Source organism: Candidatus Nitrospira neuquenensis (assembly GCF_979578155.1).
Window position 1 is genome coordinate 55,296 of sequence record NZ_CEFZDU010000039.1, and the last position, 56,383, is coordinate 111,678.

The 56,383-nt window shown below is 70.1% G+C and carries 53 protein-coding genes and 3 riboswitches (2 of these 56 only partly in view); of the genes, 13 read left to right on the plus strand and 40 right to left on the minus strand.

Features of this window, described 5'->3' with window-relative positions; translation table 11 throughout:
* The 4 genes from AC1U7O_RS17195 to AC1U7O_RS17210 form a co-directional block, all read left to right on the plus strand.
* Positions 1–698: the 3' portion of an MBL fold metallo-hydrolase gene (locus AC1U7O_RS17195; RefSeq protein WP_479896126.1), read on the plus strand. Its footprint begins 283 nt before the window's first position; 698 of the gene's 981 nt are visible here — the last part of the coding sequence; the start codon falls outside the window, past its left edge; it ends in the stop codon at positions 696–698.
* A 253-nt stretch (positions 699–951) separates the two neighbouring features.
* On the plus strand, positions 952–1,137 hold the full coding sequence (locus tag AC1U7O_RS17200; protein WP_479896127.1) for a hypothetical protein: 186 nt from the start codon (positions 952–954) through the stop codon (positions 1,135–1,137).
* A 163-nt stretch (positions 1,138–1,300) separates the two neighbouring features.
* On the plus strand, positions 1,301–1,837 hold the full coding sequence (locus tag AC1U7O_RS17205; protein WP_479896128.1) for a hypothetical protein: 537 nt from the start codon (positions 1,301–1,303) through the stop codon (positions 1,835–1,837).
* 18 nt (positions 1,838–1,855) lie between these two features.
* Positions 1,856–2,971 (plus strand): class I SAM-dependent methyltransferase, encoded by a 1,116-nt coding sequence (locus AC1U7O_RS17210; protein WP_479896129.1) that lies wholly within the window; start codon positions 1,856–1,858, stop codon positions 2,969–2,971.
* A gap of 158 nt (positions 2,972–3,129) precedes the next feature.
* On the opposite strand, the gene AC1U7O_RS17215 is transcribed toward AC1U7O_RS17210, so the two are convergent.
* Both AC1U7O_RS17215 and AC1U7O_RS17220 read right to left on the minus strand, forming a co-directional pair.
* Positions 3,130–4,134: a PstS family phosphate ABC transporter substrate-binding protein gene (locus tag AC1U7O_RS17215; protein WP_479896130.1), complete on the minus strand. Its 1,005-nt coding sequence runs from the start codon at positions 4,132–4,134 to the stop codon at positions 3,130–3,132.
* Positions 4,135–4,214: 80 nt separating this feature from the next.
* Complete coding sequence (locus AC1U7O_RS17220; protein WP_479896131.1) at positions 4,215–6,251, minus strand: hypothetical protein; 2,037 nt, start codon at positions 6,249–6,251, stop codon at positions 4,215–4,217.
* A gap of 218 nt (positions 6,252–6,469) precedes the next feature.
* Between AC1U7O_RS17220 and AC1U7O_RS17225 the strand changes: the two genes are divergently transcribed.
* Both AC1U7O_RS17225 and AC1U7O_RS17230 read left to right on the plus strand, forming a co-directional pair.
* Entirely contained in the window at positions 6,470–7,138 is a 669-nt protein-coding gene (locus AC1U7O_RS17225) for a hypothetical protein (RefSeq protein ID WP_479896132.1), read from the plus strand.
* 40 nt (positions 7,139–7,178) lie between these two features.
* Entirely contained in the window at positions 7,179–7,598 is a 420-nt protein-coding gene (locus AC1U7O_RS17230; protein ID WP_479896133.1) for a hypothetical protein, read from the plus strand.
* Positions 7,599–7,637: 39 nt separating this feature from the next.
* On the opposite strand, the gene msrB is transcribed toward AC1U7O_RS17230, so the two are convergent.
* From msrB to AC1U7O_RS17250, 4 genes are all read right to left on the minus strand, one after another.
* Complete coding sequence (gene msrB, locus AC1U7O_RS17235) at positions 7,638–8,132, minus strand: peptide-methionine (R)-S-oxide reductase MsrB (protein ID WP_479896134.1); 495 nt, start codon at positions 8,130–8,132, stop codon at positions 7,638–7,640.
* A gap of 67 nt (positions 8,133–8,199) precedes the next feature.
* A complete protein-coding gene (locus AC1U7O_RS17240; protein ID WP_479896135.1) occupies positions 8,200–11,310 on the minus strand; it encodes an efflux RND transporter permease subunit in 3,111 nt (1,036 codons plus the stop codon).
* Positions 11,311–11,349: 39 nt separating this feature from the next.
* The gene (locus tag AC1U7O_RS17245) at positions 11,350–12,534 is read right to left on the minus strand and encodes a THUMP domain-containing class I SAM-dependent RNA methyltransferase (RefSeq protein WP_479896136.1); all 1,185 of its coding nucleotides are present in this window, start codon (positions 12,532–12,534) and stop codon (positions 11,350–11,352) included.
* A gap of 103 nt (positions 12,535–12,637) precedes the next feature.
* Complete coding sequence (locus AC1U7O_RS17250; protein ID WP_479896137.1) at positions 12,638–13,120, minus strand: EVE domain-containing protein; 483 nt, start codon at positions 13,118–13,120, stop codon at positions 12,638–12,640.
* A 124-nt stretch (positions 13,121–13,244) separates the two neighbouring features.
* On the opposite strand from AC1U7O_RS17250, the gene AC1U7O_RS17255 reads away from it, so the two are divergent.
* Complete coding sequence (locus AC1U7O_RS17255; protein WP_479896224.1) at positions 13,245–14,048, plus strand: YdcF family protein; 804 nt, start codon at positions 13,245–13,247, stop codon at positions 14,046–14,048.
* Between the two features lie 6 nt (positions 14,049–14,054).
* Here AC1U7O_RS17255 and AC1U7O_RS17260 read toward each other — a convergent pair whose 3' ends face one another.
* Positions 14,055–14,426 carry a hypothetical protein gene (locus tag AC1U7O_RS17260; RefSeq protein ID WP_479896138.1) on the minus strand — a complete coding sequence of 124 codons (372 nt, stop codon included), beginning with the start codon at positions 14,424–14,426 and terminating at the stop codon, positions 14,055–14,057.
* A 109-nt stretch (positions 14,427–14,535) separates the two neighbouring features.
* Between AC1U7O_RS17260 and AC1U7O_RS17265 the strand changes: the two genes are divergently transcribed.
* From AC1U7O_RS17265 to thrH, 3 genes are all read left to right on the plus strand, one after another.
* Positions 14,536–15,333, plus strand: a complete 798-nt coding sequence (locus tag AC1U7O_RS17265; protein ID WP_479896139.1) for a YkgJ family cysteine cluster protein — start codon at positions 14,536–14,538, stop codon at positions 15,331–15,333.
* On the plus strand, positions 15,330–16,181 hold the full coding sequence (locus AC1U7O_RS17270; protein ID WP_479896140.1) for a 2-thiouracil desulfurase family protein: 852 nt from the start codon (positions 15,330–15,332) through the stop codon (positions 16,179–16,181). The genes AC1U7O_RS17265 and AC1U7O_RS17270 overlap by 4 nt, the downstream gene beginning before the upstream one ends.
* A 95-nt stretch (positions 16,182–16,276) precedes the next feature.
* Positions 16,277–16,897, plus strand: a complete 621-nt coding sequence (gene thrH / locus AC1U7O_RS17275) for a bifunctional phosphoserine phosphatase/homoserine phosphotransferase ThrH (RefSeq protein WP_479896141.1) — start codon at positions 16,277–16,279, stop codon at positions 16,895–16,897.
* A gap of 124 nt (positions 16,898–17,021) precedes the next feature.
* Here thrH and AC1U7O_RS17280 read toward each other — a convergent pair whose 3' ends face one another.
* The 7 genes from AC1U7O_RS17280 to AC1U7O_RS17310 all read right to left on the minus strand — a co-directional run bounded on the left by AC1U7O_RS17280 (position 17,022) and on the right by AC1U7O_RS17310 (position 24,230).
* On the minus strand, positions 17,022–18,347 hold the full coding sequence (locus AC1U7O_RS17280) for a RecQ family ATP-dependent DNA helicase (protein WP_479896142.1): 1,326 nt from the start codon (positions 18,345–18,347) through the stop codon (positions 17,022–17,024).
* Between the two features lie 289 nt (positions 18,348–18,636).
* Positions 18,637–19,080 carry a hypothetical protein gene (locus AC1U7O_RS17285; RefSeq protein WP_479896143.1) on the minus strand — a complete coding sequence of 148 codons (444 nt, stop codon included), beginning with the start codon at positions 19,078–19,080 and terminating at the stop codon, positions 18,637–18,639.
* 124 nt (positions 19,081–19,204) lie between these two features.
* On the minus strand, positions 19,205–20,968 hold the full coding sequence (locus AC1U7O_RS17290; RefSeq protein WP_479896144.1) for an alginate export family protein: 1,764 nt from the start codon (positions 20,966–20,968) through the stop codon (positions 19,205–19,207).
* A gap of 436 nt (positions 20,969–21,404) precedes the next feature.
* Positions 21,405–21,695, minus strand: a complete 291-nt coding sequence (tatA, locus tag AC1U7O_RS17295; protein ID WP_479896145.1) for a twin-arginine translocase TatA/TatE family subunit — start codon at positions 21,693–21,695, stop codon at positions 21,405–21,407.
* Between the two features lie 146 nt (positions 21,696–21,841).
* Positions 21,842–22,120, minus strand: a complete 279-nt coding sequence (gene tatA / locus AC1U7O_RS17300) for a twin-arginine translocase TatA/TatE family subunit (protein ID WP_479896146.1) — start codon at positions 22,118–22,120, stop codon at positions 21,842–21,844.
* Positions 22,121–22,140: 20 nt separating this feature from the next.
* Positions 22,141–22,491 carry a hypothetical protein gene (locus AC1U7O_RS17305; RefSeq protein WP_479896147.1) on the minus strand — a complete coding sequence of 117 codons (351 nt, stop codon included), beginning with the start codon at positions 22,489–22,491 and terminating at the stop codon, positions 22,141–22,143.
* Between the two features lie 230 nt (positions 22,492–22,721).
* A complete protein-coding gene (locus AC1U7O_RS17310) occupies positions 22,722–24,230 on the minus strand; it encodes an SAM-dependent methyltransferase (protein WP_479896148.1) in 1,509 nt (502 codons plus the stop codon).
* 248 nt (positions 24,231–24,478) lie between these two features.
* On the opposite strand from AC1U7O_RS17310, the gene AC1U7O_RS17315 reads away from it, so the two are divergent.
* The 3 genes from AC1U7O_RS17315 to AC1U7O_RS17325 are packed head-to-tail and all read left to right on the plus strand — an operon-like array spanning position 24,479 to position 27,424.
* Entirely contained in the window at positions 24,479–25,240 is a 762-nt protein-coding gene (locus AC1U7O_RS17315; RefSeq protein WP_479896149.1) for a glycosyltransferase family 2 protein, read from the plus strand.
* A 19-nt stretch (positions 25,241–25,259) separates the two neighbouring features.
* Positions 25,260–25,565, plus strand: a complete 306-nt coding sequence (locus AC1U7O_RS17320; RefSeq protein WP_479896150.1) for a lipid-A-disaccharide synthase N-terminal domain-containing protein — start codon at positions 25,260–25,262, stop codon at positions 25,563–25,565.
* Positions 25,566–25,567: 2 nt separating this feature from the next.
* Positions 25,568–27,424, plus strand: a complete 1,857-nt coding sequence (locus AC1U7O_RS17325) for an ArnT family glycosyltransferase (protein ID WP_479896151.1) — start codon at positions 25,568–25,570, stop codon at positions 27,422–27,424.
* A 24-nt stretch (positions 27,425–27,448) separates the two neighbouring features.
* Here the strand turns inward: AC1U7O_RS17325 and AC1U7O_RS17330 are convergent, their stop codons facing one another.
* The 26 genes from AC1U7O_RS17330 to AC1U7O_RS17455 form a co-directional block, all read right to left on the minus strand.
* A complete protein-coding gene (locus AC1U7O_RS17330; RefSeq protein ID WP_479896152.1) occupies positions 27,449–27,694 on the minus strand; it encodes a YkvA family protein in 246 nt (81 codons plus the stop codon).
* A 73-nt stretch (positions 27,695–27,767) separates the two neighbouring features.
* Complete coding sequence (locus AC1U7O_RS17335) at positions 27,768–30,899, minus strand: efflux RND transporter permease subunit (protein ID WP_479896153.1); 3,132 nt, start codon at positions 30,897–30,899, stop codon at positions 27,768–27,770.
* 1 nt (position 30,900) lies between these two features.
* Positions 30,901–32,031 carry an efflux RND transporter periplasmic adaptor subunit gene (locus tag AC1U7O_RS17340; RefSeq protein ID WP_479896154.1) on the minus strand — a complete coding sequence of 377 codons (1,131 nt, stop codon included), beginning with the start codon at positions 32,029–32,031 and terminating at the stop codon, positions 30,901–30,903.
* A gap of 80 nt (positions 32,032–32,111) precedes the next feature.
* Positions 32,112–33,347, minus strand: coding sequence for a TolC family protein (locus AC1U7O_RS17345; protein WP_479896155.1), 1,236 nt, complete (start codon positions 33,345–33,347; stop codon positions 32,112–32,114).
* Between the two features lie 760 nt (positions 33,348–34,107).
* Positions 34,108–35,121: a hypothetical protein gene (locus AC1U7O_RS17350; protein WP_479896156.1), complete on the minus strand. Its 1,014-nt coding sequence runs from the start codon at positions 35,119–35,121 to the stop codon at positions 34,108–34,110.
* Positions 35,122–35,311: 190 nt separating this feature from the next.
* A complete protein-coding gene (locus tag AC1U7O_RS17355; protein ID WP_479896157.1) occupies positions 35,312–35,653 on the minus strand; it encodes a hypothetical protein in 342 nt (113 codons plus the stop codon).
* Between the two features lie 12 nt (positions 35,654–35,665).
* Positions 35,666–36,010, minus strand: coding sequence for a hypothetical protein (locus AC1U7O_RS17360; protein WP_479896158.1), 345 nt, complete (start codon positions 36,008–36,010; stop codon positions 35,666–35,668).
* A gap of 308 nt (positions 36,011–36,318) precedes the next feature.
* Positions 36,319–36,729 (minus strand): hypothetical protein, encoded by a 411-nt coding sequence (locus AC1U7O_RS17365; RefSeq protein ID WP_479896159.1) that lies wholly within the window; start codon positions 36,727–36,729, stop codon positions 36,319–36,321.
* A gap of 21 nt (positions 36,730–36,750) precedes the next feature.
* Positions 36,751–37,530 carry a hypothetical protein gene (locus tag AC1U7O_RS17370; RefSeq protein ID WP_479896160.1) on the minus strand — a complete coding sequence of 260 codons (780 nt, stop codon included), beginning with the start codon at positions 37,528–37,530 and terminating at the stop codon, positions 36,751–36,753.
* A 412-nt stretch (positions 37,531–37,942) separates the two neighbouring features.
* Positions 37,943–38,380 (minus strand): universal stress protein, encoded by a 438-nt coding sequence (locus tag AC1U7O_RS17375; RefSeq protein ID WP_479896161.1) that lies wholly within the window; start codon positions 38,378–38,380, stop codon positions 37,943–37,945.
* Positions 38,377–38,799, minus strand: coding sequence for a universal stress protein (locus tag AC1U7O_RS17380; RefSeq protein ID WP_479896162.1), 423 nt, complete (start codon positions 38,797–38,799; stop codon positions 38,377–38,379). Before AC1U7O_RS17380 ends, AC1U7O_RS17375 begins: the two co-directional genes overlap by 4 nt.
* Positions 38,789–40,021, minus strand: a complete 1,233-nt coding sequence (locus tag AC1U7O_RS17385; protein WP_479896163.1) for a cation:proton antiporter — start codon at positions 40,019–40,021, stop codon at positions 38,789–38,791. The genes AC1U7O_RS17380 and AC1U7O_RS17385 overlap by 11 nt, the downstream gene beginning before the upstream one ends.
* A 28-nt stretch (positions 40,022–40,049) precedes the next feature.
* Positions 40,050–40,337 carry a PepSY domain-containing protein gene (locus tag AC1U7O_RS17390; RefSeq protein WP_479896164.1) on the minus strand — a complete coding sequence of 96 codons (288 nt, stop codon included), beginning with the start codon at positions 40,335–40,337 and terminating at the stop codon, positions 40,050–40,052.
* A gap of 127 nt (positions 40,338–40,464) precedes the next feature.
* Positions 40,465–40,544, minus strand: a riboswitch (Fluoride riboswitch).
* Between the two features lie 9 nt (positions 40,545–40,553).
* Entirely contained in the window at positions 40,554–42,296 is a 1,743-nt protein-coding gene (locus AC1U7O_RS17395; protein WP_479896165.1) for an ATP-binding cassette domain-containing protein, read from the minus strand.
* Between the two features lie 20 nt (positions 42,297–42,316).
* Positions 42,317–42,387, minus strand: a riboswitch (Fluoride riboswitch).
* Between the two features lie 19 nt (positions 42,388–42,406).
* Positions 42,407–42,982: a hypothetical protein gene (locus AC1U7O_RS17400; protein WP_479896166.1), complete on the minus strand. Its 576-nt coding sequence runs from the start codon at positions 42,980–42,982 to the stop codon at positions 42,407–42,409.
* Between the two features lie 38 nt (positions 42,983–43,020).
* Positions 43,021–43,095, minus strand: a riboswitch (Fluoride riboswitch).
* A gap of 28 nt (positions 43,096–43,123) precedes the next feature.
* Positions 43,124–44,149: a phosphatase PAP2 family protein gene (locus tag AC1U7O_RS17405; protein WP_479896167.1), complete on the minus strand. Its 1,026-nt coding sequence runs from the start codon at positions 44,147–44,149 to the stop codon at positions 43,124–43,126.
* Between the two features lie 115 nt (positions 44,150–44,264).
* Positions 44,265–45,386 carry a TolB family protein gene (locus AC1U7O_RS17410; protein WP_479896168.1) on the minus strand — a complete coding sequence of 374 codons (1,122 nt, stop codon included), beginning with the start codon at positions 45,384–45,386 and terminating at the stop codon, positions 44,265–44,267.
* Positions 45,387–45,392: 6 nt separating this feature from the next.
* Complete coding sequence (locus AC1U7O_RS17415) at positions 45,393–47,663, minus strand: M1 family metallopeptidase (protein WP_479896169.1); 2,271 nt, start codon at positions 47,661–47,663, stop codon at positions 45,393–45,395.
* Positions 47,660–48,466, minus strand: coding sequence for a response regulator (locus tag AC1U7O_RS17420; RefSeq protein ID WP_479896170.1), 807 nt, complete (start codon positions 48,464–48,466; stop codon positions 47,660–47,662). The genes AC1U7O_RS17415 and AC1U7O_RS17420 overlap by 4 nt, the downstream gene beginning before the upstream one ends.
* 80 nt (positions 48,467–48,546) lie before the next feature.
* Entirely contained in the window at positions 48,547–49,479 is a 933-nt protein-coding gene (gene ftsY, locus AC1U7O_RS17425) for a signal recognition particle-docking protein FtsY (protein ID WP_479896171.1), read from the minus strand.
* 15 nt (positions 49,480–49,494) lie between these two features.
* Positions 49,495–49,962: an rRNA maturation RNase YbeY gene (gene ybeY, locus AC1U7O_RS17430; RefSeq protein ID WP_479896172.1), complete on the minus strand. Its 468-nt coding sequence runs from the start codon at positions 49,960–49,962 to the stop codon at positions 49,495–49,497.
* Positions 49,962–50,984, minus strand: a complete 1,023-nt coding sequence (locus tag AC1U7O_RS17435) for a PhoH family protein (RefSeq protein ID WP_479896173.1) — start codon at positions 50,982–50,984, stop codon at positions 49,962–49,964. Before AC1U7O_RS17435 ends, ybeY begins: the two co-directional genes overlap by 1 nt.
* Positions 50,985–51,091: 107 nt before the next feature.
* Positions 51,092–55,189 (minus strand): pilus assembly protein, encoded by a 4,098-nt coding sequence (locus AC1U7O_RS17440; protein WP_479896174.1) that lies wholly within the window; start codon positions 55,187–55,189, stop codon positions 51,092–51,094.
* A 35-nt stretch (positions 55,190–55,224) separates the two neighbouring features.
* On the minus strand, positions 55,225–55,458 hold the full coding sequence (locus AC1U7O_RS17445) for a hypothetical protein (RefSeq protein WP_479896175.1): 234 nt from the start codon (positions 55,456–55,458) through the stop codon (positions 55,225–55,227).
* Positions 55,459–55,607: 149 nt separating this feature from the next.
* Positions 55,608–56,174: a PilX N-terminal domain-containing pilus assembly protein gene (locus AC1U7O_RS17450; RefSeq protein ID WP_479896176.1), complete on the minus strand. Its 567-nt coding sequence runs from the start codon at positions 56,172–56,174 to the stop codon at positions 55,608–55,610.
* 64 nt (positions 56,175–56,238) lie between these two features.
* Positions 56,239–56,383 carry the final stretch of a PilW family protein gene (locus AC1U7O_RS17455; RefSeq protein ID WP_479896177.1) on the minus strand. The gene runs 854 nt beyond the window's last position, so 145 of the gene's 999 nt are visible here — the last part of the coding sequence; its start codon lies off the right edge, out of view; it ends in the stop codon at positions 56,239–56,241.

A 56,383-nucleotide genomic window follows, 5' to 3' on the forward strand; every position in this document is an offset into this window, starting at 1 on the left:
CCTGCGGCAAGGGCGAGGGCGAGGTCCACCTCCTGTTCACGCACTTTCACTGGGACCACCTCATCGGCCTGCCGTTCTTCGCGCCGATCTTCATCCCCGGCAACGTGCTCCACCTCTACGCGGTCCAGCCGGGGCTGCCCGACGTCCTGCGCATGCTCTTCCACAAGCCGAACTTTCCGGTGCCGCTGTCCCGGCTGGGTGCGCGGATCGAGTACCACCGGCTGCCGCCGCGCAAGCCCACCCGCATCGGGGAGCTCACCGTCACGCCCTACCGGCTCGACCATCCGGACCCCTGCTGGGGCTTCCGCGTCGAAGCGGACGGCAAGGCCCTCGCCCACTGCGCCGACACGGAGGCGACCCGGACGAGCCGCGAGGCGCTGGGACCGGACCTGCCGCTCTACCGGGAGGCGGACCTCATGGTCTTCGACGCGCAGTATTCGATCATCGAGGCGGCGGAGAAGATCAACTGGGGGCACGCCGCCGCGCTGATCGGCCTGGATCTCGCGATCGGCGAGGGCATCAAGAAGGCGGCCTTCATCCACCACGAGCCTGCTTCCTCCGACGAGAAGATCGCCGCGGTCGAGGCCTCGACCCGCGCCTACTACGAGCGGCAGCGCCGCACGGCCGAGGCCAAGGGCCTGCCCTTCCACGAGGTGGACTGGTTCTTCGCGCGGGAAGGGATGGTCGTCGAGCTGTAGCGGGGGCGGCGGCCGACCGCGTCCGAGAAGGGGGCGCGGCCAGGTTGCCCCGGGCCAGGTCCTCCCGCCAGGCGGCCCACGAATGGACCGCCCGGTTGTCCACGATGACGTTGAGGTCGTCGAACTGGAAGGAGGCGCCGAGGCTGTTCGCGCAGGCGAGGCCGGTCGCGGCGAGCAGCCACAGGGGGATGGGCCCCGTCATCGGGCAGCGGGGGCCTGGACCGCGGTCGAGACGGCGAGGGCGCGGTCGAGCATGGCCACGGCGGTCCACCAGCGATCGGGCGCGTTGCGGAGGACGAGGAGCGCCCGGCGGATCGCCCGCGGGGACCGGCGGCGGGACGAGGAGGCAGAGCGCCGCCAGAACGAGCGGACCGACGGCCTCGGCACCGGGAACGGGCTTCATGGCGGGACCTCCTTCGCCGGGCGCCACGGCCGGTGAAGTACCTAAATCCTTTTCAGGGTAGGCCGTCCTCGCGGTCCTGTCGAGGGGCTCGAGCGCGCTCCCGATCGGAGCCCCGGGCGGAGCTCACTCACCGCTTTCCAAACCCGGTGCGGAGCGGTACACTACGGCCTCCTTGCCGGCGAAGGAGAGGAGACCCGCGATGGCCCGCACCTTGCTCATGACCGTCGCCCTGACGCTGCTCGCCGCCCAGGCCTGGGCCCAGCCGGCCGACCGGCCGGCGCCCAGGCGGCCGGCGCCGCTCCCGGAGGCGAGGCCCGAGACGGCCGGCGAGACGGCCGGCACGAAGGAGGGCCTCGCGGCGGACTGCGGGGCCAAGATCCAGCGGACGTTCCCGCCGGTCCGGATCGCCGTGTCGGAGCTCGCGCTCGATCGCGTCAAGCTGGGCCAGCAGCTCCGGATGGTGTCCATTCCCCTGAAAGCCCCGCGCGGGGACATCAAGGCCGTCCACTGGTTCGAGAACGATCTCCAGCAGGCCTTCGAGCTCATCCGCCTGCTGCAGGCGGGACGGGTCGCGGCCGTGACCGTCATGCCCTTCGTGCACGATCCCAGCGAGGCCTACATCTTCCGCGGTGCGACGGCGGACGACCTGCGCGCCTGCCAGACGGACCGGATCATCGAGGTCCTGGGACGCTGCTCGGAATGCGAGGTGCTCGAATGGCTGGACCTCAAGCCCTGAACCCGACGAGGGTGGGCCGTGGTTGAGCACGGTGGTCCCGCCCCGACTCCCGACCGTCCCGCCGGGGCCTCCTGCGTCGGCATGGTCGGGCAGGGATTCTACAACGAGCATTCGCGGGCGCAGCGCGCCGCGGTCGAGATCGCCCTGCCGCTGCTCATCCGCGCGGCCGAGACGGCACCGCTGCCCGACCCCGGCGGCGCGTTCCTGGTGGCCGACTACGGTTCCTCCGAGGGCCGCAACTCGCTCGCGCCCCTGCGCGCCGTCGTGGAGACCGTGCGCCGGCGCGCCGGCGAGGGCGTGCCCATCGCGATCGTGCACAACGACGTGCCGGGCAACGACTTCGCCTCGCTCTTCACGCTCCTGGACACCTCGCCGGACAGTTACCTGCGGGTCGGCTCGAACCTGTTTCCCTACGCCAGCGGGCGCTCGTTCTACCACCGGGTCTTCCCCGCGAACCAGGTCTGCCTCGGCTGGTCGGCGGGCTCGATCCACTGGCTCAGCGCGGCACCGTCGCTCCCCGACCACATCTGGCCGGCGCTGGCGACCGGCCCCGCCGCGGAGGCCCTGGCCGCCCAGGCGAGGGGGGACTGGGCGCGTTTTCTCGACCATCGCGCGCACGAGCTGCGGCCCGGCGGCCTGCTGGTCCTGACGGGTCTCTACCGGGACGAGCGCGGCGAGACCGGCGGGGAACGGCTGAACGACGCAGCCAACGCGGCGCTCCGGGCGATGGCCGAGGAGGGTCGGCTGCGACGCGGCGAATATGCGCGGATGCTGATCCCGCTCTACTGCCGGACCAGGAAGGAGTTCACGGCGCCCTTCGCCGAGGGAACAGTCGCCTCGTGGCTGGAGCTGCGGGACTACCGCGAGACATCGACGCCGGACCCCCTGTGGACCGAGTACGAGCGGAGCCGGGACGCGGCGGCCCTGGCGGCCGACTGCGCCGCCGCCTACCGCGCCTTCACGGAGCCGGCGTTGTTCGGGGCGCTGGAGGACGATCGGCCGCCGCAGGAGCGGCGCACCCTCGCGGACGAATTCTACGAGCGGCTCCGGCGCGCGGTCGCGGCCGATCCGGCCGTCGCCCCCTCGCACTGGAACGTCGTCATGATGCTGCTCGCCAAGGAGACGGACGACTGACCGGCGCCGCGCCCGCGCCGCGACGGCGGATCGGCGGCGGCCCCGCCGGGCGAGGTCATGATCCTCTTCGCCGACACCGGCAGGCCCGCGAGGCGGAGCCATCCGGCCTGGCGGGGATGAAGCGGGACGCGCGAACGGTCGAGGGCGGGGCGAGGGGGTTACTTGATCTTCGCCAGCCCGTGCTGAATGATCCAGTCCTCCACCCCCACGTAGCCGTCCCTGACCAACGCCTCCTGGCCCTCTTGGCTATGCAGCAGGCGCAGGAACTCCCGCACGGCCGGCGGGAGCGGCTTGTGGCCCGGCAGGAGCTTGCGGGGGGCCTGGTTCACGTAGACGTAGAGGTAGCGTCGGAGCGGGTACTTGCGGCCCTTGATGTTCTCGACCGACGGCTCGACGAAGGGCGAGCCCTCGTCGTAGGCGAGGGGCACGACGCGGACCTCCGGGGTGGCGGCCGCCAGGCTGCCGTAGCCCATGCCGGTCCGGTCGTGGACGACGGCGTGGACGACCGCCGCCGAGTCGGCGAACTCCCGGACGCCCGCCTTGAAGTCCTCCCGGTTCAGCGCCTTGTCCTTGAAGAACTCGTGGGTGCCCGTCGTGGCGGCGAGGCCGTAGAGGGTGATGGGGGCCTCCGCCCACTCGCCCCCCAGCCCGAGCTGGCCCCAGGTCGTGATGTTCCGATAACTGTACCGCGGCGTCTTGGAGAAGATCGCGTCCGCCTGGTCCAGGGTCAGGCCCTCGAGCGGATTGTCCTTGTGGACGCAGACCGCCAGGGCGTCCACCGCGATCGCGTAGGGTGTCGGACGGTAGCCGTGGGCGGCCTCGAACTTCGCGACCTCGCCCTCCTCCATGAGGCGGGACAGGACGGCGAGCTGCGCCGCGTCCTGGATCAGCGCGGCCGCCGCGGCGGTCGAGTCGGCCGGTCGGATCTGGACCTTCGCCTCCGGGTACCGGCGCTGGAACCACGCCGCCAGCTCCGCCAGCGGCCGAGCCACCAGATCGGAGCCCACGAGCGTGACCGACCCGGCGACGCCCTCCGCCGTGACGTAGGGGACGAGGGCCGGCGCGCCGGACGGCGGACCGACCGCCCCCGCCGGCAGGCCCGCCGCGAGCGCGGCCATCCCCACCGCCATGACTCCCAGCACCCGTCCCGCCGCACGCCCCATGCCCTCGCCTCCCGGTTGACGTCGAACCGCTCCGTTCCGCGCGAAATTCCGCGCCATCCTACAGACGCCGCCGGCCCTAATCAAGGTCGTCCAGGCCCGGCCCGGTCCAGAAACAGCCCGGCCGGCTCCTCCGAAAGGGTCATCCCGTTCCCCCGTGGTCCACGGGGCGACGCGGGCACCCGGAGATAGTCGTCCTCGCCGGCGAGGTCGAAGAAGGCGCCGAGGCCGCCCGGCGAGGCCCAGCCCATGCCGATCGGCGTCGCATACCGATCGCGGCCGCCCTGCTCGATGAACAGCCCCCAGGCGCGGAGGTCCGCCTGGCCGAGGCCGCCAGCCCGCTCCAGCTCGTAGCGGTCGTCTTCCGGGCCCGCGTCCACCGCGAGCATGACGCTCCCGTCCCAGGCCGCGCCGCCGTCGTAGACCGGTCCGGTGGAGCGGTACAGATCCCGGCCGCCGTAGTCCACGAAGAGGCCGAGTGCCTGGTGGGCGCCGGCGGCCAGGCCGTAGCGCGCGACCTCGCGCTCATCGTCGCCGGCCAGGTCGAGGGCGAGCCCCGCGCCGAAGAAGTACCCCGCCCCCAGCGAGAAGTTGGCGCCGCGGTAGCGGTCGTTCCCGCTCAGGTCGAGCAGGAGCCCGACCCCGCCCGCGAGCGACCGGCCGCGCGGCTCCGGCTGCGGGACATGGACCCGTGTGCCGGCGCCGGTCCCCAGGCCGAGACAGTCGTACTGGAACCGAGGATCGTCAGGGGCGACGCCCGGCGCCTCCGCCTCGTTGTAGGCGCTGGGGAGGCGGCCGCCGCAGCGATAGTCGTCGTCACCCGCCGCGTCAATCAGCGCGCCGACGCCGAGTGGGCCCCCGAAGCCCAGCGCGTACCCCCAACCCTCGTAGACATCGCGGCCGGCCGAGTCGAGCAGCAGCCCGATCCCGCCGACCGCCGCGCCCTGCGTGAAGCGGCTCCCCTCGTACCGATCGTTCCCCGCCAGGTCGAGGAGCAGCCCGACACCGGCCAGCCCCACGCCGCCGGCCCCGGGGGCAAGCCGATACCGATCATCGCCGGCGAGGTCCACGAGCAGCCCGACGCCCACCCGGCCGGTGGCCAGACCGAGCGGGTCGGATTCGTAGACATCGTCGCCGCCCAGGTCCATCACGACGCCGAGGCCGCCGGGCGCCGTCGTTGACGCGACGGCGCCCCGATAGACGTCCGCCCCGCCGACGTCGATCAGCAGCGCGATCCGCCCGTCGAGGTCGTAGCGGTTCGGTCCCGGCCCGCCGACGACCAAGAGCCCGACCTCGGTCTCCCGCACCAGCAGCAGGTCGCCGGAGACGCCGCCGACGGGCACCGGCGAGACGGGCCGATCCTGAAGGGCCCGGGCCAGGGCCGCCGGCCGCGGCGCCTCCACGAGCCGCGCGAGCACCTGCGCGGCCGCGACCAGCTCCGCGACGTCCAGCTCTTCCGCGACCAGTCGGCCGAACCGCTCGCCGGCCGGGACCCCGGCCCAACCCGCACCCTCGGTGCGTTCGACGTGGGGATAAAAGTCCCTGACCACGACGGCGGCCTGGTCGAAGAGGAAGGCACGGTCGGCCGGCGCCAGCCGGCGCAGCGCCCGCGCGCGCCGCCGCCCCGCCTCCTCCAGCGTGCGGACGAGGAAGGATTCCAGCTCCGCCGGCGACGTGACGTCGTCCTCCTCGGCCGCGGGCCGGCCGGCAGAGGGGCGGTCGCGGCCCGATTCGAGGGCGGCGAGGAGCCGAGGAAGGGCCGACGGGCCGGCCTCGGCGAGGGCGGCGAGTCGGAGCCCCCAGTTTTCCAGCGCGACCAGACCGGCCCAGGGGTCGGCGAGGGCCTCGACGACCATGGCCCGCTTGTGCCGGGCCGGGACGGCGCTTCCCGCCGCGAGCGCGCGCCGCGCCCCCTCCTGCTGGTCGGCGACGCGGCGATCCAGCTCCGGCTGGACCTCGTTGCGCAGGGCGGCGACGACCGGCGCGGGGCCGGCCGGAGGCGAGGGGACGGGAAGCCGCTCCGCGCGAGACTGCGCCGGGCCGCAACCCGGTCCGGCGGCGATCAGCACGGCCACCGCCGCGCAGGCCAGCCGATGGAGCCGTCGCCTCCGCGGTTGCATCCTCCGTCGCACGCGACTACCATGTGCCCTGGTTTCCGCTGGGACAAGCCCTGCACGGAGCGTCACCCCGGCGCACGCCGGGGCCCAGTCCGTCACCCCGGCGAACGCCGGGGGCCAGTCCCGATGCGTGTCGGCCGGACCTGGATTCCGGCCCCCGGCTCGAAGCGTGCCGGGACACGTTTCGCCCGAATGACGGGCAGGCGCCTGGAGGCACAGCCGTGAGTCTGCTGCTCCGTGCGAGGTCGCGCCGGCTCGCGGCCGCCCTGCTCCTGCCGCTGGCCGGCTGTGTCCCGTACACGCCCACCCTGTACCTGGAAGCCAGTCCGGCCACCATTCCGGTCGAAGTCTATGTCGAGGAGTTGCGCGACGCCACGCCGCCCGAGGACCGGGAGGCCTCCTCCCGCGCCAGCCTCGCGCAGACGAGCGCGTCGGAGATGGACGGCGAGCTGGCGCCGCTCGTCACGAAGGCCATCACGGCGGATTTCAGCGCCACCGGCCTGTTCCGCTCGGTCGCCTCGCGCCCGGACCGGGCCGACCTCATCCTGCGCGGGACGATCCGGCGTTTTCACGGGGAGGTGACGCTGCCTCCCTGGATGGTGCTGCCCGGCCTCTCACTGGCCGCCCAGGCCTTCTGGGGATTGGCGCAGCAGTGGGAGGGCGACGTGGAGCTGGAGCTCGTCGCCCTCAGCCGAGACGGCCGCACGCTCGGCGCCTACCGCGGGTTGTCGCGCTACGAGGAGGTCGCCGCGCACGACCGTCACTTCTGGTCCATGCCCTTTTATCCGGCGCACATCCGGCTCAACGAGGCCTTCACCGAGGCGGTGCGGCAGATCCGCGAGCAGCTCCTCAAGGACCGCGAGCGGCTCGCGGCGCAGGGCGGACCTTGAGCCGGTCGCGCGCGTGGAGTAGAATCGCGCCGGTTTCGTCATGGCGACACACCGCCGTCCCACCGCCCTCGCCCTCGCCGGCTGCCTGCTGCTCGCGGCCTGCCTCCCTTCCGCCCCCTACCGGGAGGGCCGGGGCATCTACTCGCCGGCCTTCTCGGCGGATCAAGTGAAGGAGGCGGCGATGGCCGGCAAGGTCACGGACCTCGGCCCCTTCTCCCTGGAGGTCTCGGCCTGCGGCAACTACACCCGCGGCCTGGCGGACGAGAACCTGGTGGAGGAACCTCTGCTCGCCAAGCTCCCGACGCTCGGCGCCAACGCCGCCGACCGGATCGCCGCCGGGGAGCGGGGCGATTTCTTCCTCCTGAGCCTCCTCATCATCCCGATGGGCTGCTCGGAGGTCACGCTCACGGGCCATGCGCTTTCCGTGGACCTTCCCGAACCGGGTCCCATCCGCCGCTGACCGCCGGCCGTCTGGCGCTCCCTCCCCGGCCGGCGTGATTCACGCCGGCACGAAGGTCAGCGCCGCGGAGTTGATGCAGTAGCGCTTCCCGGTCGGCGGAGGCCCGTCGTCGAAGACGTGGCCCAGGTGCCCGCCGCAGCGGGCGCAGTGCACCTCCGTGCGCGGCAGGATCAGCTTCCAGTCGGTCTTGGTGCCGACGGCCGCCTCCGCGACGGGCCGCCAGAAGCTGGGCCAGCCCGTGCCGCTGTCGTACTTGTGCGCGGAGGAGAACAGCGGCAGGGCGCAGCCGGCGCACTGGTAGATGCCCGCCGCCTTGTGGTCGTGGTACCGGTTCCGGAAGGGCGGCTCCGTCTGCTCGTGCCGCAGGACGAGGTACTGCTCCTCCGTCAGGATCGCCCGCCATTCCGCGTCGGTCTTGGTCACCTGGAACATGGCCGTGGCCTCCTTCGCCCATGCCGGGAGCGCGCCGCCCGCGCGTGCGAGCCGGTCCGGTCCCGGCGCCGCGCCGATCATCGGCGGGGTTCGCCCGTCCATTCTCGCCCCTTCGCCCTTCAGGAGCAAGACCGCTCCCGACCGGTCGGTCGCGGGATCGCCGCCGCCCTTACAGGTGGCGGCCGTCGGGGGCGGCCTCGGGCGGCCGGGCTCCCTCTTCCGCCAGCTCCTTGCGGTGCAGGACCCGGTACAGGACGGGGAGGACCAGCAGGATCAGGAAGGCCGAGGTGAGCATGCCGCCGACGACGACCCGCGCCAGCGGCTGCTGGGACTGGGCGCCGATGCCCGTCGCCACGGCCGCCGGCAGGAGCCCGATGGCCGCGGCCAGGGTCGTCATCAGCACGGGCCGCATCCGGCTGTCGGCGCTCGTCAGGATCGCGGTGCGCAGGTCGAAGCCCTCCTCGCGCAGGTCGCGGATGCGGACGACGAGGATCAGGCCGCCCTGGATGGCCACCCCGAAGAGGGAGATGAAGCCGACGGCCGCCGACACGCTGAAGTCCGTCCCCGTCAGGAGCAGGGAGAAGACGCCGCCGACCAACGCGAAGGGGACGGCGGCCAGCACCAGCACGGCGTCGCCGAAGGAGCCGACGGCCAGGTACACCAGGAACAGGATGACCAGCAGGCTGACGGGGATGATCCGGATGAGGCGGTGCTTCTCGTCCTGGAGCTGGTCGTACTCGCCGTGCCACTCCATCCGGTAGCGCTCGGGCAGGGTCACCTGCTCCTTGAGCTTGCGCTGCGCCTCCTCGACCGTGCTCTCCAGGTCCCGGCCGCGCACGCTGAACTTGATCGGGATGTACCGCTCGTTGTTCTCGCGGTAGATGATGAAGGCCCCCGTCTGCATGGAGATGTCCGCGAGCTGCTTGAGCGGGATCCGCGCCCCCTCCGGCGTGCTGACCTGAATGTTGGAGATCGTCTCGACGTCCTGCCGGTACTCGGGCAGGAAGCGGACGACGAGGTCGAACCAGCGCTCGCCCTCGAACACGCGCGTCACGGCCTGGCCGCCGATGGCGGCCTGCACGACGGCGTTGACGTCCGCCACCTGGAGCCCGTAGCGCGCGCAGGCCTGCCGGTCCACATGGATGAGGAGATTCGGCTGCCCGCGCAGCCGGAAGATGCCGAGATCCTTGACCCCCCGGATGTCCTTCATGACCCGCTCGATCTCGACGGCCTTCTCCTCCAGCACCCTGAGGTCGGGCCCGAACAGCTTGATCGAGTTCTCGCCCTTGACGCCGGACATGGCCTCCTGGACGTTGTCCTGGATCACCTGGGAGAAATTGAACGAGACGCCGGGGATGGTCGCGAGCCGCGCCTCGATCTCCTCGATCAGGTGCTCCTTGCCCTTCACCTCGGGCCGCCAGTCCCGCGGCCGCTTCAGGTTCACGAGGAACTCGGCGTTGAAGAAGCTCGTCGGGTCGGTGCCGTCGTCGGGCCGCCCGAGCTGCGACACCACGCCGGTCACCTCGGGGAACTCGCGGAAGATGCCGCGGACGAGCGTGGCGATCTGCGCCGCCTGGTCGAAGGAGATGTCCACGGGCATCGTGGCCCGGACCCAGAGGTTGCCCTCCTCGAGAGCCGGCATGAACTCGCCGCCCAGGAAGGGCACGACCGCGAACAGGAGCACCACCAGGGCCACGGCCAGCCCGATCACGACCGCCTCGTGCTCCAGCGCCCACCGGAGCGACGCCAGGTAGCCGTGCCGGAGGCCCCGCACGAGCGGCATCTCTTCCTCGCGCACGGGCCCCGTGAGCAGGAGCGCGCAGAGCGCGGGGGCGAGGGTGAAGGCCATCAGCAGCGCCCCGCTCAGGGCGAAGCCGTAGGTCAGCGACATGGGGGCGAAGATCTTGCCCGGCACGCCGGTCATCGTGAAGAGCGGGATGAAGGCGACCACGATGATCGTCGTCGCGAAGAAGATCGGCCGCCCCACCTCGCGCGCCGCCCGCAGGATGTGCATCGGAACCGTCAGCCCCGGCCCGCGGCGGTGGGCGATGTGCGCGAAGATGCTCTCGACCATGATGAGCGTGGAGTCCACGATGATGCCGAAGTCGATCGCCCCCAGGGAGATCAGGTTGGCCGACTCGCCGATGACCACCATCATGGCGAAGGTGAACATGAGCGCCATCGGCACGGTCAGCGCCACGATCACGGAGGTCCGGAAGTGCCCGAGGAACACGAACAGGATCACGAAGACGAGGGCGATGCCGCTGATCAGGATGTCCACGACCGTCTCGATGGTCGTGTGGATGAGCACGGTCCGGTCGTAGAAGGTCTTGACCTGGACGCCCTTGGGCAGCTTCCAGGCATTCAGCTCCTCCACCTTCCGCTTGACCTGCTCCAGCACGGGCAGCGCCTTGGCGCCGCGCTGGAGCAGGACGACGCCCTCGACGACGTCGTCCCGGTCGTCGATGCCCACCTTGCCGAGCCGGACGCGGTGGCCCACGCTGACCTTGCCGAGGTTGCGGATGAAGACCGGGGTCCCGGCCTTCTCGGCCACGACGACGTGCTCGATGTCCTCGAGGCTGTCGATGAGGCCCAGGCCGCGGATGTTGACGTTCTGCGCGCCGACCGTGAGGTAGTTCCCGCCGACGTTCGCGTTGCTGTTGGCCAGGGCGTCCATGACCTGCGGCAGGGTGATGCCGTAGCCGATCAGCGCGCCGGGGTCCAGGTCCACGTGGTACTCCTTGGTCGTGCCGCCGAAGGCGGTCACGTCGATCACGCCCGGCACCCGCTTGAACTCCCGCTGGAGCTGCCAGTCCTGGATCGTCTTGAGGTCGGTGAGCGACTGCCCCTCGCCGACCAGCTCGTAACGGTAGATCTCCGCGATGGCCCACCAGGGCGAGAGCGCCGGGCTGGCCCCGCCGGCCAGGTTCAGCATGGCCAGCCGGTTCAGCACCTCCTGGCGGTCGAAGAAGTAGTTGGTCCGGAAATCGAAGTAGATCTTGATGTCGCTGAGCCCGAAGATGGACAGGGAGCGGACGTCGGTCAGGCCGGGCATCGCGGCCATGCCGACCTCGATGGGAATGGTGATCTGCCGCTCCATCTCCTCGGCCGACCAGCCGGGATACTGGGTGATGACCTCGACCATCGGCGGGGAGGGGTCGGGGTAGGCGACGACGTCCAGGATGTGGAAGGCGTAGAGCCCGCCGAACAGCAGCATGACCCCGAGCACGCAGACGAAGACCCGCTGTTCGAGGGCGAATTCGACGATCCGGGCGATCATGGGCCTCTCCTCTCCCCCCTCCGGAGGAGGGGGCGCGAGCTAGCTATCACACCCGGCGGCAGGCGTCAACGGCCGCCGCAGCGGCCCGCGCACCAGGGGGAATTCGTACAGCCGGCATTCGATGGCCCCGTTGTACAGGGGGCGGCGCCGCGCGGGCGCGAGCCCGATCAGCTTCGGCAGCCGCCGGTCCGCGGTGAAGATGCAGGCCCGCCAGCCGGCGAACCGCTGCTTGAGCCGGTCGCCGAGCCGCGGGTAGAGCGCGGCCAGCTCCGCCTCGTCGCCCATCCGGACGCCGTAGGGGGGGTTGGTGATCAAGAGCCCCCGCGCCGCCGGCGGCTCCACCTCCAGCACGTCCGCCCGCCGCAGGACCGCCGCGCCGCCGAGCCCCGCCGCCTCGAAGTTCGCGCGCGCCGCCGCCAGGGCCGCCTCGTCCCGGTCGCAGCCCTCCAGGAGGACGCCGGCCGGCTCCGCGCGCCGCCCGGCCGCTTCCGCGCAGCACGCGCGCCAGGCGGCCGCGTCGAACCGCCGGAGATGCTCGACGGCGAAGCGCCGGCCGAGCCCCGGTGCCACGTTCCAGGCCATCATCGCCGCCTCCAGCAGGAGCGTGCCGGCCCCGCACATGGGGTCCAACAACGGACAGTCCGGCGTCCAGCCGGCGAGCCGCAGCAGGCCGGCCGCCAGGTTCTCGCGCAGCGGCGCCTCGCCCGCAGCCCGCCGGTAGCCGCGCTTGAACAAGGCCTCGCCCGAGGTGTCGAGGTAGAGCGTGAAGCGCCGCTCGTCGAGGAACAGGGCGATGCGGAGGTCGGGCCGGCGGGTGTCCACGCTCGGGCGGACGCCACGATCCGCGACGAAACGATCGCAGACGGCGTCCTTGACGCGCAGGGTGACGAAGTCCAGGCTGCGGAGAGGGGCCCGGACCGCCGTGACCTTCACCTTGATCGTGCGATCGGGCGAGAACCAAGCGGGCCAGGGCTGGTCGCGGACGGCCCGGTAGAGGTCCTCCTCGCCGCGGTAGGGGCCCTCGGCCAGCCTCCAGAACAGGCGGCTGGCGATCCGGCTTTCCAGGTTGACCCGGTAGGCCAGCTCGAAGGGACCGCAGAAGCCGACACCGCCCTCGGCGGGGACCAAATCCCGCGCGCCCAGCTCGGCCAGCTCGGCGCGGAGGACCGGCTCCAGCCCGCGGGGGCAGGGGGCGAAGAAGACCTCAAACCGAAGGGCTCCCACTAGCCCACAGTGGTCATGGCGGTTCGTGACGAAATCGCGCCGTCGCGCGCGAGACGGGCGCGCGGAGCCGCCAATCCGCGATGGCAGGAGAAGCGTTCATGAATCATGCGGGCTCGTGCCCGGCGAGCTTGAGGATGATCGCCCATTCCCCCGGCGTCACCGGCTGCACGGAAAGTCGCGAGCCCTTGCGGAGCAGCACCATCCGGCGCAGGCCCGCCTGCCGGCGCAGCTCGTCCAGCGGCAGCGGACGGGGGAACTTCCGGACGAGCGCGACGTCCACCATGAACCAGGTCGGGCGATCGGGCCGGCTCTTGGGATCGTAGTGGTGGTCCGTGGGGTCGAAGGCCGTGTGGTCCGGGTAGGCCTCGCGGACGACCTCGACGATGCCGACCGCGGCGGGCGGGTCGGCGTTGCTGTGGTAGAAGAGCGCCAGGTCCCCCTTCTTCATCTCGCGCAGGTAGTTGCGCGCCTGGTAGTTCCGCACGCCGTCCCAGCAGGTCCGGCGGCCCGGCGCGGCGGCCAGGTCGTCGATGGAGAAGGCCGCCGGCTCGGACTTCATCAGCCAGTACCGCGGGTGATGAGCCATCCCCCTCGCGCGTCCCTTGTACCTCGGATGCCCCGGTGCTATCGTGTCCCGACCCGGCCGCGGCGCGCCGGGCCGCGCCGCGGCCGATTGTACGCTATTGCGCCGCCCGGAGGAATAGGTGCCCATGTCCCCCGTCCTGTTCGGCCTCTACAAGCTCGCCAAGTACGCGGTGCTCCCCTACACCTGGCTGGTCCTCCTGTTCGGGCTGACCTGGCTCCTGAGCCGGGACGGCGCCGCCGGCTCGCCCCGGCGCCGGCTGCGTCTCCTGGCGATCGCGGGGGTCCTCGTGAGCTGGGGGCTGGGCAACGCCTTCGTCGCCTCCACCCTGATCGGCCTGCTCGAGTCCCAGTACCCGCCCATCGAGCTGCCGTCCGCGCGGACGTACGGGGCGATCGTCGTCCTCGGCGGCGGCCTCCGCAGCGCCGGCACCCTGAGACCCGACACGGAGTTGTCCTGGATGACGATGGAGCGGACGCTCTGCGGGGTGGAGCTGTACCGGGCGGGCGTCGCGCCGAGACTGCTGTTCACCGGCGGCGACCCCGCCATCTTCGGCCGGGGCCCGGTGGAGGCGGAGGAGATGAAGCGGCTCGCTCTCAAGCTGGACGTGCCGGAGGAGGCCATCGCCGTCGAGGGCAACTCCCGGACGACCTACGAGAGCGCGGTCGAGACCGGCCGGTTGCTCGGCGCCGCGCCGGTCCTGCTCGTCACCTCCGCGAGCCACATTCCGAGGGCGCTGGGCCTCTTCCGCAAGCAGGGGCTGGACGCGACGCCGGCCCCCTGCGGCTACCTCGCGCAGAACCGGCCGGGGACCGGCTGGCAGTTCGATCCCTTCGCCCTCCTGCCCGACGTCCGCGACCTGCACACGAGCACCTACGCGATCAACGAGCTGGTGGGCAGCCTGGTCTACCGGCTGACGGGGAAGCTGTGAGGCCGGCTAGCGGCAGTGCTCATCGAGGTAGTCGAGCAGGGCCTTGTAGGTCAGCTCGCGCGTCCGCGCCTTGGACGGCGGCGGGTCCTCGAGGCCGGCCTCCAGCCAGACCCGGTCGCCGACCTGCCGCTGCGCCTCGTCGCAGACCGTCCACATCTCGTGGAGAAATCCCTCGGGGAGGCCCACCTGGACACCCTCCGATTCGATCCGGTCGTCCAGGAGGGCCATGAGGTCGGAAATCGCCTGGTCCGGCCGATAGGGCGGCTGGGCGAACCCGAAGGCCCGCTGGGCCATGGCCTCCTGCCTCGCCTGCTCGACGAGGTCGCCCATGTACTCCTTGAGCAGCCCGATCAGGTGGCCGGTGAGCCTCATCGCCATGCCCTCCTCCGGACGCGGGTCCATTATCGGCCGGGGACGCGCGCATCGCAAGCGGCGGGCGGGCCGGCCGGTGAGACACAGACGGCGCGCTCGGTGTATCATGCCGCACATGGCGGAGCCGAAATCGGTGGAGCGCCTCGAGGTCTGCGTCAACACGCCGGCCGGGCCGCTCACGCGCACGGTCGAGGTCCCGACGGGCTGGGTGCCGATCGCCGCCATCGTGCCCGTGCTGCGGGGCCTCGGCGAGGGCGCGCTCGCCCTCGAGGAGCGCCGGGCTCTGGCGGCCGGCGAGGCCGTGTCCTGCAGGAAGGGCTGTGCGGCCTGCTGCCGGATGCTGGTGCCGGTTTCGGCCCCGGAGGCCTTCGCCCTGCGCGAGGTGGTCCGGGCGCTGCCGGAGGAGCGGCGAATGGCCCTCCTCGCCAAGGTCGCCGAGGCGCGGGCGCGCCTCGAGGCGGCGGGGCTCCTCGACCGGCTGGCCGAGCTCGGCGAGACCGACCGGCAGCTTCAGGACGAGGACATGGAGGCCGTCAACCGCGACTACTACGCGCTCCGCCTGCCCTGCCCCTTCCTGGAGGAGGAGGTCTGCTCGATCTACGAGGACCGGCCGGCCGCCTGCCGCGAGCTGCTCGTGACAACCCCCGCCGAGTGGTGCGGCGACCTCCTCGCCAACCCCGTCCGGCCCCTGCCCGTGGCCGTCCGCGTGGGCACCGCGCTCGGGCTGCTCTGGGCGGACCTGGCGGGGGGCCCGGCCCGCCTGATCCCCCTGCCCCTCGCCCTGGAGTGGGCGGAGCGCCGCGAGGCGGCGCACCGCCGCACCTGGCGGGGCGCGGAGCTGTTCGAGAAGGCGATGGACAAGGTCTGGTGGCTGTTGAGCCGGGTCTTCTCCGGGGAGCGCCCCTCGCCATGACGAAGCGGCCCGCCCCCGCGGCCGGCCGGGGCCGGCCGGTCCCGCCGCCGCGCCTGCGCATCGGCATCAGCGCCTGCCTGCTCGGCCGTCCCGTGCGCTACGACGGCACGCACCGCTACCAGGCCTGGACGGAGGACCTCGACCGGCTGGTCGAATGGGTGCCGGTCTGCCCGGAGGTGGAGCTGGGGCTCGGCACGCCCCGCGAGCCGATCCACCTGGTCGCCCCGGCCAAGTCTTCTCCGGCCGCGTTCCGTGACGCCGGCACAGGATCGTCACCCCGGCGGAAGGTCCACCCTGGACATCCTGAATCCGGGGTCGTCACCGCGGCCACTGGGGTGTCACCCCGGCGGGCGCCGGGGTCCAGTCCCGATGCATGTCCGCCGGACCTGGATTCCGGCCCCGGATTAAAAATGTCCGGGGTGACGACCTTGCGCCGGAACGACGGAAGGGCGGCCGGAACGATCGAGGACGATCCACCGCCTCGTGTGCTCGGAGTCGAGACCGGCCGGGACCATACGCGCCGCATGACGGCCTATGCGGCGGTGAGGCTGCGGGAATTGGCGCGGCTCGACCTCTGCGGCTTCGTCTTCAAGGATCGCTCCCCGAGCTGCGGCCCGGAGGGCGTGCCGGTGCAGACCCCGCGCGGCGTCGCGACGACCGGCACGGGGCTCTTCGCCCGCGCCGTCCGCGCCCGCTTTCCCGGCCTGCCCGTGACGGGGGAGGAGCGGCTCCGCGATCCGGCGGCGCGGGCGGCCTTCCTGCGACGGGTTCGGGCCTACGCCGCCGCGCGGGCGGGCCGGCGGCCCCTGGCCCGCGGGGCCGGAGGGCGCGCCCCCGCCCGCCGCTGAGCGTCCCTCCCTCCGGCCGATTGTGCGCCGGCGGGATTTACGCTATCATCCGGCGCTTCGCTCGGCCCTCTCCACGAACACAGGAGCCTCGTCCCATGACCCAGCCCGTGATGGCCTGCCTCGACCTCGAGGGCGTGCTCGTTCCCGAGATCTGGATCACCGTGGCCCGCAAGACCGGGATCGCGGAGCTGAGCCTGACGACCCGCGACGTGCCGGACTACGACGCGCTCATGACGCGGCGGATCGGCATCCTGGCGCGGGAGCGGCTGACGCTGGCGGACATCCAGGCGGTGATCGCGACGATGGCGCCGCTGGAGGGCGCGGCCGCGTTCCTCGCGTGGCTCCGCGAGCGCTGCCAGGTCATCATCCTCTCGGATACCTTCTACGAGTTCGCCCTGCCGCTCATGCGGCAGCTCGCCTACCCCACGCTCTTCTGCAACCGGCTGGAGGTGGACGGGGCGGGCCGGATCGTCGGCTACCGGCTTCGCCTGCCGGACCAGAAACGGCAGTCGGTGGCCGCGCTGAAGCGGCTCCGGTTCACGGTCGTGGCCGCCGGCGACTCTTACAACGACACGAGCATGCTGAAGGAGGCCGACGCCGGGATCTTCTTCCGCCCGCCCGATTCGATCGTCAAGGAGTTCCCGCAGTTCCCGGTGACGAGGACCTACGAGGAGCTCACGCGGGCCTTCATCGAGGCGGGCCGGCTGGCGCCCTGACAGCGGCCTCATGCCCCACCCCGGCGCCCGCCGCTCCTCCTCCGTCACCCCGGCGCACGCCGGGGTCCAGTCCGTCACCCCGGCGAAAGCCGGGGCCCAGTCCGAAGTCGCTCGGCGCCGGCGGCTACGCCTTCCCCCCGCATCGGTCGCAACGGCCGCAGGGCCCGAGCGCCGCTTCCGGCTCGTCGTCGAAATACTCCAGGAAGGCGAGCTGCCGGCAGCCGCTCGCGTGGACGTACTCCACCATGCGCTGGAGCAGGCGGGCCAGCTCGGCCCGGCGGTCCCCGGATTGAGAATGTCCGGGGCGGGCCCCGGCTTGATTCTCACCGGGGCAGGCCCCCGCCGAGGCGGAGGCGGACCGCGCGATCAGGAATTCCTGCGTGCGCACGTCGGCCGGATGGTAGAGGAGGACGCAGCGGGCCGGCGCCCCGTCCCGCCCCGCCCTGCCCGCTTCCTGGTAGTAGGCCTCCAGGCTCCCCGGCAGGTCGTAGTGGACGAGCAGCCGGACGTCCGGCTTGTCGATGCCCATGCCGAAGGCGTTGGTGGCGACGAGGATGGGCAGCGAGCCGGAGAGGAAGCGGTCCTGGACGCCGGCCCGCAGCGCATCGGCCAGGCCCGCATGGTAGAAACCCGCGGCCAGGCCAAAGCGGCCCAGCCGGGCGGCGACCTCCTCCACCCGGCGTCTGGTGGCGCAATAGACGAGGACCGCGCCGCGGCCGGGGGCCGGCGCCGCGGCCCGCACCAGCGCCTCCAACTCCCGCCACTTCTCCATCGGCGACGGGCAGAAGACGACCGAAAAGCCGAGGTTCGGCCGGCGGAAGCCGGTCACGATCCGGAGCGGCTCCTTGAGGGCCAGCTTCTCGACGATGTCGTCCCGCACGAGCGCGGTGGCCGTGGCGGTGAGCGCGAGGCACGGCGGCCGGCCGAGCTGCTCGCGGAAGTCCCCCAGGCGCAGGTAGTCCGGACGGAAGTCGTGCCCCCAGCGGGAGATGCAATGCGCCTCGTCCACGACGAGCAGCGAGGGCACGGCCGCCCGCAGGACGCGGACGAACCGGCCGTGCCGGGCCCGCTCCGGCGCCACGTAGAGCAGCCGCAGGCGGCCGAGGCGCAGGGCCTGGACGACCCGGTCGCGCTCGTCCTCCGCCAGCCCCGAGTGGAACGCGGCGGCGGCGATCCCGCGGTCGCGCAGGACGTCCACCTGGTCCTTCATGAGCGCGATGAGGGGGGAGACGACGACGGCCAGGCCCGGCGTGAGCGTCGCGGGCAACTGAAAGCAGAGGGACTTGCCCCGGCCGGTCGGCATGACGGCCAGGACGTCGCGGCCGTCGAGGACCGCCTCGATCGCCTCGCGCTGGCCGGGGCGGAAGGAAGCGAAGCCGAATCGAGCCTGAAGATGGGTTGCGAGTGCGTCGGCTTGCCGGCAGCCGAGGGTCGGTGGGACGAGCGTCACGGGGGCGGAGTATAAAAGAAGGCGCCGGTAAGAGGCAATGGGCGCGGGACCCCGGGCTCCTCCCTCGTCACCCCGGCGCACGCCGGGGTCCAGTCCGGAACCTGGATTCCGGCCCCGGATTACAACCGTCCGGGGTGACGACCTTCCGCTGGAATGACGGAAGGGAAATGACGGCCCTGGGCAAGGCTTCCGCGGGGAATGACGCACAAGGCGCCGAAACGACGAGTGCCGGCCCCGGACCGAAGTCCGAGGCCGGCACCCGTGCCGACACGCGATCAACCGCCCGTCGTTACGGCGCGGTATAGGAGCCGTACTTGGGCACCTTCTCGCAGATGTCCTTCGGCTCCTGATTGTTCGCCTTGCAGAGGTAGAAGAGGGCCCCCTGCGCGGAGAGCCGCTGCTCCTTGTGCTCGCTGGCGTTCCCGTATCCGATCGCCATCTCGAGCAACTGGATGCCCTTCTTGTCGATGTTGGCCGCCTTGGCCTTGGCGAGCGCCTCCGTGAGCTCGCCGTTGGCCTTCTTCATGTTCCGCACATCCGCGCCCCAGGTCTTGTTGAAATCCTCCGGGCTGTTGTAGGCGGTGTACCGCTTGCCCTCGCCGGGATAGTCGGTCAAGTCCTTGACGGCCTGGTTGGTCAGATTGATGGCGTCGGCCACCTGGGCCTGCGCCGCCTGCGGCGCCGTCCAGCACGCCAGTCCGGCCACCACGGCCAGAAGCATGAGTGTTCTCATGGTGGTCTCCTTTTCTCCGGCTAGAGGCGTGGGGCTTAAGAGGCGCGAAGGACAACCGGTTCTCCTCCGCCTCGCATCGGCTCCCCCTCGCCGCCGGTCCCTGCCTCTTGCCATGTGTCCCAGATCAGAAGTTCATCCACAACGACAGGTACCACCAGTCCTGGTCGGCGTTGCTGGCCAGGTTGTCCCGGATGTAGGCCCCGGTGAACAGGTGGCCCCAGGTCCCCTGGAGGGCGACCTTGCCGTCCGCGAACATCCGCGTCCAGGTGAAGTCAACCTCGTCGCCGATGTGGCGCTGGTTGTTGTTCGCCTTCGTCCAGACATAGGGCGTCTGGGCGGCGCGGTACCAGTTGTCCTTCGTGTTGGCCAGGTTGAAGTTCGCGTACCAGATCTCGAAGTGGTCGCGCTCGCTCGGCCGGAACTGGAAGTTGACCTGCGGGCTGAACATGTTCCGCCAGGCCATCACGTCCATGTAGGCCATGTGGATGTGGTTTGTCGGGTAGAAGTTCTCGAAGGTGTTGGACGTCCGGCACTGCCGGCCCGCCGTCCCGGCCGCGTTGTTCGCGCTGCAGTTCGCGTTGCCGTCGCCGGAGGCGTAGTCCAGGCCCACCGCCAGGCGGGGCTTCCACCTGTGCTCATAGACCGTGTAGCCGATCCAGTTCCTGGTCGCCCAGGCGTTGATGTGCAGGTCCATGTTCGTGCCGTTGTTGCCGGAGGCCTGCCGGCCGAACTGGTACTCGATCTCGTTGATCACGTCCCAGTTCCCCTTCCGCATCTCGGTCCGGTTGCCGATCGTGTTGCGGATCTGCAGGTTGGCCTTGGGCAACGCGGCGCCCGTCCAGCCGCCGATTGGCCCCCCTAGAGCTCCGGACACCGTGCACGTGTTACCTGGAACGGTGCACGTTGGTGTCGTGCCCGCGCCCACGACCGGGGTCTGCTGGTTGTTCGTGAAGTTCGTGTACAGGATGTAGTGGGGCTCGAAGAGGAAGCCCGGGACGGACTTGATCTGGGTGTACAGGAGGAACATGTCCGCGGCGTTGTTGGCCTTGGTGCCGGCCACCGCGCCGCCCACCCCGCCGACCGACGCGGCCTGCGTGATGTTCATGTCCGCCTCCCGGAACCACCCGAAGTAGGCGTCCACCGCCTTGGTGGAGTACTGGAACAGGATCCCGTCATGGCTGAAGCCCGTGTTCGCCCAGTCGAAGTGGCCGAACAGGGAGTGGTTGCCGAAGATCAGGTACTGCCGGCCGGCCTTCATGCTCAGGCCCTGGACGCCGCCCAGGTTCCGGATCAACACGTAGGCCGCCCTGACGCCCAGGGTACACTGGCCGACCTGCACCGTATTACAGTTGTTGTTCAGGGCCGGGCCGCCGGCCGCGCCCGACTGCGAGGGGTTGGCGTTGGTCCCCCAGTCGCTGGCATAGAGCAATTCCATGTAGAAGTTGACGTCCGGCGACAGGTCGTAGCCGATACCCAGCCGCACCCACTGCTGGACGAAGAAGGTGTTGCCGGACCCGGTGTTGCTCGGGTTGGCGTTGGCCCTGGCGTTGGCCAGCGTGTTACAGGCGCCGGCCGTCGGGTTGCCGTTGCCGAAGCACATGCCGTTTCGCATTTCCGGCCTCACGCGCAGGTCGGCGCGCAGCCAGAAGTTCTTGAGGTCGAAGTTCCGGCCGATGACCGGATCATAGGCCTCGTACGCTTCCTTCTGGGGAATGTTCCGCGGGATCGGAGGGAGGTTAGTAATGCGCTCGCCGGGGGGCAGCTCGTAGCCCGCCAGGGCGGGGGTGAACGGGGAAGAAACCAGGACCTGGAGGCCGGCCATCAGCACGGCCGCAGCCACGGCGGGGAAGACCGCCGGCCACCCTTTTCGTCCTCTGATGCTCCTCATAGCGTTCCTCCTATTGAATTGGACTGCGACTCCCGACCGGCGAAGCCTCCCTGCCCTGCAGGGGTGTGCCCGCTTCGCCGAGACTCGCTTCTGGTCCAACCGCTCCCACTATGATGCGGAGCCGTTAGCGCCGGTCATGGGACTCGTGCGTGCACGGTCCGGACAGGACCCGTTGTGCCGACGGATCCTCCGACAACGTCTGCTCTTCGGGCAGGCTGCGCGAACGGGTCCCCCATCTGCCGGACCACACCCCCGCGTCACCCGCCGTTCTGGCTTCACCCCCCTTCAAGGGTGTCGATTTCCGTCATTCCGGCGTAAGGTCGTCACCCGGACACCTGTAATCCGGGGGCCGGAATCCAGGGCCCCCGATGGACCCCGGCCTTCGCCGGGGCGACGGATCAGGGGGGCTCCCTTCCGTCATTCCGACGCAAGGTCGTCAACCGCCGGCCTTGGGCTCTCCGGATTGCCGAGGGTTCACCGTGATCTTGTCGATCTCGTCTTCCGCTTCCTTCATCGAGGCCTGGAGGTCCTGCTCGACCATCTTCACTTCCTGCTGGATCAGGGTGATCTCGGGCTCGACCGTGCTCCGAAGATCGTCCGCCGTCTCCTTCAGCCCCTTGACCGCCTTGCCGACCTGCCGCCCGATCTCCGGCAACTGCTTGGGCCCGAAGAGCAGGAAGGCGATGATCAGGATGATCAGGATCTCGCCGGCGCCCAACCCGAACATGACGTACAACCTGTGATGCGGGCCGCGGCCATCGGCGTTGAGTGCTGCATCGGGAGTCGTGCGTTACACGTACCTTCGCGCGCGCAACACGTCACGCTCGGCCCCCCGACTCAAGAACCCGTCGCCACCCCTTCGTTATCCCGGCGTTATCCCTGCCGCGGCGGCTCGGGCTGCGGCTGGCTCGGCTGGGCCTGCCCCTGCGCCGAGGCGGCGGTCTGCGCCGGAGGGAGCGACTGGGCCGGCGGCGCCGCGTCGGCCTGGGACGGCGTGACGTCCACCGCATCCGGCTCGTTCACCGACTTCTTGAACCCCTTGATCGCCTTGCCGAGCCCCTCGCCGAGCTGGGGGATCTTGCCGGCCCCGAAGATAATGAGGACGATGATCAAGATCAGCAGCAGTTCCATCCAGCCGAAGGAGCCGAACATGTCTACCTCTTCGCGATCGGCTAGGAGATTCCCGACATCTCCGCCGTGTCGTTCCGCCGAAGCTCGGCCTCCTGCTCCTGCAGGTACTTCTCGGTCAACAGGCGGAACTGCGTCCTCGGGTCGGGTTCGCCCTCCGCGCCCCCACGCCTCGACTCGACGTACGGGAGGCCGGCTTCAAACTGATCGAGGGCGCAGGCGAGGAGGTCGCCGATGATGTCGGTGCGGGTCTTCTTGGGATACATCTCGCACAAGGCCGCAATCCTTGCCGCAACATGGATCGGAAGCCGGATGGAATATTGCTTGACCGTGAGCCTGGCGTTCTCGCCCGAGTCCCAGAACTTCAACAGGTCTTCCGGTCTCATGGCAGCCATAACACCTCAGAGGCCCCTACGGGGGGCGGAGCCTAAAACTTCCTCCCACTTTTGTCAAGTTTTAATTTGCACTTCCAAACATTTCCGTTGTCCTGCCGTCAAGTTTCCATAAACATTCATCGCTGATCGACCGCCCGCTCGCCGGGGATGATCCGTCGCGGGACGGGAGGGGGAGCCGGGAAACGGTCGTGGCGCCGGGGGACAGGTGTCAGACCGTCGGAGGCCGGTGGTCAGGCTTGCAGGAAGCAATGGTAGTAGTCGACCGGTTGCGGCGGGGCCGCCAGGGCGAACCGAACGGCTTCCCGTTCGTACCCCAGCTCCTCGAGCCGGTCCATCGCGGCGGACAGCTCCTCTTCGGCGAGGTAGGCCACCGTATCCGGAACACCCGCCGGGTCCAGCCCGGCCGCCAGGCGTTCCATGGCCTCCCGCTCCGAGGCCGGCAGCTCGGACGGCAGCGGGTACTCCACGCGACGCGGGTAGGGGCTCCGGCAGACCCCCTTAAGCGCGTGCATCGTCCGGAGGATCAACCGGTCCTGCTCCCAGCCCGAGAGCGAGCCGGAGGAGGGATGCATGGCCAGGAGGTCCATGAGGCCGATGACGTTCGTCCCCAGGCTCCGCCCGACGAACTCCCGCTGCGCCTCGATGGTCACGGCCTTGATCCCCACGTGCTTGGCGACCGCCTCGATCAGGGCCAGGTTCAGCAGGAAGCTGTACTGCCCGCCGACCTGGCTGTAACAGGGTTTCTCGGCGTCGTTCAGGAGCGCCAAGTCGTCGGTCCCCGCGTCGAAGCTGCTGAAGCCGACCGCCCCCGGCCTCAGAAGCCGCTTGGCCTCCTTGACGGTGGCGAAGGCGCCCAGGTTGACCGGGACCAGCACCCGCTCGTCGATCCGTTTCAGGAAGTCCGTGATCGTCTTCCGGTAGGGCACGTCCTTCCATTCGACCTTGTGGTACTCCCGCTCCCAGACCAGGTCCTCCAGGATGCCGGGGTACCGCCCGAGGACGCCGAGGTCTTCCTCCGTGAAGGCCCGGACGAAGTCGGTCCAGTCGGCGACCGTCGCGTATCGCGCGGCGCTCAGGTTGGGCCGCAGGTGTTCTTCCTCGATCTCGCCGTCTTTGCGGGACAGCAGCTTGGTCGGCAGCTCGCTCCAGAGCTCGTTGCAGACGATCCGGTCGGCGACGGCGTCCTTGACGGCGCCGAGCGCCCGGACATCCGCGCAGAGGGCCGACACCCGCCCGCGGTGGGCGGTCAGGTCCGGATGGGCGAGGGCCGCCTTGAGCGCGGAGGGCCGGCGGTCCACGAGGAGGTAGCGGACGCGGGGATAGACGGTCCCCGCCTTGTCCAGCGTCTGCAGATGACCGAGGAAACAGGCGGCGAGGTTCCCGTTGCCGGGCCCCCACTCCATGACGAGCAGGGACGACGGGGGGACGGGCGGAGGGGCAGACGCGGGGCCCCCCGCCTCTGCCCCTCCCCGCGCCTCCGCGTCGGTCTGCCGGCGTCCGTCGGCCTGCGCCCGCTCGCGGGCGACGACGGCCTCGTAGTAGTGGGCCGCCAGGGCGTGGGCCAGCCGGTAGTCGGCGGCGGCGAAGGTCCGGTACGCGCCCTGGCCCTCCCCGCCCCTGAGGCCGCAGGCGAGTCGGTTGACGTGCTCCTGCCACCGGTCGAGCGGCTGGAATTCCCCCAGCGGCTGGGGGAGGGCGTCGGGGTTCGCGCTGGTCTGGTCGGGTGCGGCCGTGGCCATGGTCGTGGGCGTGAGCCGGTGTCGTCTGCTCGCGATCGTCTCGGGCGGGAACCGCCTCCCGCTCCGCCGGCGCCCGCCGAGCCGGCGGGGAGCGGATTCTAACAGGACGGCCCGGGGTCTGCAACCGGCGCGCCGCGTTGTGCCCCGGCGACCATCGCCCGCGATCGCGGGTGCCGCCGTTTGACCCACGGGGATGGATTCGGTAGAATGCCGCGCGCGTACAAGCCCGGCAGGGAGCCCCGCCCGTCATGACGTCCTCCCGTCCGTGGGTGTCGGTGGTGATCCCGATCAAGGACGAACGGGAGAACCTGGCCCCGCTCACCGAACAGTTGCTGAAGGTCCTGGGCGACCGGGAAGAGACCCGGAGCGCGGCCTTCGAGGTCCTCTACGTGGACGACGGGAGCACGGACGGCAGCGGGCCCTTCTTGGACACCCTCGCCGCGCAACATCCGGAGGTCAGGGTCCTGCACTTCGACCGGAACTACGGGCAGACGTCGGCCTTCGACGCGGGCTTCCGCCACGCGCGGGGGGAGCTCGTGGCCACCCTCGACGGGGACCTGCAGTTCGACCCGGCCGACATCCCGAAGCTGTTGCCCCTGGCGACCCAATACGACCTGGTCTGCGGCTGGCGGAAGGATCGCCACGACAGCCTCGTCCGCAAGCTGTCGTCGCGGGTCGCCTACCTGGTCCGGAGCGCGGTGACCGGCGACCGCATCCACGACACCGGCTGCTCGCTGAAGGTGTTCCGGCGCGCCGTGGTCGAACGGCTGCAACTGTTCGAGGGGCTGCATCGGTTCTTCCCGGCGCTCGCCCAGATGCACGGGTTCACGGTGGCCGAGGTGCCGGTCCGGCACTACCCGCGCGTGCACGGCCGCTCGAAGTACGGCATCGGCAACCGGCTCTTTCGGAGCCTCTACGACCTGATCGCCGTGCGGTGGATGCAGAGCCGGGTCCTCCGCTATCGGCTCCGCTCCGGCTCCGAGTCCGACGTCCCCCGCCCCACCCCCTAGCCCGGATGCCTCGTCCATCATGATGCCGTCGAACACGACCGACGCGGTGTGGCTCGCGATCGGCTTGCTCGGCCAGACGCTCTTCTTCATGCGCTGGGTCGTCCAGTGGTTCGTCTCCGAGCGCAGCGCCGAGAGCCGCGTGCCGGTCGCCTTCTGGTACTTCAGCCTGGTCGGCGGACTGATCACCCTGGCCTACGCCGTCTACCGGCAGGACCCGGTCTTCATCCTCGGGCAGGCGGTCGGCTCGGTCATCTACGTCCGCAACCTCATGCTGATCTCCCGCTCGGCCCGCGCCGCGCAGGACTCGGCGTCCCCCGGCGGGTGACGGTGCGGGAACCGGGCGACGGGCAGACGCGGCGACGGGGAGAGGGGGAGAGCCCCGCGCCCCCGCGCCCCCCCCTCCCCCCCTCGACCGACTCCGCCGCCGCACGGCTTTCCCCCGTACTCCTGCTGGCGCTCGCCGGCCTCCTGTTGCTGCTGGGGCTGGGCAGCCTCGGCCTCACCGACCGCGACGAGGGCAGCAACGCGGAGGCCGCGCGCGAGATGGTCGAGACCGGCGACTGGATCACGCCGACGCTCAACTACGAGCCGCGCTTCGCCAAGCCCGTCTTCCTCTACTGGCTGATCGGCGGCGCCTACACGCTCTTCGGCGTCAGCGAGTTCACCGCCCGGCTGCCCTCGGCGCTTTTCGGCATCGCCCTCATCGCCCTGCAGTACCTGTTCCTCAAGCGCGTGGGCGGGCCGCTGCTCGCGCTGCTCGGCGGGCTGATGCTGCTGCTCAACATCGAGGTCCTCGCCGTCGGCCGGATGGTGCTCACCGACAGCGTCCTCGTCTTCTTCACCACGCTGGCGATCTACGGGTTCTGGTCGGGCCTGCACGGCTCGCCGGGGCTCCCCGCGGGCGGCGAGGGGCCGGCGCGCCACGGCATCTGGCTGTTCTACGTCGGCATGGCCCTGGGCACCCTGACGAAGGGGCCGATCGGGTTCCTGGTCCCCCTGCTCGCCGTGGTCCCCTACCTCACCGTGACCGGCCGGTGGCGCCTGTTTTGGGAGCGCGGGCGGCCCCTGGCGGGGCTGCTGCTCTTCGCCGCCCTGGCCGTCCCGTGGTACGCCGCGATGCTCGCGATCCACGGGGCGCGCTACACCCAGTCGGCGCGGGCGGACACGGTCGGCCGGTTCCTGAACGTCATCGGAGGCCACGGCGGGACGGTCTTCTTCTACGTCCCCGTCCTCCTGTTCGGCTTCTTTCCCTGGAGCGGCTTCCTGGCGGTGTCGCTCTCCCGGACCGCCAAGGGCTGGCGTGCCGCGCGGGGCGCGGTGGCGGAGGGGCCGGCCCGGCCGCCGGCGCCCCGCGAGCTGGAGCTGTTCGCGGCGCTCTGGCTGGCGAGCGGGTTCATCTTTTTCAGCCTGTCGGCGACCAGGCTGCCCCATTACATCGCCCCGCTCTTTCCGGCCGCCGCCCTGCTCGCCGCCGCCTACTGGAAGGACTGTCTCGCCGATCCCGCGACGCCCGGCCTGCGCGCGGCGCTGCGGACGATGATGGGATTGGGGTACCTGCTGGGCCTGGCGCTCGCGGCCACGCCGTCCCTGTACGGCACCTTCGTGGATCAGATCGCGCGCGAATTCCCCGCGGCCGCCCGGGTGGACCCGGGCTGGAGCCCCGTCGCCGCCGGGTTGGTCCTGGTGGTCGGCATGGGGCTGGCGGGGTACTTCAGCCTCTCCGAGTCCAGGCGCGCGGGCCTCTTCTGGATCGCCGGCGCCGCGATGACGGCGGTCGCGCTGATCGCGATCCTGGTGAGCCTGCCGCGCTTCAGCCGTTACTTCGTCTCACCGGCTCAGGAGCTGGCCTACATCGCGGGCCTCAACCTCGGGCCGGATGACCGGCTCATCGCCTACGGACGGCCTCGGCCGTCGCTGTTGTTCTACGCCAAGCGGAAGATCATCGTCGTCAAGCCGGGGGAAGAGGAGCAGATGCGCCCGCACCTGCGCGGGCCGGGGCGGACGATGATCCTGCTCCAGTCCCGGATGCGGGACCGCCTGCCGGAGGAGGCGACGGGCTACGCGCCGATCCTGGAACGGGGCGGCTACGCCCTGCTCGCCAGCGAGCCGATGGTCAAGGGCCTGCCGGCCGGCCCGCCCGCGGGTCCGCCGGGCCCGCCGCTCGGCATCCCGGGCCATCGCTGAGTCGTCAAGCCCGCCGACGGTCTTTCACCGCCCCGGAATCCGCGATGCCTCCGAGGCCCGACGCCGACGCTCGTCAAGGGCTTCGCCGGGGATGAGCTTGAAGGCAAGGCCCGCCACGCCCGGCACGATGAGGAGATCATCAAGATGCCCGACGAAGGGGATGACGTCGGCAATGAGATCAAAGGGCCGCATCAGATAGCCCACGGCAAGACCGAGCAAGGCCTTGGCCGGCCACGGCGTTCGAGGATGACGGGCGATGCGCCGATACATCCTCAACTCGCACCTGGCCTTGCGCCCGATCGCTTTCCACGATTCCATCATCGGGCCCGGAAGGCGACGGCGGTCATGGAAGACCGCCCGGCGGACATTCCCGCCCGCAAGCGGGAGAGTCCATCCCCGCTCGTTCCCGCGTCCTTCGCTCGGCCCAATCATAGCAGGGAGGGACCACCAGAAGGGTCAAGGCGGTCGACGTGAGGAGTCCTCCGATGACCACCGTCGCGAGCGGACGCTGGAGCTCCGCGCCCAGGCTCGTGGCCAGCGCCATCGGCAGGAACCCGAGGCTCGCGACCATCGCCGTCATCAGGACCGGCCGCAGCCGGTCCTGGGCCCCCCGCACGACGGCGAGGTCGGTCGGGAGCCCGCTCGCTTCGAGGTCTCGGATGTGGCTCACGAGGACCACCCCGTTCAAGACCGCGATGCCGAAGAGGGCGATGAAGCCGATCGCCGCCGAGATGCTCAGCGGGAGGCCGCGGAGCCACAGGGCCAGCACGCCGCCGGACAGGGCGAGCGGGACGTTGAGGAAGATGAGGAGGGCCGGCCGGAGCCCGCCGAAGGCCACGGACAGCAGACCCAGGATGAGCATCAAGGTCACCGGCACCACCAGCGCGAGACGGCGCGCCGCCTCGCGCAGGTGCTCGTACTGGCCGCCCCACTCGATGTAGTACCCCGGCGGCAGCGTGACCGTTCGGCGCACCATCCGCTGCGCCTGTGCCACGAAGCCGCCGAGGTCCGCACCGCGGATGTTGCACTCCACGAGGATGCGCCGGGCGACGTTCTGCCGGCTGACCTGCGCCGGCCCGGCATCCAGCCGGATCGCCGCGACGCGCGAGAGGGGGACGAGTTCGCCGTGGGGCGTCGGCAGGAGGAGATCGCCCAGCGACGCCGGATCGGCCGTCGCCGCCTCCGCCAGCCGAACCACGAGGTCGAACCGGCGCGTCCCTTGCAGCACGGTCCCGACGACGTGCCCGACACGGGCGACCTCCACGAGGGCGAGCACGTCGGCGGCCGTCAGCCCGTAGCGGGCGATCTGCTCGCGGTCGACGACGACCCGCAGCAACGGCAGGCCGGCGATCTGCTCGACTTTGACGTCCGCGGCGCCCGGAACCCGTTCCAGGGCCACGGCGACCCGCTCGGCCGTCTGCGTGAGCAGGTCAAGATCTTCCCCGAAGATCTTGATCGCCAGGTCGGAGCGCGAGCCGGCGATCAGCTCGTTGAACCGCATCTCGATCGGCTGGGTGAACCCCAGGCCGATGCCGGGCACCTCCCCGTCGAGGGCCGCCTTCATGCCGGCGATCAAGGCCTCCCGGGAATGGGCGGTGATCCATTGCCGCCGGGGCTTCAGGATGACGAAGACATCGGACATCTCGATGCCCATGACGTCCGTGGCCACTTCGGGGCTGCCCGTGCGGGTGACGACGCGATCCACCTCCGGAAACCGGCGGAGCACCCGCTCGATCTCGAGGGAAGTCGCGACCGATTCGCTCAATGAGACACTGGGAAGCCGCCAGACCTGGATCGCGAGATCTCCCTCCTCCAAGCGGGGGATGAACTCGACCCCCATCGTCGCGGCCAGGCCCAGGCTTGCGGCGAACAGGACCGCCGCCGGCGTCACGACGCGGACGGGATGGCCGATCGCCCACCGAAGCGCGGGGACGTAGGCGCGCCGGACCAGCCGAAGCAGGCGGGTCTCCGTCCCGCCCGGCTCGGCCCGGCCGAACCAATAGGCGAGGAGGGGGATGACCGTCACCGCGAGCACCAACGAGCCGGTCAGGGCCAGGATGACCGTGACCGCCATGGGCCGGAACATTTTGCCCTCGATGCCGGTCAGCAGGAGCACGGGGACATAGACCAGCACGATGATGCCCACGGCGAAGGTCACGGGACGCAGGACCTGCCGGCCCGCATCCGCGACCACGGCCAGCCGCTCGGCCGGCCCGGCCCGACCGGGCTCGGCGAGGCGTCGGAGGATGTTGTCCACCATCACAACCGAGCCGTCCACCAGCAACCCGAAGTCGATCGCCCCGAGGCTCATGAGGTTGCCCGACAGCCCCGCCTGGACCATGCCGGTGAAGGCGAGGAGCATGGAGAGGGGAATGGCCGAGGCCACGATCAGGCCGGCCCGAAGGTCGCCGAGGAAAAGGAACAACACCGCCACGACCAGCAGCCCGCCCTCCAGGAGATTGGCCCGGACCGTGCCGATGACCTGCGAGACGAACCGGCTCCGGTCGTAGTAGGGCTCGATCGTCACGCCGGGCGGCAGGGCCGCCTGGATCTGGCGGACGCGGTCCTTGACGCGAGCCACCACCTCCTGCGCGTTCTCGCCCGCCAGCATCTGGACCAGGCCGATCACCGTTTCCCCCTCGCCCATGGCCGTCGCCGCGCCGATGCGGAGCGCAGGGCCTTCGCGGACCTCCGCGACGTCGCGGATCAGGACGGGCACGCCCCCGGCGCCGTGGGTGACGACGATCCCGGCGAGGTCCGCCTCTCCCGTCGCGAGGGCTTCGCCGCGGATCAGCACCTGCTCCCGTTGCCGCTCGATGTACCCCCCGCCCGCGAGGGCGTTGTTGCGCGCCAGGGCCTCGAAGACGTGGCCGATCGAGAGCCGGTAGGCGAGCAGCTTGGCGGGGTCCACCACCACCTGGTACTGCTTGGCTTCGCCGCCCCAGATGTTGACCTCGACCACGCCCGGCACGGCCCTGAGGCGAGGGCCGATGTCCCATTCCAGGATGGTCCGAAGGGCCATCGCATCGTATCCGCGGCCGCGCAGCGTGAAATGATAGACCTCGCCCAGGCCGGTCGTGAGCGGCCCCATCAGCGGCCGGCCGTATGCGGCGGGAATCCGCTCCATCGCCCGGACCAGTCGCTCGTTCACGAGCTGCCGCGCCCGATGAACCTCAACGTGGTCCTCGAAAATGGCGGTGACGGCGGACAGCCCGTAACGGGAAACGGACCGCAGCTCGCGCAGGCCGGGGAGGCCGCTCAGGGACGCTTCGATCGGAAAGGTCACGAACTGTTCGACCTCGACGGGGCCCAACGCGGGTGCCCGCGTGAGGACCTGCACCTGCACGGGCGTCAGGTCCGGCACGGCGTCGATCGGCAGGTGGGCCATGGACCAGGCACCCGTCGCGACCGTCAGGAGCACGGCGACGAGCGTAAAGAAGCGATGCCGGAGCGAGAGGTCGAGGAGTTGCGCCACGCTACCGATCCTCGCCCGACTGGATGGTCTGTTTGAGGAATAGGGCTTTCAGGTCGAAGACCCCGTCGGTCACCACGGAGTCGCCGGCCGCGAGGCCCTCGACGATTTCCGCCCACCCTCCGCCTTCTCGCCCGACCTCGACGGGGGCAAACCCGTACCCTTCTCCGCGTTCGACGAAAACCCCTCGGACCTTTCCCACCATCGTCAACGCGGAAGTCGGAACGGCCAACGCGGCGGCGGTCGCCCGGGATAAGCCGACGTCCACGTATTCGCGGGGTTTCAGGCGGCCCTCGCGGTTGTCAACCTCAAACCGTACCCGCACGGTGCGGGTGGCTTCGTCCGCCACCGGCGCCAGGTACGTCAGGGGCGCCGTGATGGGCTCACCCCCCGTGGGAACGATCGTTCCGACATCCCCCTCCGCAAAATACCGGGCCTGCTCGATCGGCAGGCTGGCAAAGACCCAGACGCGGCTCGGGTCCACGATCTCGAACAACTCGCTTCCGGGAGCGACTCCTTGCCCCCGAACCACGTGCTGCGCCACGACGATGCCCGCGATCGGCGCCCTAAGCGTGGCGCGATGTCCCTCCGGATGGTGTTCGCGTTCGAGTTCCGCCAGTTCGGCGGCGGTCAATCCCATGCCGAGCAGTTTTTCACGCACGTGCTGGTAGCGCGCGTTGGTTTCCAGATGGCGCCCCCGTTCCTCGACGAACCGTCGTTCCGACACGATGTCGTCGGCCTTGAGCTTTTCGGTCCGTCGGAACCCGCTTTCAGCGACCTCCGCCTGCGCCTTGGCCACGAGATATTCCTCGACGAGTTCATCCAAGCGCAGGCTGCCGATCGCCGCCAGGGCTTGCCCGGGACGCACGCGATCGCCGAGCCGGACGTACACCCGTTCCACTTGGCCTTCGATCCGGGAGGCGATCTTCGCGACCTGGTTCGGGTCGAGCGCCACTTCCCCCGGTGCGGTGATCACCGCGGGAACCGTGCGCAGGGACACGACTTCGGTCCGGAGGCGGGCCCGGACGGCGGTGGGAACCCGTACGAGTCGGCCGCCCGCGTCCAGGACCGGCAGCGGGGGCTGCCCCGACCGGTCCGGCCCTTGGTCCCCGCATCCCGCGACGAGCAGGCTCACCCCAAGCACGATCCCGGGTCCGGCCCGCCTCAACCGCCTTCTGAACATCGCAGCCCCGCTCATGCCCGCCGGCCCCCCCTTCAGACCCTCCCGCCGACGATTCGCTCAAGACGGGCGAGGGCCACCGAAAGGTCCCGGCGTGCCTGGGCGTACTCCAGCAGGGTCTCCCGGTACACGCGCTGGGCATCCAGCACGTCCAGGAGACCGACGGCTCCCTGCCGGAAACTGGTTCGGGCGACGGTCAATGTCCGCTCCGCCTGCTTCAGCAACCCGGTCTCGAACACCTGAATCTGGGCGGTGGCGGTCCGGACCTCCTGGGCCTGTTCGACCATGGCCTGGTCCAGTTCGGTCTGGACACGCAGCCGCTCCGCCTCGGCGCGATATTTCGCGCCCAGCGCGCTTTCGATTTCCCCCTGCCGCTGGTACCAGATCGGGATGGGCACGGTCAGCCCGGCGACGAAGGATTCGTCGCCGGCTTCGCGATGGTAGGTCCCGGAGATGATCAGGTTCGGAATCCTGGACTCACGCTCGAGCTGCACGCGGTACGCAGCCTGCTCCGCTTGCCGGCTGAATCGCCGGAGGGTCGGATGTCCTGCCAGCATCCCGGCTCTGAGCTTTTCAAGGTCAAGCTCTTCCCGGAGCGAGTCAAACTCGCCTTGGACGGAAAACTGCGCGCCGAGGGTCCCGACGGTCAGCGTGTTGAGCCGAGCCCGCGCCACCGTCAACAGATTCTGAGTCCGCGTGAGATCCTTGCGGGCCTTCTGCACCTCGACCGCGGCCTTCATGGTCTCGAAGGAGGTCGCGTCACCGGCCGCCGCGCGCGCCTGCACGGTCCGCAAGACATCCTCCACGGTCGTCAGATTCTGCGCCGTCAGGGCCGCATCGGCTTGGGCGTACAGCAGCTCATAAAACGCCACCTTCACGTCGGCCAGCAGGGCAAGCCGCGCCTCATCGAGCGCGGCGCTGGCTTCAGCCAGTCCTGCATCCGCCGCCTGACGACGTGCCCGGCGCTTCTCCGGCCACTCCAGCGGCTGTTCGATCGTCACCGTTCGCTCGGTAATCGCCACGCCGGTGCTCGGGTCCCGAATGGCTCCTCGGCCGGCCGAGCCGGAAATCGCCGGGTTTGGATAGGCCCGCGCCGTCGCCTGTTGGCCGCGTCCTTGACGGACGGCTCCGCGCGCGGCCGCGATGGCGGGATGGCGTTCGAGCGCAAGAGCGATGATCTCCTCCAACGTATAGGGCTGCGGGCTTTCGCCCGCCGCGCCCGCCGCGGCCACGGTGACGAGGGCTCCCCCCACGCAGGCCAGCAGCGTCAACAACACGGACCTTGACCACAACATGTGCCCCTCCCCCCTTCCACCGACACAGCCGGCAGCCGGATGAATTGAGAGCGATCTCCCGAAAGGCCCTCTTCGCCCCCGCATCAATGGCGGATTCGGAGGCGCGAGGCTTAGAGAAGCCCCACCGGCTGCGCAGTGCCCGGCTCAGCGCGTGTGCGTGGACTGTCGTTGGATCAGAGAGAAAGGACGGGAGGAGCGCGCCCCGGTGACTCGGCACAGAGGAACAGGCTGATGGAGGAGGGACAGGCCCTCGCGAGCGCCCGCGAGGGGAGGAGCTCACCGGGGTTACGCCCTCCATCGGAAAGACGGAGATCACACGAAGCGTGCTTGGTGTGCTGCCGGTCAGGGGAAGCGGAAAGGAACGTAAACCCGATTTCGTCATGGCCCAGGCTGTGCCCGGCCTTCCCGAGGAACGAGGCGGACGCAGACTCCGTCCCTTGAGCCGTGCGCGCGACATGACGGTCGCCCTGCTCACAGTCCAGGTCCGGCGAGAAGACCGTATGAACGGTCCCGCCGTGGACATGCCCGACACTGCCGTGACGATGGTCCGCTTCAGGGTGAACGTGGACCAGCGGGACCGCGACCATCCACACGGCGGTCCAGGCCCCCAAGAGGACCGAGGTCCACGTGCGATGGGTCCGCAGGAACGAAGCTCGTCGCGGCATACTCCCTCCGGCCGATGACGCTACCACAGGCGTCGGAGCCGGTCAATCCTGCCGTGATCAGGGATGGGGGGTCACCGTGCGATCACGCGCCCGCTCCGGCTCCAATAGAAGTAGATCGAAAAGTTCGGATAGATCGCCGCGATGTCGTTCCGTCCGGCGACCGTGAAGAGGACTCCCGCGGACCCCACGATCCAGTCCGTGACCTTGTACTCGATGGTCGGCTGAATCCCGACCAACCCGAAGGCCCCCGGCTTGGTGTTGAGCTGGTGTCCGTCGAGCCGGAACGGCAGGCCGTTCAGCCCCAGCACCTCGATCGCATAGGCGAACCCCTTCGCGTCATCCAGAAAATGTTCGACGGCCAGCCGGTACTGGAAGACGTCGCCGAAGTACTGGGCGGTACCTTGATTCGAACTGGGCGGCCCGTAGGAATAGAAGAGGCCGCCGGAGATGCGGAACGGCCGCAGGTTCTTCCGAAAGAGCACGGACTCCGTGAAGACCGGCGCCCCGAAGTGTGTCGCGGGCAGACGGCCCAGCGGGGCGAAGCCGCCCGGCACGGCGGACGTGCCGGCCCAGTCGCTCGTGGGAATGCTCACGTAGAAGGCGTTCGTGAGCGTCGGCCACCAGTCCTCGTCCTGCTGCACGTTGAACCGGTACTTCAGAAAGGCGGTCGTGTCCCCCAATCCGTTCCCGCTCCGCGCCGCGGCGCCGCTGCCGGACGACTGCCACCATGACACTTCCGAGACGTACATCTCGAATTCGACCGAATCGGTGATGCCGTAGGAGAACTCGACTTGCGGATTGACGGCGGAAAGTCGTTGCGGGAGCGCCCGAGCGGCGCCCGACCAGGCGTCGCCGAATTGTCCGTATCCGATCTCGCTGTACACATAGGGACGGAAGAAGTACTGCCCCTTGGGTTGAAGGTCTGCCGAACTGACCAACTGGGGACCGGCCGAAAAGGGATTCCAGATTTTTCGATACCGCGCGATCTCTTCATCGGTGACGGCGCCGGCCACGGACCCACCGGTGCCGAGCCCCCAGACGACGAGGCACAGGATAGAACGCACGAACGGGTTGAAGACGGTCATGACGGCTCTCCTGTCGGCGTCGGACGCAACGGGGAAAGCGCTGCCCGGGCCCGCACATGGATCGGGCCGAGGCAAGAGCAGCCCTGCACGGCCGTTCCCGTGCGCCGAGGACGCTTCTAACCGGTGAATGGAACGTGCCTGCGATGGGGGGCCGGCCGCCCCTTCCGCGGGGGGCCGGGCGGGGACACGATCAGAGGCGATAGACGCAGAGGGAGGGGCGGGATCGGAATGGAGATCCGGGCGGACCGACCGCGTGGCTCATCGGCGTGCCCACGTCGGTCGGCATGGACGACGCGGGAGCGACGCAGGCCGCCGTCTCGGAAGGCATCGGCCGCCCCTCGCGGGCGGCCGTCTCCGGTTTGAGCCCGGAGGCCAGCTTCGCCAGCGCTTCCATGTCCAGGTCCTGGGCACAGGGCTGGACCTTCACCAGGACCCGCAGCTCCTCGGCCAGCTCAAGGCCGCCATAGAGCAGCCAGGCCGAGAGCAGGCACAGGGCGATCGGGCAGAAGAGGGAGCTCCGTGGAGGCGCCATGAGAAGCGTCGGTCAATACACGAGGTTGTGCGGGAGCTGCTCGCGATATCTTCTGGCCATGTCATCGGCCTCGTCGGCCGCGGCCCACGTGTCCTCCGCTACCTGCAACTTCCGTCGCGCCCGGTCGGAATCACCGCCCGCCTGCCGGGTTTCCCATTCGGCTTCCCACGCAAAGGACGCGGCCAGACGGCGCAACTCCGCAGCCTGCTGGCGGTACCGCACGATGCGATCGCCGATGTCCTTGTAACTCGCCCCGCTCACCATCTCCGCCCGTTCGGGCGGGGTCGTCACGCACCCCACCACCGTCGCCCCGACGAGGACCAGGATGCTGCCGAGGAACCGTGTCTGGTGTCCCATGGCCACCCTCCTTCACGACGAGTAGAGGGAAGTCGCCCCCACAGGAACCCGACATGCAGTTTCCATTCCTCCCCGGCCCGCCCGACTCATGAACGCTTCTACTGCGATCGCCTGCCTGGGCGGACACGCCGGCAGGCGATTTCGCCACGAACTGCCGTGAATCATGCGCGCTAATCCAAGGGACCGCGGGCGATGCACCGTCTCTCCGGTCACGGACCGGAGAGGATCCGAGCGGCGTCGCACAGGCCGCACCGTGCGACGTATCGCCGATCGGTATGGGGCCGGATCAGGAGGGGGGCGTCCCGAGCCTAGTCGGTAGCCTCCACCGCCCTGTCGTACTGGCTCTTGAGCAGTTTCAGCATGGCGTCCACGCTGTCCCGCATTTCTTTGTCGAACCACTTGGAGCCGTCCGGCCGGCTCTCGACCTTGGAGATCTCACGCAGGATGTTGTCCCGCGTTTGGATCAGGTCCAGAACGATGGGCCTCGCCTCCGGCTTGCCCCTGAGCTTCTCGATGAGGGCGTCGGCCTTCTTAAGAATCTGATCCACTTGCGCCCGGTAAGACCGGGGCTCCTTGGGAAGCCCTTCGATCGTCAGGGTATCCGCGGCATGGACCAGTCCGAGGGCACCGGGCCGTTCCACGGAGCCGCCCAGCCACACCACGAGGCCGCCCACCACCGCCGCAAGCCACGCCTCCTTCCAGAGTCGCTCCCTTGTCATGCCCCCTCCTTCCAGACCACCCTACCGGCCGAGCGGCGGGGCGGCGTCCCGGGCCAACACTTCGCCGATCAACAGGTTGAGGTCCTGGTTCATCAGGTTGACGTCCGCTTCAAGCAGATCGAGCATCGCGGCCCGGGCGCGAAGCTCCTCGATGTCGTAGACTCCGCCTTCTCCGAAAAACAGCGCGACGCGCCGGCGCTCGACGTCCGACCCCGGTTCGCCCAGGCGGCCGTCCTGGCGCCAGCGGACGATGAGGGACTCGCGCAGGGAGCGGCCGGCCGGGTCCTCGCTCAACGGTCTGTTCAGGTAACGCCACACGGACGGGGGCACCAGGTCGGAGTGTTCCGGGCCCTCCCACACCTCCCGCAGGAGATTGCGTTCGTGCCGGAACTCCTGCTCCGCGCTGCCCCACACGGCCGCCAGCCCGAACCCGGTCGCCAACACGCCCCCCGAGATACCCCCCGCCGCCGCCGCGGTCGCCTGGCCGGCCAGGCTCAGGCCGCCCGACAGGATGCCCACCAGCGCGTCGCCGACGATGGCGATCAGCGTCCTGGTCCGCACCGTCTTTTCCCTCCGTTCCTGGAGCCGGTCCGCCAGTTGATCGGCCCGTTCCTCTTCGCAATCGGCTTCCGCCGCGGTCCGGGCCACGTCGAGCAAGCTGAGCACCACCAGATCCGAAAGCCGTTGGCGCGCCTGAAGCAGGCGTACCCGGGCGCCCGCGTCGTCGCGCGCGGCTTCCGCTTCCAGCGCGGGCAGGCTCGACAGCAGCTCGCGCGCGCCGATGACCTCCGCGATCGCCACGGCCTCCGGCGAAAACCCTTCGAGGCGCGGGCGGTCCGCCGTCCGGTCCCTTCGCAAGGGCGGGATCGCCGCCGCATCGGCGGACGCGCCGGGACGCGGGCGGCCGCCGGGCGGACCGCAGCTGCGCTCGACGGCGTCTACGGGCGTCGGGGCGGAAACCGACGGCGACAGACGCTCCGCACACCCGACCGTCACGCAGAGACAGACAAGGAGCCCCCACCGGCCTCCGTAAACCGGCAAGCCGCGCCCTGCCCCCCCCTGCCTCAGAGCGTCAACCCGGCCAGCCAGGCCAGAAAGGCCAGGACCACGCCCGCCACGGCGGTGAAGACCGGCTGCAGGATCCCCGCGAGGTCCGACGACTCGGTGTGGGTCATTGATCGCTCCTTTCCTCGTTCCATTCCCGGCCGGAAGTCTACTTGACGACCAAAACGGCGCAGGGAGCCAAGCGGGCCAAGCTGTGCGAGGTGCCGCCCCAGTGGTCGCCGAAGCCCCTCGAATGCCCCCGGAATCCGACGACGAGCAGGTCGAACCCGTGCTCTCGGATGAAGGTGACGAGCGTTTCCACCTCGTGCCCGATCAGCAAATGCGACTTCAAGCGGACGCCGTGGTCCATCGCGACCATCCCGGCGCGGATGCCCTGCAGACGCAGATAGTCGTCCGCGTCCGCCGAGCCCCTCGCCTCACCGCCCACGACCGTCAACGAGTGGTGCGCCACCCGCTCCCGCACGGTCACGGCGTGCAGCTCGGCCCCGGACCGGCGCGCGAGGTCACCGCCCACGCCGAGGGCCTTCATGGCGCCTTCCGACCCGTCGTTGGCGACGAGGATCTTCCTGAAGAGCGGCGCGGTCATTTCACGATCAAGACGGCGCAGTGGCTCAACCGTGCCAGGTTCTGCGACGTCCCGCCCCAGACCCGTTCAAAAATGCGCGAGTGCCCCATGAACCCGATGACGAGCAGGTCGAAGCGATGCTCCTTGGCGAACTGGACGATCGTGGCCACTTCGTGGCCCGGCAGGACATGCGAAGTCAGCCGCACGCCGGAGGCGGCCGCGGCGGACTGGGCCTCGGCCACGACTCCGCGGAAGAAATTCGCCGCCTCCTGCTTGGCCTCGACCACCTCCCCCACCGTGGCGGCGTAATGCGGCAGATGTTCCTCCACCGAGATGGAATGCAGCTCGGCCTCGTACCGTCCCGCGAGATCGACCGCGGCGCGCAACGCCTTCTTCGCCCCCTCCGAGCCGTCCAGCGCGACCAAAATCCTATGAAACATGGGAAGGGGCTCCTTCCTCCACGCCGACGACCGGTCGCGGCGGTCCGTTTCCCGGCGCGGTGGGATGCCGGTCGGTCGAGCGGCGGGCCATCCTTTCCTCCTGCGGGGTCCCGCCCGGGTCGAACCACCGCTCCGCGATCACCGTCGGCACGACCGCGCTCAAGATCACCACGGTCACCAGCACCGCATACTGCTCCTGCGTGATGAACGAGTGGCTGAGCCCGTAGAGCGCGGAGATCGTCCCGAAGGTGAGCCCCGTGGACATGAGCAGCGTCGTGTACATCGCCTCCCGGCGGCCGAACCGGAAGCCCTGTGCCAGCGGCCAGACGCCGAGGAACTTCGTGGCCATCTTCACCCCCAGGAGGACGGCGATCAGGATCGCGCCGGCGAGCACCGCCCGGAGGTCCACCAGCGCCCCGGCCTTCAGGAAATAAAAGGGCGTGAGAATGGAGAAAGCGATGACCCGGATCCGCTGGGCCAGCGTCCGATCGGCCAGGAACAGCGGCGCGAGCACCATGCCGACGAGATAGGCCGGCAGGACCGCCTCGCTCTTGGCCGCCGCCGCCAGCGCGCCCAGCGCGAAGAGGAGGACCAGGATGAACTTGGTCTCCGGCTCGCTGATCCGCGGCCCCACCGCCCGGAAGAACCACGCCGTCACCGACGGCAGCGTCCACAGGACGAGCGCCGTGACGACCGCGAACGCCAGCAGCCACCGGTCGTACTGGGCGAACAGGAGGCCGAGCGCCAGCACCGTGCCCAGGTCCGTGATGAAGCAGGCCGCGAGGATGACCTTGCCCAGTTCCGTCGCGTTGTACCCCCGCTCCACCATGACCGCGTACACCACCGCCACGGAGGTCGTCGAGAGCGCGATGCCCGCGATCTCGGCGGCGGCCAGCGACCAGCCCGCCACCCAGTAGGCATAGGCCATCGCCCCCAGGAAGGGTGCGAAGAAGGACGCAAGCCCGATGCTCAGCGTTTCCTTCCATTTGTCCTTGAGCACGTCGAGGTCGATCTCGGCCCCGGCCAGGAAGGTCAGCAGCACGCTCCCCATGGCGGCCAGGACATGCACCCACTCGGCCGGCTGCAGGTTGAACGCATTCCCTCCGGCGACGCCCACGCAGATCTCGACCAGGGCCACGGAGACGCCGATCCGGACCGACACGACCGCGGCGAGCAGCGCCATCCCGACCCAGACCGCGGCGACCACCCACGTGCTTTCCATCTCCACTCCTATTCCCCCCGCGTCGTGGTCAGTCGCGCTTTATCGTGATGATCTTGCCGGTCGCGGCATCCACGTGCAGCTCCCGCTCGTATCCGTCCACGGTCACCAGCTCGACCTCGTAGACGAGCCGGCCGTCCTCCGTCTCCAGCTCGATTTCCTTGATCGTCGCCCCGGGAAACTCCTCCAGCACGATCCGACCGACCTCCTGCGGGCTGAGTTTGGGCATATGCCCGCCGTCGTGGTCATCGGACAGGGCCTTGCCCGCCGACCCCAGGCAGATCAGGGCGATGCTCACACCGATGATGATGGCCTTCATGGTGGTGTCCCTCCGGGCGTATGGAGCGAGGGCCCCGTTTCGCGAAGGAACCGTTCCGGCAGGAACGCGCTGGAGGATAAAGAACCGGCGAGAGGTCCTGGGAGACATCATGACTCCTACCAGAACGTTTCCGGTAGGAGTCATTAGCCCCGCGTTCAGGGAACCTGAGCGGAGCGGTTGATGGTGGACTCCATCACCAACGCAGCGAGGCCAAGACTAGCAAGACGCCCCGCCCAAGTCAAGCCCCCGGGGGCGAGCGCCCGCGGATTCGACCCGCACGCAGCGATCGGCGCCGGGCACGGCCGCCAGGTCGGTGGATACGATGACGACGGTCCACGGCCCCTCCTTCGAGCAGAGCCTCCGCAACAGGGGGACGCGCAGATGTTCGGCCATGCCGTAGAGGCCGCCGTCCACGATCAGAAGCCGGGGCCGGGTGACGACCGCGCGCGCGATCAGCAGCTTGGTGACCTGACTCGTCGTGAACCCCTTCCCCTGGAACTCGACGTGCGTGCTCAATCCCCGCGGCAGCCGGTCCACCTGCTCCGACGCCTCGGCGAATCGCAGAGCCCATTGCACGTCCTCGTAAGGAATCGGGCCACGCCCGAACACGATGTTGTCCTCCACCGAGCCGTCCACGAGCATCCGGTGGGAGTCGTGGATCAGCCCGCGGACCATGATCAACGAGTCGCGGGAAATCTGACGGAGGTCCACGTCGTCGTAACGAATCACGCCGCTCGCCGGCAGATGCAGCCCCGACAGGACTCGGAGGAGCTCGCTCTTGACCCTGGCGTCGGTCGTCTGGAGCACCACCCGCTCGCCGGACGACACCTCGAGGGTCAGGTCCGTCACGAGCGGCTTCTCGCCGGGCGCGCCCAGCGACACCCCGCGGCAGCTCAGGGACAGCCCCGAGGCGTCCAGGCAGCTCAGCGCGATGGGCGAAGCCGCGGCGTCCTGGTCGCGCGGCAACGAGAAGAGGCCGGCCAGGTCGTTGAACGAGGTGAAGAGGATGAAGACCGCGTACATCCGGCGGGCGAGGACGTCGAAGTTGAAGAGCAGGCGCCCGACGATCACCTCGGCCGCGACGAACTGTCCGAGGGTGATCTGCTGGAGCATCATGAGCCAGGCCGCCATGGCGATCAAGCCGCCGTGACAGACGGCCTGCCAGACCATCGAACCCTTGTACTGGCGGTGCAGGATGTCCGACCGCCGCTTCCGCGCCCGGATGTACTCGAACACGAGGTGGTCGGTCTTGTCGGCGAGCATGGAGGCCCCCGCCGCCGCCTTCACGTCCAGGAGGTTGTCCGCGATGCTCTGAAACCATCGGAGGAGGGCATGGTGCAGCTCGTTGATCGTGAGCGTGATGCGGAAGCCCCCGAAGCTGAGGGTCGGCGTCAGGAGAACGAACCCGAGCAGCAACACGACGTCGTAGATGAGGAAATACGGATGGTAGACGACCAGCAGGGTCATCCCGATGGTGCCGCCGACCGCGATGTTGACGACGTCCACCAGCATTGCGGCGAAGGCGCGGGTGATCTGCTCGGCCTCGAAGAAGTAGTTGACGGCCCGCGGTGCGAACCGCTCTTCTCGGAACGTGGGCAGCGCACGCGCGAGCGCGAGGGCGATCCGCGTGTAGGTCCGCTGGGAAAGGATCTCCAGCGACCGCGTCTGGAGGACCTGCAGGGAACCGATGAAGACGAGCGTCGTGACCAGGATCGCCGCCAGCGTGACGATCATCACCGGCTGGATGGCGAAGGCGAAGGCGTTGACGAGCTCGGAGACGGTCAGCGGGACGACGAGGGAGAAGACGCCGATGGCGACGGCGTACGCGACGACGAGCCCCAGGATCTTTCTTTCGAGTGCGACCAGGAGCAGCAGGCGGCGGACGGTCGGCCACGCCAGCCCGGCCCGATCGCCTCCCGCCCGCCCGCTCACGGCACCGGCTGCGCGGCTCGTCGCCATGACGCACTCCCACCGTCATCTTCCCGGTAGGAGTCATCAGCCGGCGGCGCGCCGCGCGGCGGTTCGGGTGGACTCCATCACCCTGGGGCCGGTTTCTCTTCGGAGGCGGACTACCCGACCTTCGGTTTCACCGTGAATCGCATGGTTCCCACCAGCCCGATGGGGTTCACCTCCCAGCCTAGATAGATCTCGACCTTGTACGTCCCGGGTTTCCAGCCCCGATCCGGCGCGAAGAACTTCAGGTACCCGCTCTCGTCCTCCAACGCGATGTACATAGTGTCCTGCGCGATCGGCTTGGCGGGGTCCAACCCCTCGACCTGCTCGGGGTAGCAGATGCCGAAGACTTGGAACGACTCGTAGTGCTGGAAGAGCTTGAAGACGATGAAGACGCGCGAGTCCGGCGAGAACTCGTCGGTGGGATCGACCGGCACGATCTCGTGGGACCGCCGGAAGCCGAGCTCCTCCTCGAAGTTCCTGGAGGTGACGATCGAGTAGAAGATGCCCCGCGGGGGCGCGTTGAAGTCGTAGGGCTCAAGCGGCCCTACGTCCTGAAATTTCTCGATCGGGACGTTGCGGGTCAGCGGCGGCTCCTCGGCCGCTCCCGGAGGGACGGCACCGAGGGCGACCAGCACGAGCGACAGGGCCGGAGTCGCGAGGCCCCGCAGGGTCGCGGGGGGCCGAGGCATGCGCCGCCTCCTCTAAACAAAAGACTCCTACCAACGACGGGCCGGTAGGAGTCATCAGCCGCCGGTGCATCGGCCGGCAGGCGGTTCAGGTGAACCCCATCACCTTCTGCGTCGTTCTATACACTCGCCCCCGAGCCCCTGTCAACCGGAGCCCAGGCTGCCCTGGACGAAGCGCAGGAGCGCCGCCGTGCCGGCCAGCGCCAGCGCCAGCGCGGCCTCCTCCGCCAGCGCCCGCCGGCGGGGGCGCGCCCGCCACGGCGGGGCCGCGCCCCGGCCCGCCCACCAGCCGGCGCCGGCCAGGGCCGCCGCCGCGACGGGCAGCAGGGAGCCGCCCGTCGCGGCGAGCCCCACCGCGATCGCCGCCGACCCGACCCGTCCGTCCCGAGCCGCCCCCGTCGCGGCCCCACCGAGGTCCCGCGCGATCGCCTTCACCCGGACCACCCAACCGATCCCCATGGCGAGCAGGCCCGCGCCGACCAACCAGGGGGCCGCTTCCGAGCCCGAGGGCGGCTGGCCGGCGGTCCACAGCAGCGTCACGGCGCCCGCCGCGAAGGGAGCCAGCTCGACCGGGACGCGGGCGAGGGAGGTACGCCACTGCTTCAGCGGATTGACTACCAGGGCGCCGACGGCCAGTCCGAGCAGGGCCCCGGCCAGCACGTCGGTCGGGAAATGCGAGCCGCGGACGACGCGGCTGACGATGACGAAGCCGGCCAGGCCATAGGCCGGCCACCGGAGGCGCGGGCAATGGTGGGCCATCACGGCGGCGACGGCGAAGGCGGCGGAGGCGTGGCCCGATGGAAAGGAGTCGAGTCCGCCGGCGAGGTTCGGGCCGGTCAGCATGCCCTCCAGGTGGACCAGGCGGGGCCTGGCCCGCCCGATGAGGTGCTTGAGCACCTGGACCGCGAGGGCGGCGACGCCGTGGGCGATGAGCCCGTGGAATCCGGCCCGGCGAAGCACCGGCCGGTCGCGCGCCCAGCCCGCGAGCAGGAGGCTCGCACTCAGGGCGGCCAAGACCCCGCCGCTCCCCAGGCGGCTCCCCGCGTCCCCGAGCCATTCGACCCAGGGCTCGTGCACCGAGCGGACCTGGGCGGCCACCGTCAGGTCGAGCTGGTGGAGGCCCCAGAAGACGACGAGCAGCGCGGCGCAGGAAAGCAGGACGGGGCCCAAGGGCTCCGACGCGGCGACGCGGCGAGGGGGGGACGCGGGGCCCTCCGTGTCCTCCCGTCCCCCGCTCCCCCTGTCGCGTTCCCCCCTCACCCCTCGGCCCTCACACGTCACGCGGTCACGGCACCCAGTCGGCGATGAAGACGTTGAACTCGCCCTTGACCTTGGCGTGGCGGTCCGACACCCAGACGAGGTGCTTCCCGTCCGGTGAGAACATGGGGAAGCTGTTGAAGCTCCCCTCGGTCGTGATGCGCTCCAGGCCGCTGCCGTCGTCCCCGACCAGGTAGAGGTGGAAGGTCGGCGGGCCCGGCGCCGCCTGGTCGTGCAGGTTCGAGGCGAAGATGATCCGGCGCCCGTCCGGATGGAAGAAGGGGGCGAAGTTCGAGGCCCCATTGGCCGTCACCTGCCGGCGGCCGGACCCGTCGGCGTTCATCACGAAGATCTCGAGCTGGCTGGGCTCGACCAAGCCCTCCTGCAAGAGCGCCCGGTAGGCGTCGAGGGCGGCGGGGTCCCGGGGATGGGACGCGCGATAGACGATCCGCTTGCTGTCGGGGGAGAAGAACGGCCCGCCGTCGTAGCCCACCTCGGTCGTCAGGCGCCGGACGTGGGTGCCGTCCATGTTCATGGCGTAGATGTCCAGGTCCCCGTCCCGGACGGAGGTGAAGACGATCGTCTTGCCGTCGGGCGAGACGGTCGCCTCCGCGTCGTAGCCCGGCGTGTTGGTGAGGCGCTGGAGCTGCTGGCCGTCGAGCCGGACGGAGAAGATGTCGTAGTCGTCCAGCGCCCAGCGGTAACGGCCCTCCCGCTTGGGCTTGGGCGGACAGCCCGCGCCCTTCAGGTGCGTCGACGAGTAGAGCACCCGGCGGTCTCCGGGGAAGAAGTATCCGCAGGTGGTCGCCCCGGCGCCCGTGCTGACCAGCCGGATCTCGCCCGTGTCCAGATGCATGACGTACATCTGGTAGCAGCCGAGACCCGGATCGCCCGAGGACCGGTTGGTCGCCGGCGACGGCCCGCCCCAGTGATTCGTGGACTGGAAGATGAGCTTGGACCCGTCGAAGGAGAAGTAGGCCTCGGCGTTCTGCCGTCCGAAGGTCAACTGGCGGACGTTGGCCAGGTGCCGCTCCGTCGGCGCGGGCGGCTCCGTCGCCTGCACGGCCCAGCCCCACGCCGTCAGCAGCCCCGCCGCTCCCGCCGCCAGTCCCCATGCCGCACGAACCCGCCGGTGCGCCGCCTGTCTCATCGTGTCTCACCCCTCCATGCCAGGAAACAGGACCTCCAAGTCGCCGCCCGCGGCCGGGAAGTCCCCCCGGCCGACGACGGCGCCGTCGCGAAAGACGAGATAGCTCTGCCATCCGTAGAAGAACAGGAGTCGCGCGACCTTGGCCGCCGCCTCCGGCGACAGGCCGTAGAACAGGCTGACGACGCTCGTCGGCGAGCCCGGGGCGCGGCACGAGACGAGCAACGCCATGGACGGTCCCTCATAGGTCAGTCCGCCGACCGTGAATCGGTCCCGCTCGATCCGCACCTCATCCCCGCAGATCCGGCTCATCACGGCCGCCGCCCCGTTGAGCCCCGGCCCGCCCAGCACCAGCGATGACCCGCCGCCGGCCTGGTCCCAGTCGCCGGCGGCCACCAGGCGCACCGCCCCGCCCCCGCCCTCCTGCGCCGCGACCCTGGCGCCGAGCGCGCGGTACGGCGCCTGCGCCGCCTCGCTCCCCTCATCCGGCAGGACGACGGCGCGGGCGCGGTCCGTCACGAACAGGTTGAGCATGGGCGGAAGCTGGGCGCGGTCCAGCCGCCGGAACAGCTCGAAGTCCGGGTCCACGGAGAGGCCGACCGGTCGCCCCGCGACCCTGACGGTGAACCGCCGCTCGGCCTCCGACAGCTCGACCGAGGTCTCTTCGGTCCGGCCGTCCTCCAGCGCCACCCGCACCGGCAATCTCAGACGAAAGAGGCCGTCCGCGTTCGGCGCTTGCGCGAGCGCGAACGTGACGGCGAACGCGCCGGGTCCGCCGTCGGCCGGCGCGACCCGCGCCTCGGCCAGCCGGAGGGCCGGCGCGCCCCTGCGCTCCACCCACTGGGCGAAGAACCACCGGAGATCCCGGCCCGCCGCCCTGGAAAAGGCGCGCTCGACCTCCGGCCAGCCCGCGTAGGTCCCGCCGTGGTCGGCCACGAGCGTGCGCAGCCCGGCCCAGAAGGCGGCCTCACCGACCTCCCGCCGCAGCATGTGGAAGAGCATCGCGCACTTTTGATACCCGATCGCGTTGTCCCGCGGGCCGGTCTTGCGGCGGAACTCCCGCACCGCGTAGTCGTCCTCCGGCGCGACATAGACCGCATAGCCGAACAGCATCAGGCGGCGCTGGTCCCGGGCCTGCGCCGCCGCGCCCGTCAGCTCCTCATAGTAGTAATTGGCGAGGTAGGTGGTGAGCCCCTCCACCCAGTTGCCGGCCTCCACGTCGTTGAAGACCCAGTTCCCGACCCAGGAGTGGACGATCTCGTGGCCCAGCGCGTAGGGCTGGACGTAGTGGCGCTTGATGACCCCGCTCCCCAACAGGGTGAAAGAGGGCATGCCCAGCCCGCTCGCGAAGAAGTTCTCGACGACGGCGAACTTGGGGAAGGGGTAGGGGCCGAGCAGCTTCGTGTAGGCCTCCAGGTAGCGGGCGGAGGCGTCGAGGTATTCGTCCGCCAGCGCCGCGTCTTCCGGAAACAGGTAGGCGGCCAGCTCCACCTCACGGCCGGAGGTCGGCTGCCACGCCCGTTGCGTGCGGACGAAGCGGTTGGCGACGAGGGTCAGGGCCTCCGTCCGCTCGGCCACCTCCCATTCGGCGGCCGTCGCGCCGGCCTCCGCGCGCCGGGACCGCTCCCGCCCGTGGGTCACGGCCTCCCACCCGGCCGGCACCGTCACCCGGACCTGAAAGGTGGCCACCGAGCCGGGCAGCGTGGGATACCAGTGGGTCTCGCCGCTGAGGTAGACGCCCTCCGGTCCGATGTGGCCCGCCGTCTCGCTGGGCGTGACGAACCGCAGGTGGCGGGGCTCGCGCGGGGGCTCGTTCACGACCCCGTCGAACGCGAGCTCGATGACCAGCTCCTCGCCGCGCCCCGGTGTCCGGCCCAGATCCACCCGGACCGCCTGCACCGCCGCGCCCTGCTCCCCCGACCCCCGCTCGGGCTCCGCGGTGAAGGCGAGGGGTTTCGTCCCCCTCCCGACCCCTTCTCCGACATGACGAACCTGCAAGGCGGCGTTGAGCCGGAGGGTGACGACCCGACCGCCCGCGCCCTCGACGCGCAGGGACAGCCGATCCGTGGCGCGGAGGTGATGGGTGTCGGGGGTGAGGACGACGGTCAAGTCGTGGTGGCGGAGGACGACGGCGCGGATCGGAGTCGAGGACGGTGTCGCGGCCCGGGCCGGGATTCCCACGGCCGGCCAGAGGCCGGCCAGGAGAGCCAGGGCGACGGCGGTCGCCGTGCGCGCGCGGCACGGCCGGAAGGCGTCCACCGGGACAGCGCGGGGGTTCAAGCGGACCCTGGACCGGAACGGCTCTCCGTCGGGTGGCCGGAGAGCACCTCGGCGACCTGGATCGCCACCTCCAGGCGCTCCAGGTCCACCGGCTTGCCCATCACGTCCACCGAGCCCAGCTCCAGCATCTCCCGCAGCAGCTTCTCATCCTGGCTGGCAGTCAGGGCGATGACCCCGCCGCCATAGCCCAGGGCCCGGAGCGCCCGGAGCGTCTCCACGCCGTTCATGCCGGGCATGTACATGTCGAGGATCGCGATCTGCGGCGTCTCCTGCCTGGCCAGCGCCAGCGCCTCCTCGCCGCTCGCGGCGGTGCGCACCCGGTGCCCCCGCAACGACAGGAACTGCGTCAACAGCCCGCCGATCATGGGCTCGTCGTCCACCACGAGGATGGAGAGCCCCGGCCCGGCCGCCGCCGCCGGCCGGGGGGACGCCGCGGCCGGGGCCGTCTGCTGCATGGCCCGCTCCAGCGCGCCCACCAGCACGTCGAGGGAGAGCCCCTTGCTGAGGAAGTCGGTCACGCCCAACGTCCTCGCCTGGTTCTCCAGCTCCGTCGTCCCGCCACCCGTGAGCATCATGACGGAGGCGCGGGGGTCGAAGGCCCGAATCTCCTTGAGGACCTCGATGCCGTTCATGGCCGGCATGTGGAGGTCGAGGAGGGTGATCCGGGGCCGGTATTCCCGGAACAACGCGATCCCCTCCGCGCCCGACGACGCCGTCACCACCTCATGGCCGTGCCGACTGAAGACGGCCCGCAGGAGATCGCAGATCATCCGTTCGTCGTCGATGACCAGAATGGTGGCCACCGGGAAGCTCCTTTCGAAGACCGACGGGGCGCACGGTCATGATAGGCGCCCGGACCGGCGAAGGCAAGAACCTGGCGCCGTCAGGACGGCTCCAGGAGGGCGTCGGCGAACTCGCGGGCGCGGAAGTCCTGGAGGTCCTCGGCGGCCTCGCCGACCCCGATCAGCCTGACGGGAATCTTCAACTCCTCCGCGATCGCCACGACGATGCCGCCGCGGGCGGTCCCGTCCAGTTTCGTGAGCGCCAGCCCCGTCACCCCCACGGCCTCGTGGAACAGCCGGGCCTGAGACAGGGCGTTTTGCCCCACGGTCGCGTCCAGGACCAACAGGACCTCGTGGGGCGCACCCGGACACTCGCGGGCGAGCACCCGCTTTATCTTGCGCAGCTCCTCCATCAGGTTGGTCTTGGTATGCAGGCGGCCGGCCGTGTCAATGAGGACGACCTCGGCGTCCCGCCCCTTGGCGGCGGCCAGACCGTCGAAGACGACCGCCGAGGGGTCCGCCCCCTGCTGGTGCCGGACCACCTCGACGCCGATGCGGTCGGCCCACACCGCGAGCTGCTCGATGGCCGCGGCGCGGAAGGTGTCGGCCGCCACGAGCAGGGGACGCCGGCCGCCGCCCTTGAGCCGCTGGGCGAGCTTGGCGACCGTCGTCGTCTTGCCGACGCCGTTCACCCCCACCGCCAGGAGCACGAACGGCCGGGGCCCCCGGGCGACGAGCCGGTCGATCGGCTCCCCTTCACAGGGCTGGAGCGTCTCCAGCAGCGCGTCCCGGACCAGGCCGACGAGCTGCTGGGCGCCCTCCTCGCCCGGCGGGCGCCGCCCGCGGGCCTGTGCCTTGATCCGACCGATGACCCGTTCCGTCATCCGCACGCCCAGGTCGGCGGCGAGCAGGGCGGCCTCGAGCTCCTCCACGGCCTCCGGGTCCGGCCCGCGCCCGATGAGACGGGAGAGGGAGCCGCGGACCCGCTCCCGGGTCTTGGTCAGCCCCTGCGTGAGTCGCTGGAACAATCCCATGATGTCCTGGGCCCTTCAATGCCGCGAGGCGCCGCTTCCGACCAACACCGGGAGCGGCCCGACGGCCTTCCGCACGGCCCGCTCCCGCCGGCGCATCCGCACGGCCTCGCGGGCGCTCCGCTCGTGGTCGTAGCCGAGGAGATGCAGCACGCCGTGGATCAGCAGCGCCGCCAGCTCGTCGTCCAACCGGCGGCCCGCCTCGGCGGCCCGTCTCGCCGCCGTGGGGAGGGAGATCACGACGTCGCCCAAAAGGGAAGAACGGGGGCCGGCCGCCTCGCGCATCGGGAACGCCAGGACGTCGGTGGACGCGTCGCGTCCCCGGTACAGCCGGTTGAGCCGGCGCATGCGACCGTCCCCGACGAGCTCGAGGCTCAGCTCCGCGTCCGGCTCCCCCGCCGCGTCGAGGACCCGCTGCGCGAGCCGCGCCATCGCACGGAGGCGCAGGGCCGGCCGGCGTGCCCGGCTCCGCACCAGCACCGGCATCAGTGGGGCTGGCCTCCTCCGTCCCCCCCCGGCCGGCGGCGCGGCCCCCTCCGGCGCGCGGCCCCCTCCGGACCGCGGGCCGCCCCCCGCTGGTCGTACGCCCTGATGATGTCCTGGACCAGCCGGTGCCGCACCACGTCGCGCTCGTCGAAGTGGATGAAGTGGATCCCGGGAATCTCCCTGAGGATCGTCCGCGCCTCGACCAGGCCCGAGATCCGGTCGGCCGGCAGGTCCACCTGCGTGATGTCCCCGGTGACCACCGCCTTCGAATTGAAGCCCAGCCGCGTCAGGAACATCTTCATCTGCTCGGGCGTGGCGTTCTGCGCCTCGTCGAGGATGACGAACGAGTCGTTGAGCGTCCGGCCGCGCATGAAGGCGAGCGGGGCGATCTCGATCTCGCCGCGCTCCACCAGCCGGTTGGCCCGCTCCATCTCCATCATGTCGTAGAGCGCGTCGTAGAGCGGCCGCAGATAGGGGTTGACCTTCGCGTACATGTCGCCGGGCAGGAAGCCCAGCTTTTCGCCCGCCTCGACCGCCGGCCGCGCGAGGATGATGCGGCTGACCTCCTTCCGCATCAGCGCATCCACCGCCATGGCCATGGCCAGGTAGGTCTTGCCCGTGCCGGCCGGTCCGATGGCGATCACGATGTCGTATTTCCGGATGGCTTCGAGGTAGGCCTTCTGCGTGGCCGACTTGGGCGTGACGAAGCGCTTCTTGGTCGTGATCGGGACGGTGGTGAGCAGCAGGTCCTTGAGGGGCGCGTCCTGACCGGACCGGGCGGCCTTGGTGGCCAGGGCGACGTCGTCGGGCCGCAGCTCGTAGCCCTCGGCCGTGAGGTCGGCCAGCTCGGTGAGAATCCGTTCGGCCCGCCGGATCGGCTCGGGCGCGCCGTCGAGGGTGACCTCGTCCCCGCGCGCCGCCACCCGCACGCCCAGCTCCTCCTCGATCATCTTGAGGTGGCGGTCGTGGTGGCCGAACAGGTTCGCGGTGTTGGTTCCCTCTCGGAGCTTGATCTTGCGCACGCGCGTCCGGACCGTCCCTCCGTGTCACCGATGCCGGTCATTGTAGCAAAGGGCGCGAAAGGGTGACAAGGCGGCCCCCTCACGACCGCGGCCGTGAGGCGGCCCCCTCAGGTCCGCTGATTGAGCCAGGAGATGTACCGGCTCCACGACGCGCTGGGCGGCGTCGCGCAGGGCTGTCCCACGGCCCCGCCGCTCGTCTGGACGAACCCCATGACCCGCCCCTGACACCCCTTGCCGGCCCCGCCGGATCCATCGCCGCCGGAGCCCTGGGCGCCGATCTGGACGGCCATCTGCGAGGGCAGCCCGCTCCCCAGCGAGATGGACCGCAGCGACACCACGTTCTTGCCCGACGGTGTCGTGCCGATGATGGACTCCGAGTACGCGCTGCCGGTCTTGTAAAAGAGGGCGTAGAGGGACCCGCTCCCCGAGGAGCTGCAGAGGTCCGACGAGGGGACGAACGTCGTGAAAAATACCGCACCGCCGAGGATCGTCGGCGAGTTCAGCACGCGCTCTCCCGCGGTCGGAAGCGTCGTGTACCAGCCGTCCATGGCCGGAATGTCGCCCGATCCCTGGACCTTGGCGGTCAAGGCGTCGAAGGTGGTGGCCCCCGACACCCCCGTGACCTGCGTCACCGTGACGCACGTCACGCAGACCGAGGCGGACGACACATTGAGCAGGTTCCCGGCCGCACAGGTGGTCGTGCCCGATTCGGTGCAACGTCCGCTCAGGACCGGATCCTTCACCCCCAGGAAGTACTGCGTATCGGTGTTGGTCTTGTCGTTGTTGCCGTACAGCCGGCCGGTGCCGAAGAACACCCACAGATTGTTGGCGTCGTCGCGGGTGACGGTGGGCGCCGCGGTGACGGGGCCGACGAACAGGCTCCCGTCCGCCGGGAAGGTCGCCAGCAGCACCGTGGGCGCGCCTTGGTACCCCCAGGTCGAGGCCTCCGTATCCCCGCCGTGCGTCGTGAGGCGGTACATCTTCCCGATCCAGGCGGGACCGCTTCCGTGATTGATGACGCTTCCGCCGTAGGCCACGTCGGTCCGGAAATCCAGGTCGCCGTCCAACGCGATCAGGTTCCCCAGGAAGCCGGTTTCGCCCGTCGAAAAGGCCGTCACGGCCAGGGCCCTGCCCGGCGCGTACGGTTTCGGCATCTTCAAGGCGAACAGCTTGCCGGTCTGGGCGACGCTGCCGTCGTAGCCGGTCGCGCCCGACCCGACGACGATGAACCATTCGGCGGCCGCGTTGTCCGTCTTCGGGGTGCCCGACGAATTCCCCCGGACGATGGTCGGATAACTCGTGGTCAGCCCCAGCTCCGCCGTGCCGTAACTCCACAGGAGGACGGGATCGCTTTCCGGGTCGGTGATATCCAGGACAAAGTAGGCGCTGTAGAAGTACCGGTCCTCCACCCCCCGGCCGAAGTCGGCCCTCACCTTCATCGGCGGCCCCCCCGTGGAGGCCACGCAGGCGCCGCAGCTTCCGCCGAACCGCATCCCGCCGATCAGGATGGTCCCCCACCCGCCGGGATGCTTGGCGTCGGGGACGAAGATCCTGGCGTCCGTCACCTTCGGCTTGAGGTCCACGTAATACACATGGGTGTAGTCGGTCTGAGCCAGCCACCGAAGATGCGGGAGCAACTGGTAGGGGATGAACCCCCACAATTCCTGGCCGAGCGCCGCCCCGCCGCCGTTGCCGGTCGGCGTTCTGGTGAAGTAGCCGTGCTCGACCGCGCTCGTGTTCGGATCGTCGCCGCGATGGTAGAAGCCGCCGTTGAACGCGTGCAGCATCCCGTCGTTGGCGCCCACGTAGACGACCTGACGACGGTTCTTGTACTGAAGGTAGAACTCGGAATAGCTCTCGTCGCCGTAGAGCACGTCGAACCGCTCTTTCGGAGCGGCCACGACGGTCGGTGTGGAATCGATCGGGTCCCCGAGTTTCCAGACCAGCAGGGTCCCGTCCACCGTGAGTTGGCGATCGCGCAGGGCCGCCACCTGCTCGCCGCGGATGAAATTGATGAGGTTGGTCTCGGTGAAGGGAGCGGCCCCGGCCCGTAAGTACGGGCGGAGCGTCGTGGCGTTGTCGACCGTAAAAGCGATCTGCTCGCCCGCATCCACGACGCCGTCGTCGTTCGCGTCCACCCAGGTCAATAGCTTGCGGGCGCTCGCCGCCGTCAGGGCCAACTGCTTGCCGGCTTCCCAGATGGGGGCGATGTCCCGCAGCCCGACCGTCTCGAACGGCGTCGAGGAGTCCGCCTTGCCGTCGCCGTCGGCGTCCCGGTAGCGGTCCACTTTCACGTCCCCCGTGGCGCTGTCGAGGCGGGATCGGATGATGGCATCCTGGTTGAAGACGAGCTTGCCGTCCCCGTTGGTGTCTTCCCGGACATTCCCGAACGCGTCGAGGAACAGGCCCTGGGCGTAGCCGGTCCAGGTAATCTGATTGAGCCCCTCGTACACGAGGGGATAGAAATAGGCCTGGTAGATGGAGCCGTCGCCCGTCGAGGAGGTCGCCAGCACCGACACCGAGGTGCCGGAGGCGCTCCGCTGGAGGATGCTCGTGATCGCCGCCAGGAGCCGGTCGTGGAGCTGGTCGGCGTCCGACGACTCGTAGTAGGTGTCGGGGACGCCGTCGGCGCCGGCCGCGCCGGTTTCATTGTTCACCCGGTCCCATTCCTGGGTCAGGTCGGGAACGTTGTTGCCGTTGCGGTCCTCGAAGCCGCCCAGCTTGGCGGCGTCCTGGAGGATCCTCGCACCGGACCCGAACGCCAGGAAGGTGTAGATCGTCAGGTTCTGGACACCCGAGAGGTCCTTGCCGGTCGCGTCCGAGCCGTCCAGGTTGATGCCCGGCACGGTCGCCTGCCGCAGGTCGGTGACGTGGGCATAGTAGGCGACGTCGTCGAGGTAGTGCGAGCCGTTGCTCACGCAGGAATCGCTCGACGGTCCTCCGTAGTAGGCGGAGCAGTTGTCGTGGTGGTCGGTCAGATCCGAGTGGGCGCTCGATGAGGTGCTGCTGTGCTTGGGCGCGCTGCCCGTGCCCGCGTTCAACGACTCGGTACAGCCGGTCGCCGTGGCGCAGTGGGCGCTTGATCCGTGCGGGCCCGCCGTGTGGGCATAATCCCGCAGGGTCGTGGGGATATTGAGGTCCTGCGTCGGCTGGCCGTCGGTAAAGATGATCACGAAGCTCTTACAGCAGGGCACATACTGGGACGTGCTGGCCCAGTCGGGCTGCTTGAAGTAATAGGGGTCCCGGTTCGTCACGTTGTACGAATAGTCGGAATTGGTGTAGGCGGGTTGCAGTTGTGCGAAATAGCGCGTCGCTTCGTAGAGGGACTCGGCCAGGGGCGTCCAGGTGGACGGCGTGGTGGACTCGATCGCCGTGATCAGGCTCGTCACGTTCCCCCCCACGTCGCTCAGGACCTGCCCGCCGTCGCCGCCGCCGCCCTTGAACTCCATGAGCCCGAAGCGGGCCTTGTTCCCGACCTCCTGGATGATCCCGCTCGCGTTGTCGAAGCGGTCCACCCTGATCTGCCAGTTGGACTCCACGTAGATATCGCTGTCGCTGCAGCTCGAGCCGCTCGGCTGGCCGCTGTCGTCGTCCACGCAGAAGGACCCCTTGAGGGAGTTGATGCTCCCCATCATGTGGAAATAGACGTTGCCGGAGGCGGGGATGCTCGTCAGCGGCATGCGCCCCGACGCCTGGGCGACCGTGATGAACTGCGTCTGGTCCAGACAGCAGGTGCTTGCGAACGAGTTCTGCCCGATGAGCTGCCGGCAGTTCCCCTGGGCGTCGCGCCCGCCGACCGAGCAGATCCCGCCCATCATGACCCACTTGGCGATGTCGATACGCCGCATGGAGACATAGTTGAGGAGGTTCCCGCTCCAGGGGTACAGCACCCCGCAGGTGCCCGGTGAAGAAGGGTTCGCGGCCGGGTCCGGCTGGAACTTGTTGCTGCCGTACGTGTAGCACTCGAGGGGATCGAACAGCCCGTAGTAGACCCTGGCGGGATCGAACGCGATCTGGTAGGCCTTCGTATTCATGCTGCCGGAATTGTCCAGCAGCAATAAAATGTTCGGCGGCACCGCCGTGGTCGCCGTGAAGGGCGGATACGCCGTGTAGTCCGAGAGGGACTGGGCGTGACCTTCACCCGCCGGGCCCCAGAGGACGACCAGGCAGAATGCGGCGACGGCGACGGTGCGTCCATCCTTCATGGTTCCCCTCCCTCTCGACGGGCCCGGCAGCCCCGCTACTTCGGCAGGATCAGGACCAGCACGTCGATGCGACCGCGCTTGAGGTGAAATCGGACCGGCGAGCCGGCCTCGAGGTCCTTCAACGTCCTCGGCTTGCCGTCGTCGTCAACGACTGTGACGTCGGCATCCAGCTCGTATTCCCTCCCATCGATGACGATGCGGCTGCCGTGCACCGCCGTCACCTGGCCGGACCGATAGTCCGTCAGGTCCTTGCCCTCGGTCTGGGCCATGGCCGCCGTCATCGCCCACGGGACCGCGGCGCATGCGATGAGGAGCAAGAGAAGCGCCCCGGCGATGCACGGCCGCCGGCCGTCGCGTCCGCGGACCTTCCTCCTCCGTTCCACGCCCCTGTCCGAGGCGCTCATCATGGGCGTGCTCCTCAAATCTTCCTTTGACAGCTCTGGTCGGTCATCGTGCAGGCATAGACGGCGCTGATCCGGCTGCTCGTGCTCGTGGCGGCGTTCGTCGCGGCGCATTCCACCCGATACATGATGTCCACGCCGCCGGAGCTGGCACCGCCGGCCGTCCCCTCGTAGCCGGAGGCGAATTGCAGGGAGCCCCCGGCCTTGGCCGTGACATACAGACGGTCGATGTCGCCGCGGACGGCGAATCCCCCGATGTTCGCGACGGTGTTGGGCGAGGACTCCGGCGTATCGGGGTTGTTGTCCCATTGTCCGAGAATTTCCCGTTGCAAGGTCGTCGCGCTGGCGGAGGGGACCGGTCCGGCGGGGGTAGCCGTGTCCACGAATTCGGCGGCGAGCATCCCCGCGTCGATCGTCTGTTGAATGATCTTGACCGCCGTGCCCAGGCAGGACTCCGCGGCGGCGATGCCGGCCTCGCCCGTCCGCCCATATCCCGCCAGGCGGTTTTCCATCCCGGTGATCGTCACGGCCCCGAGACCGATCACGGTCACGATCACCATGAGCAGCAGGACCGTCAGCAGCACGATGCCCGCGTCGCCGGCCGGGCCGGCGACGCGGGCAGGCCCCCTCGCGGGGCGTCTTCGGTCGTCACAGGCCAAGGTTCCTGACCTGCACCACCCGCGTCAGCACCCGGCGCCGGTAGGGCTGATACGCCGCGAGGGCGAACCCCGGGTCATCCAGGGGGTTGTGGTCCTCGACGACCCGCGGCGCGGTGCGCACGGTCGTATCGCTC

What these genes read in the sequence shown, in the direction of transcription:
- AC1U7O_RS17205 (WP_479896128.1), top strand. Translation starts at nt 1,301, where the DNA reads ATGGCCCGCACCTTGCTCATGACCGTCGCCCTGACGCTGCTCGCCGCC.
- AC1U7O_RS17240 (WP_479896135.1), bottom strand. Translation starts at nt 11,310, where the DNA reads ATGATCGCCCGGATCGTCGAATTCGCCCTCGAACAGCGGGTCTTCGTC.
- AC1U7O_RS17395 (WP_479896165.1), bottom strand. Translation starts at nt 42,296, where the DNA reads ATGGCGACGAGCCGCGCAGCCGGTGCCGTGAGCGGGCGGGCGGGAGGC.
- AC1U7O_RS17250 (WP_479896137.1), bottom strand. Translation starts at nt 13,120, where the DNA reads ATGGCTCATCACCCGCGGTACTGGCTGATGAAGTCCGAGCCGGCGGCC.
- AC1U7O_RS17375 (WP_479896161.1), bottom strand. Translation starts at nt 38,380, where the DNA reads ATGACCGCGCCGCTCTTCAGGAAGATCCTCGTCGCCAACGACGGGTCG.
- AC1U7O_RS17360 (WP_479896158.1), bottom strand. Translation starts at nt 36,010, where the DNA reads ATGGGACACCAGACACGGTTCCTCGGCAGCATCCTGGTCCTCGTCGGG.
- AC1U7O_RS17220 (WP_479896131.1), bottom strand. Translation starts at nt 6,251, where the DNA reads ATGCAACCGCGGAGGCGACGGCTCCATCGGCTGGCCTGCGCGGCGGTG.
- AC1U7O_RS17215 (WP_479896130.1), bottom strand. Translation starts at nt 4,134, where the DNA reads ATGGGGCGTGCGGCGGGACGGGTGCTGGGAGTCATGGCGGTGGGGATG.
- AC1U7O_RS17255 (WP_479896224.1), top strand. Translation starts at nt 13,245, where the DNA reads ATGTCCCCCGTCCTGTTCGGCCTCTACAAGCTCGCCAAGTACGCGGTG.
- AC1U7O_RS17390 (WP_479896164.1), bottom strand. Translation starts at nt 40,337, where the DNA reads ATGAAGGCCATCATCATCGGTGTGAGCATCGCCCTGATCTGCCTGGGG.
- AC1U7O_RS17380 (WP_479896162.1), bottom strand. Translation starts at nt 38,799, where the DNA reads ATGTTTCATAGGATTTTGGTCGCGCTGGACGGCTCGGAGGGGGCGAAG.
- AC1U7O_RS17320 (WP_479896150.1), top strand. Translation starts at nt 25,260, where the DNA reads ATGATGCCGTCGAACACGACCGACGCGGTGTGGCTCGCGATCGGCTTG.
- AC1U7O_RS17270 (WP_479896140.1), top strand. Translation starts at nt 15,330, where the DNA reads ATGACGAAGCGGCCCGCCCCCGCGGCCGGCCGGGGCCGGCCGGTCCCG.
- AC1U7O_RS17305 (WP_479896147.1), bottom strand. Translation starts at nt 22,491, where the DNA reads ATGGCTGCCATGAGACCGGAAGACCTGTTGAAGTTCTGGGACTCGGGC.
- AC1U7O_RS17350 (WP_479896156.1), bottom strand. Translation starts at nt 35,121, where the DNA reads ATGACCGTCTTCAACCCGTTCGTGCGTTCTATCCTGTGCCTCGTCGTC.
- AC1U7O_RS17310 (WP_479896148.1), bottom strand. Translation starts at nt 24,230, where the DNA reads ATGGCCACGGCCGCACCCGACCAGACCAGCGCGAACCCCGACGCCCTC.
- AC1U7O_RS17285 (WP_479896143.1), bottom strand. Translation starts at nt 19,080, where the DNA reads ATGAGAACACTCATGCTTCTGGCCGTGGTGGCCGGACTGGCGTGCTGG.
- ybeY (WP_479896172.1), bottom strand. Translation starts at nt 49,962, where the DNA reads ATGCCGGTGCTGGTGCGGAGCCGGGCACGCCGGCCGGCCCTGCGCCTC.
- AC1U7O_RS17315 (WP_479896149.1), top strand. Translation starts at nt 24,479, where the DNA reads ATGACGTCCTCCCGTCCGTGGGTGTCGGTGGTGATCCCGATCAAGGAC.
- thrH (WP_479896141.1), top strand. Translation starts at nt 16,277, where the DNA reads ATGACCCAGCCCGTGATGGCCTGCCTCGACCTCGAGGGCGTGCTCGTT.
- AC1U7O_RS17265 (WP_479896139.1), top strand. Translation starts at nt 14,536, where the DNA reads ATGGCGGAGCCGAAATCGGTGGAGCGCCTCGAGGTCTGCGTCAACACG.
- AC1U7O_RS17385 (WP_479896163.1), bottom strand. Translation starts at nt 40,021, where the DNA reads ATGGAAAGCACGTGGGTGGTCGCCGCGGTCTGGGTCGGGATGGCGCTG.
- AC1U7O_RS17440 (WP_479896174.1), bottom strand. Translation starts at nt 55,189, where the DNA reads ATGAAGGATGGACGCACCGTCGCCGTCGCCGCATTCTGCCTGGTCGTC.
- AC1U7O_RS17260 (WP_479896138.1), bottom strand. Translation starts at nt 14,426, where the DNA reads ATGGCGATGAGGCTCACCGGCCACCTGATCGGGCTGCTCAAGGAGTAC.
- AC1U7O_RS17365 (WP_479896159.1), bottom strand. Translation starts at nt 36,729, where the DNA reads ATGACAAGGGAGCGACTCTGGAAGGAGGCGTGGCTTGCGGCGGTGGTG.
- tatA (WP_479896146.1), bottom strand. Translation starts at nt 22,120, where the DNA reads ATGTTCGGCTCCTTCGGCTGGATGGAACTGCTGCTGATCTTGATCATC.
- tatA (WP_479896145.1), bottom strand. Translation starts at nt 21,695, where the DNA reads ATGTTCGGGTTGGGCGCCGGCGAGATCCTGATCATCCTGATCATCGCC.
- msrB (WP_479896134.1), bottom strand. Translation starts at nt 8,132, where the DNA reads ATGGACGGGCGAACCCCGCCGATGATCGGCGCGGCGCCGGGACCGGAC.
- AC1U7O_RS17355 (WP_479896157.1), bottom strand. Translation starts at nt 35,653, where the DNA reads ATGGCGCCTCCACGGAGCTCCCTCTTCTGCCCGATCGCCCTGTGCCTG.
- AC1U7O_RS17230 (WP_479896133.1), top strand. Translation starts at nt 7,179, where the DNA reads ATGGCGACACACCGCCGTCCCACCGCCCTCGCCCTCGCCGGCTGCCTG.
- AC1U7O_RS17445 (WP_479896175.1), bottom strand. Translation starts at nt 55,458, where the DNA reads ATGGCCCAGACCGAGGGCAAGGACCTGACGGACTATCGGTCCGGCCAG.
- AC1U7O_RS17290 (WP_479896144.1), bottom strand. Translation starts at nt 20,968, where the DNA reads ATGAGGAGCATCAGAGGACGAAAAGGGTGGCCGGCGGTCTTCCCCGCC.
- AC1U7O_RS17330 (WP_479896152.1), bottom strand. Translation starts at nt 27,694, where the DNA reads ATGTATCGGCGCATCGCCCGTCATCCTCGAACGCCGTGGCCGGCCAAG.
- AC1U7O_RS17410 (WP_479896168.1), bottom strand. Translation starts at nt 45,386, where the DNA reads ATGAGACAGGCGGCGCACCGGCGGGTTCGTGCGGCATGGGGACTGGCG.
- AC1U7O_RS17400 (WP_479896166.1), bottom strand. Translation starts at nt 42,982, where the DNA reads ATGCCTCGGCCCCCCGCGACCCTGCGGGGCCTCGCGACTCCGGCCCTG.
- ftsY (WP_479896171.1), bottom strand. Translation starts at nt 49,479, where the DNA reads ATGGGATTGTTCCAGCGACTCACGCAGGGGCTGACCAAGACCCGGGAG.
- AC1U7O_RS17200 (WP_479896127.1), top strand. Translation starts at nt 952, where the DNA reads ATGGCCACGGCGGTCCACCAGCGATCGGGCGCGTTGCGGAGGACGAGG.